Raw genomic sequence first — 55586 nt, forward strand, 5'->3', positions numbered from 1 at the left:
GTCGTCGCGTAGGTCGATGCCGAGGACGCGTGCTGTCGGCCGGAGACGGCGGTCGCACGACGCACGACCCGACATCGCCTTCGGCCGTCCGTCTCGGGACTGGTGTCATTCGATGTCACGGTCGGGGACGACGTGGATGGCCGCCTCTTCCGCCGAGGCTGCGCCGCCGTCGATGCCGACGTCCCGCGCCGTGTAGTCGTCGTCGAAACCCACGTCACCGTCCGTGTCCCAGTCGACCAGGCGGCCTGCGCCCTCGTCGCCGACCTGGTCGTCGAGGAGTTCCCCGTCGGTGTCGACGGCGTCACCCAGTCCGTCGCCCTCGTCCTGCGCGCTCAATTCCGGGACCTCGCGCCTCAGTCGGTGGGTCAAGTCCTCGTGGGAGGCCCCCTCCCTGGCGGTCAGCCCCCATTCGGACACGCCGAGCGGTCTCTCGGGAGGCGAGTACCCCTCGTCGAGGATGTCCTCGCCGAACTCGTCCTCGTCGTACTCCTCCTCGGGGCTCAACGGGTTGAAGTCTGCCGGATCACTCGACGCCGAAGCGTCATCTGCTGCCGTCATCAGGCTCTCCCAGGCTGTGTCGTCTTCTCCCGCGCCGTCCTGCCGCATCGGCCCGGGTCCCCTCATCCAAGCGGCACGTTGTGGACGCGGCATCTACGCGGCGTCGCCGAGCCGGCGCGGGTTCCTCGTACGGAGGGGGGTCGCCCGCGCGCGCCGGCCCCAGCTTCCCGGACGATGGAGGTGTGCCGGTCGATCGAGGTGCTGCCGGCCGATCCACGTGCTGCCGACCGCGGCCCACGCTTGTCCGGAGACCGATGGGACGCCGGCCCGGCGACTGTCAGCGTCCGCTGTGCTCCAGGGCCCGGACCTCGGGATGGCGCAGATCGAACGCGGGGGACTCCGAGCGAATCGCGGGCAGCGAAAGGAAGTTGTGCCGCGGGGGTGGGCAGGAGGTGGCCCATTCCAGCGAACGGCCGTATCCCCAGGGGTCGTCGTCCGCAACGCGCGGCGCGTAGTGCGCGGTCTTCCACACGTTGTAGAGGAACGGGAGCATGGAGGCGCCGAGCAGGAAGGACCCGATCGTCGAGACGGTGTTCAGGGCGGTGAACCCGTCGGCTGCCAGGTAGTCGGCGTAACGCCGCGGCATTCCCTCGGCGCCCAGCCAGTGCTGGACGAGGAACGTGCAGTGGAACCCGACGAAGAGGGTCCAGAAGTGGATCTTCCCGATTCGCTCGTCGAGCATCTTGCCCGTGAACTTGGGCCACCAGAAGTAGAAGCCCGCGAACATGGCGAACACGACGGTGCCGAAGACGGTGTAGTGGAAGTGCGCCACGACGAAGTACGAGTCGGAGACGTGGAAATCCAGGGGCGGGGAGGCCAGCAGAACGCCGGTCAGCCCTCCGAAGAGGAACGTGACGAGGAAGCCCAAGGCCCACAGCATGGGCGTCTCGAAGGACAGGGACCCCTTCCACATCGTTCCGATCCAATTGAAGAACTTCACCCCCGTGGGAACAGCGATCAGGAACGACATGAACGCGAAGAAGGGCAGCAGAACCCCGCCGGTCACGAACATGTGGTGAGCCCAGACGGTCACCGAGAGGCCGGCGATGGCGATCGTGGCCCCGACCAGACCCATGTAGCCGAAGACCGGCTTCCTGCTGAACACGGGCAGGATCTCGGTGACGATGCCGAAGAACGGCAGGGCGATGATGTACACCTCGGGGTGGCCGAAGAACCAGAACAGGTGCTGCCACAGCAGGGGCCCGCCGTTGGCCGCGTCGAAGACGTGGGCGCCGAACTTCCGGTCCGCCTCAAGGGCGAGGAGAGCTGCCGCCAGCGTCGGGAAGGCGATGAGGACCAGGACCGCGGTGAGCAGGACGTTCCACGTGAAGACCGGCATGCGGAACATGGTCATGCCGGGCGCGCGCATGCAGATGATGGTCGTGATGAAGTTGACCGAGCCGAGAATGGTCCCGAAGCCCGACAGAGCCAGGCCCATGACCCAGAGGTCGCCGCCCACGCCGGGCGAGTACAGGGCGCTCGAAAGGGGCGCGTATCCGGTCCAGCCCCAGTGAGCGGAGCCGTCCGGGGTCAGGAATCCCGACAGGACGATCAGGGAACCCAGAAGATAGAGCCAGTACGCGAACATGTTCAGCCGGGGAAAGGCCACGTCCGGGGCGCCGATCTGCAGCGGCATGATCCAGTTCGCGAAACCCGCGAACAGAGGGGTGGCGAAGACCAGGAGCATGATGGTGCCGTGCGCGGTGAAGGCCTGGTTGAACTGTTCGTTGGAGAGGAACTGCATGCCCGGGCGCGCGAGTTCGGCGCGCATCACGAGGGCGAAGGCGCCGCCGACGAGGAAGAACACGAACGAGGTCGTCAAGTAGAGGGTCCCGATCCTCTTGTGGTCCGTGGTGGTCAGCCACTCCACCACCGCCCTGCCCCCGCCTGCGCCCTGCCGCCGCTCCATGGCCGTGTCGGCCGCCTGTACTTTCGCCACCGTCGCCTCCGTGCGTCCGATCGAGGGGCCGCGGCCACGCGCCGCCGTGCCGCGAGCGCAAATCAAGCACCGCGGCATACATGTGCCGTCTACGGCAGGTGAAGGGGCGGGTCATGACGGCTCTCGGTGAGGCCGAAGGATGCGTCGCCGTACCTCGCTGTCCGCCTTGCGAAAAGGGGGTGGGCACCACCAGGAGCCGGCCGCCGCGCTCGGTGCAGTGCTGCGCACTCCGGCCGACGAACCCGAGGCGGCCCGCTATATGGTGGCCGCGTGCGGCTTTGTGCCGCTCGCCGTCCGCATCGCCGCCTGCCGCCTGCCGCCTGGCCCACCTGGCGCATCGCCACCTTGGCCGACAGGCTCGCCGACGACACCAACCGGCTCGCCGAGCACCAGGCGGGCGACCTGGCCATCACCCCGTCCTCGCGCGCCTGTCCATGCCGGCCTGGATGCCGAACAGGCGCGCGCCTACCGGCTGCTGAGCACGACCACCGACCCGCTCCTGTGCCTGCTCCAGGCGGCACGCCTGCTCAATCGCGACTCCACGCAGACAGAAACGCTGATCGAACACCGAGCGTCAGCGGTAGTACGCCTCCAGTTCGGCGATCGAGGTGAAGGTCTGGGTGCCGCCGCTGCCGCCGATGACACGGACGCCGTCACCGGTCGTGGTGTCGAAGTCGAAGACGTATGTCCTGTTCGTGCCGGCGGACGGGGAGGTGGGGTAGGACGGTGTCACGCGCTGGCCGGTGACATCGGTCCACACGCCGTCGCGGCGCACCTGGATCCTGGGGGCGCTGCTGAACCAGCCGCCGTCGCCGAACATCGTGGCGGTGGTGTAGGCCACCCGGTCGAGGCGGTAGGTGCGCGGCCAGGTGTAGCCCCACCAACTGGTGGGCTTGCGCTCGTCGTTCCAGTCGTCCTCGTTCTGGGCCGTGTTGCCGTCGTTGTAGATCGCGGTGCCGAAGTGCGTGGCGCGTTCGACCGGGACGGTGCCGGGTTCGCGGGCCAGGTTGCGGGCGGCGTCCGGCCCGTTGTCCGGGGTGGTGGGGGTCGACGGGGTGAGGGACATCCTGCGCAGCGAGAAGGTGTACGCCCAGAAGTCGCCGGCCGGGTAACCGCCGCCGCAGGGGCAGACGTTGGACTGGAGCCACATCGACCTGCCGTCCGCGCTGATGTACTTCGACGGGATGGTGGTGGCGTAGCCGCCGTGCTTGGTGTGCGTCCATGGGTAGCCGCCGAAGTCCTTCGGGGTGAAGTGCTTCCACGGGCCCCACGGGGTGGGCGCCTCGTAGAACTCGTAGGTGTACTCCGTCCAGGAGGTGTAGAGGTAGCGGTTCAGCGGCTTGTCGTAGACGACCCCGCCCTGGCTGATCACGCTCAGGTCCCGGACGCGCCCCGCGGTTCCCACGTTCTGGTAGATGCGGTGGTCGTCGTGGAGGACGGAGACCCGCCGGTCGATGTCCGGCGTCCACTGCGGGGTGCCCGCACTGTCACCGGCGTAGAACCGCCATGCGGACCGGTCCTGGACGGCGGTGGCGGGCACCCGGGCCAGATAGAGGTCGGCGGGGTCCGGGTCGGGGTCGAAGGTGTCGCGCCAGTTGTAGTCCAGGCCGTAGGCGTAGACGTAGCCGTCCGGGCTGTTCGCGTTGTCCTTGCCGTAGTCGAGGAACATGACCGTGGTGAAAGTCTGGTCGGAGAACATCGGTGCTGTCTTGTCTGACGTCCATGTCGCGCCCTTGTCGGTGGACTTGACGATCGTCGCGCTCGGCGCGTGGTCCAGGGTGCCCTGCTTGAGGTCCTGGACGGCCAGGTAGAGGTCGCCGTTGACGCAGACCATGCCGGTGGGCTTGCGGTAGTACTGGCCGGGATCGCCCCAGATCCGGCCGATCCGGTCGCCGGCCGCGCGCTGCGTGCCCGTCAGGTTGCCGGGCATGCCGCTGATCCGGGCCACGCCGATGTCGTTCCAGGTGCTGCCGTAGCCCACGCCGTCGCCGTAGGCGGCATACACGTTGTCGTCGTCGGACCAGCACGACGGCCACAGGTCGCCGTGCTCCTTGTTGTCACCGATCGCGGGGGCGCCGACGGTGGCGCCCGGATCGACGCTCACGGTGGAGAAGTAGGTGCTCTCGGGGGCGTTGGCGAGAGCGGTGGTGTCGGCTTGGACGGCGGGGGTGGTCAGCGTGCCTACGGCGGCCAGCGCGACCGCCAGGGTGATCAGGGCTCTGAGTCTGCGCACGGACATGCTCCTCGCGGGTCGGCTCGGGAACTTCGGGAACTGGGAACGCGCTTGGGGAGACGTGCTCGGGGGAACGTGCTCAGACGGCCAGGCCGTTGATCCGGTACTGCATGACCCAGTAGTTCTGGGCGTCGTACCACTGGCTCACGGTGATGTCGAAGTCGGCGAAGGTGGACCCGGGGACGATGAAGCCGCCGTACGGGCTGGCGACCGCGTTGCCCGACTCGTTGCCCGGAGTGGTCGGGACGATGATGGTCTGCTCCGGGGTGGTGAACAGGTTGCTCGTCGGGAGCGCGAAGATCTGGGCGCGCATCGACAGGGGTTCCATGTTCAGCCAGGTCAGTGCGTACTTGCCGCCCATCGCCCGGAAGCAGATCTCGCCCCAGCGGCGGCGGCCGGTGATGGTGGTGGGGTAGTTGCCCCAGGCCCAGGCGCCGTTGGCGTAGCCCCATGGCTGGTACGCCGCCGGGTTGCCGAGCTGGTCCTGGCGGACGCGGTGCAGCAGGAGGTCGGAGGCGACGTCCCGGTTGAACACCGTCGACAGGACGTAGCAGTAGCCGTCGTCCGCGACCGCGTACGTCTTCTGCTGGAACTGGCCGCCGTACTGGTCGCCGGGCCACTGGCACAGGTACTGCCAGGTCTGGCCGTTGTCCGTCGAGCGCCAGAAGTCGCTGTGATGGGTCTGGTAGAGCACGCCCCGCATGAGATGCATGTACATCGTGCCGCCGACGGTGAAGACGTCCGACGGGATGGCGGTGGTGTTGTTCTCATGGCTCTCCGGGACCAGGCCGACGGCATGCGCGCCGCCCACGCTGTCGTCGATGACCAAGTGGTCGACGTCGGGGTGGCGTGCGCGCAGGCCCACCGGGGCTCGCCAGTCCCGGTCGCCCACCCCGGCCCCGTCGAAGGTGTCGCCGCAGACGAACAGCATGGTGCCGTCGGGGCAGCGGGCGGGGATGCCGAGGTCGGTCCAGGGTGCGGCGAAGGCACCCGTCTCGGCCGGGCCGGTGAGATTGCGGATCTTGGTGCCGGTGATGGCGGCGGTGCTCGCCGCGGCCCGGCCGGCGGTGAACCCGGTCGCGGCCATACCGAGGCCCGCGCCGAGGCCCGCAGCGAGGACCGTGCGGCGGGCCGGGCCGAGGGGCGCGGCCGACCGGCCGGAGTCCGGGTGCGGCCCGGCCGAGTGTTGTGAACCTGTCATGCGAAGCTCCTCGGAGTCGTGGGGGTCCCTGGTTCGCTCGGTCAGTGGTTCACGTGCCCGGTGCCCGGTGTCCGTCCCGCGCGCGGGGCGTGGACCGGACACCGGGAGTTCTGCAGGCGGCGGGGGCGAACGGGTGCCCGCCCGCTCGTCCCGGCGCCATGGGCCGCTACGGCTGCAGCGCCAGGTCCCCGCACAGGTGCACCTCGACGCCCAGCTCGGCGAAGAACGCCGCCTTGGCGCGCAGTGCCTTGTCGGCGGTGGCCGCGTCAGGGGCGTATGCGACGTTGAGGTGGTTGGCGCGGTGGCGGGCCATGAACTGGTCGCGGGTGACGCCGTGCAGGACCGCGTGCATGATCGGCCACTGGTGGTTGGTGGCCTCCAGACGGCGCCACGTCTCCTCCTCCGGCAGCTCGACGGCGCTCGCGCGGCCGAGGTCGACGTGCAGCCGCCCGTCCATCAGGAACACCCGCGACCAGACGATCTCGCCGGGCTTGGAGACACCGCTGAGGGTGCCGCCGCCGAGCGGGAAGAACATCGGTGGCTGGCGCATGCTGTACGACTTGTCGTAGCCGCCGTTGTGGGAGGCGGGCACCGAGCCGGAGATCTCGAAGACCCACACGAACCGGCCGTCGTACTCCTCGCCCCAGCGGATGTCGTGCAACGTGGTCGCCGGGTCCAGACCCATCGCGGTCCAGAGGCGGTTGGTGACGAGGGAGTCGACGGCGACGCCCTCGTCCACCTCGTTGAAGTGCGGCAGGGGCGCGCCCGCGTAGAGCTCGCGGGAGCCGTCGCGGCTGAGCACCGGCGGGCGCTGGACGTTGTTGAGCAGACCCTCGGCGAGGTCGCTCGCCGGGACGGTGTCCTTCAGGCCCTGCTGGTACTGGATGCCGACCGCATCCAGCCCGAAGTCGTCGGCGATGCGCAGCGCGGCGATGTACATCTTGAACTGGCTGAGCAGTTGGGCGTCGGTGAGTTCGGTGGCCTCGTCGGTGCCGGTGTGGAAGGTCATGCCGGCGTCGTCGAGCCAGGCGCGGACCGCCCTCGCCTCCTCGTCGGAGACCTTCTTCATCTCGGCGACCAGCGCGCTCTGCGACAGGCGCTCCTTGTAGATGCCGAGCGGGTTGAGGAACTCGTCGTCGATGATGGCGTTGTACATGCCCATGCAGCCCTCGTCGAAGACGCCGATGATCGCCTTCTCCTCGCGCAGCTGGCGGGCCAGAGCCACACCGAGCTCGGTCTCGGCGTCCTCGGACAGGGGCGGCAGGGGCCGGACGTGGCCGGTGTCGTGGGTGAGGGTGCCTGTCTCCAGCCAGGTCCGCAGTCCCTCGCGCGCCCAGTCGTCGGTGAAGTCGGTGCTCCACAGGACGGAGTAGTCGCGGCCCGCCTTGGTGAGGGAGCCGGCGAGGTTCAGCAGGCCGACCAGGCCCGGGAACTCACCGCTCCAGTTGGCTACGACCAGGATCGGGCCCTCGTGGCTGCGCAGACCCGCCAGGACGTGGTGGCTGTACTGCCAGACCGCCTCGACGACGATCAGCGGGGCGTCCTTGGGCAGGGTCTTGAAGACCTCGATACCGGCGCACTGGCTGTCGATGAAACCGTGGCCCTTGACCTCGTCGACCGCGTGACCGCGGCGCACCTTCCAGCCCAGGTCGGTCACGGCCGCGGCGAGGTCGTTCTCCAGCTTCTCCTGGGTGGGCCAGCAGGTGACGTTGGCGGCCGGGCGCAGGTCGCCGCTGGCCACGGTGTAGACGGTGTGCGGCTCGGCGGCCGGCGGCTGGTGGAGCTGGGGCAGGGCGTACGTGGTCATACGGGTCTCCGTCGGGGGTTCGGGTGTGCGCGAAGGCACGCAGGCACGGCCGGCTATGCGTCCGCGCCGATCGTGAGCGCTTGTGCGGATGTGTCGCGCCCGTGACGTGCACGGGCGCGTGGGCGGTCTGTAGGGGCCGGGGTGGTCTGTGTGGGCCGGGGCTGCTGTCAGCGCTCCTGCAGCGCCGCCAGCGTGTGGACGGCGTCCGCGGTGTCCGGGTACAGCCGCCGGTAGAGGGCGTACAGCGCGTCGTAGCGCGCGGTGTTCTCGGCGCGTGGCGTCACCGTCTCGCGCACCGGGTTCCAGTCGTCGATACGGGCGTTGCCGACGAGCTGGGCGGCCAGCAGCGCCCCGCCGTAGCTCGCGCCGATCGTGACGGTGCGCAGTTCCTGCGGGCGGCCGGTGATGTCGGAGACGATCTGCGTCCACAGCGAGCCCTGGGTGCCGCCGCCGACGGCGACCACACGGCGGATGTCGCCGCCGGCCTCCTCGATGACCTCGATGTTGTGGCGCACACCGAACCCGGTGGCCTCCAGGGCCGCCCGGTACAGGTCACCGCGGGTATGGGACAGGGTCAGCCCGGCGATGACCCCGCGGGCCTGCGGGTCCATGACCGGGGTGCGCTCACCGGAGAAGTACGGCAGCATCAGCAGGCCGCCCGCGCCGGGGCCGGACTCGGTGGCGAGCCGGGTGAGTTCGGTGTGGTCGGTGCCGTCGAACAGGTCGCGGAGCCAGTTGGTGACGGCTCCGGAGGTGGCCATGCCGCCCGCCAGGTTGCGGGTGCCGGGCAGGGCGCCGACCGTGCCCCACAGGGACGGGCTGGTGAGCGGCTCGGGCACGGTGTGCACGAGGAACATGGTGGTGCCGTACATCAGCATCAGATCGCCGGTGTGCTGCGCACCCACGCTCAGTGCCTCCGCCCAGGCGTCGATGGTGCCGGTGGTGACGGGGATGCCGGCGGGCAGGCCGGTCTCCCGGGCGGCCTCGGCGGTGACGGTGCCGGCCGCCTCGCCGGACCAGGCCAGCGGCGGCAGCTCGATACCGGGAGCCACCTCGGCGGCCCAGGGGGCGAACCACTCGCAGGCGTGCGTGTCGTAGAGCGGGGTGCACTGACTGGCCGAGTGGTGGTCGAGGACGTAGGCGCTGGTCAGCTGCCGTACCAGCCAGGAGCTGGGCATGTAGAGGCGACGGGCTCGGGCGTACAGCTCCGGCTCCTCCTCGGCGACCCAGGCGATCTTCGGCCCGGCGGCCTGGGTGCTCAGCGCCGAGCCCGAGCGCCGGATGATCTCCCCGGCGCCGAGCCGCTCCTCGATCCGCTCGATCTGGCGGACCGAACGGGTGTCCACGCCGTACAGGATCGCGGGACGCAGCGGGGTGTCATGTTCGTCGGCCAGCAGCACGCACGGCCCCATACCGCTCACCCCGACAGCAACCACCGAGGCGTCACCAGGACCCGTCAGCTCGCGGGCGAGTTCGGTGAACTCGCGCCACCACACGGAGGCGTCCATCTCGAAGTGGCCGGGTCTCGGCCGTGCGGGTCTGTGCTCCCGTACGGCCGAGCGGATCAGGGCGCCGTCGAGGCCGACGAGGACGCCCTTGCTGCTCGACGTGCCGATGTCCACGCCGATGACTGCGTTGCGAGGCATGTCCAGGACCATTGCAGAAATCGATTTCAGGGTCAAGGGTCCGCACGGCAGGCGCGGTTTCTCCAGGTGAGAAGCTTGGATCTGGACCATGCCCGCGATCCGAAAGACCCGGGCGTCTCACCTCTTGACACCCCTGGGGACCCCCTCTACGTTTCGGTGAAATGGATTTCAGAGGTGTTCCACCGCGGTGTCGGTGCCGCCTCGCACCTTTCCGCGCCCCACGGTGCCCCAGCCGGCCCGCGGCGCGCGCCCCCGTACTCCACCATGAGGGCACAACACGATGACGACCTTTGGACTCGACGGCATCTCGCGCAGGACGCGTGCCGTGAGCCGTTCCATCAGCGCCGAGAACTTCACCGGGGCCAAGTCCGGCGGCGGCCGCGCCACAAAGGGCACCGGTGCGGTGGCGGCGAGCCGGCTGGGGCCGGGCTGGAAGATCTCCCCCAGCATCGACATCGCCGCCGGTGAGACGGCGGTGCTCGCGGACATCGAGGGCCCCGGCACCATCCGCCACCTGTGGTGCACCACCGACCCGCACACGGCGTGGCGCGGCACCCTGCTGCGGATGTACTGGGACGGCGAGGACGACCCGGCCGTCGAGGTGCCGCTGGGCGACTTCTTCTGCAACGGCTGGAACACCTTCAGCCAGGTCTCGTCCGTGCCGGTCGCGGCCAACCCCAACGGCGGCTTCAACGCCTACTGGCCGATGCCGTTCCGCCGCAAGGCGCGCATCACGCTGGAGAACCTGACCGCCGAGAAGGTCACGCTCTACTACCAGGTGGACTACGAGCTGGACGAGGTCGGCGACGACGCTTCCTACTTCCACGCCCAGTGGCGCCGCAGCCACCCGGTGCCGTTCGGCGAGGTGCACACCCTGCTCGACGGCGTCACCGGCGCCGGCTCCTACGTCGGCACCTATCTGGCCTGGGGCGTCAACAGCCCGGGCTGGTGGGGCGAGGGCGAGCTGAAGTTCTACCTCGACGGCGACGACGAGTTCCCGACGATCTGCGGCACCGGCACCGAGGACTACTTCGGCGGCGCCTGGAACTTCGACGTCCCCGGCCAGGGCTACACCGCCTACACCACCCCCTACCTGGGCCTGAACCAGATCCTGCGCCCGGACGGGCTGTACCGCAGCCAGCAGCGGTTCGGGATGTACCGCTGGCACGTCCTGGACCCGATCCGCTTCAGCGAGGACCTCCGCGTCACCGTGCAGAGCCTCGGCATCGGCCCCGGCCAGGGCAACGGCCTTCCGCACCGCTATCGCCACACCAGCGACGACATCGCCTCCACCTCGCTGTTCTACCTGGACGCCCCCTCCTGCGCGTCCCGTCCGGCCACGCCGGACCTGCTCACCCTCGAAGTCGACTGAGCCCCTCGTATCCCAGCCCCGTCCCACTCCGACAGGAGCGCACGCATGCTCCAGCACGGCAACGACGCCGAGCGCCCCGCCAGACCGACCGGCACCCCGGCCGGCATCCCCGGCACGCACGGCCACGGCCTCGGCTCCGGCACCTCACGCCGCCGCTTCCTGACCGCGACGGCGGGCGCCGGCGCGGCCCTGGCCTCCCCGGCCCTGCTCACCGGCTGCGGCACCGCCCAGGCGAAGGGGGGCAACCTCCAGTTCTGGAACTTCTACGGGCCGCAGCGCTCACCCGACCCGGCGATCAACGCGCAGTCCAAGTGGTTCACCGACATGGTCGCCAAGTGGAACGCCAGCCATAGGCAGCAGATCGACCTCGTCTACCTGCCGCAGCCCACCTACCTCAACGGCTTCAAGCTCCCCTCCGCGTTCGCCACGGGCGAGGGCCCGGACGTCTTCCTGCTCTCCCCCGGCGACTTCCTGCGCTACTACAACGGCGGGGTGCTGGCCGACCTCACTCCGTACATGGAGAAGGAGGCCGTCGACGACTTCGGCACCGCGCTCGACAGCCGCAAGGTCGACGGCAAGGTCTACGCCCTCCCCATGGAGGTCGAGCCGCTGGCGATGTTCTACGCCCAGGACGTCTGGGAGAAGGCCGGCCTGTCCGAGGCGGACATCCCCACCACCTGGGACCAGATGCTCGACATCGGTGACAAGCTGCGCACCAGAACCCGGGCCGGCCTCGTCTTCGAGACCAATCCGGGCTACTACCAGAACTTCACCTGGTACCCCTGGATGTGGCAGGGCGGCGGCGACGTCCTGGACCAGCAGGGCAACGTCGCCTTCGACTCCAAGGCCACCCGCCAGGCCCTGGCGTTCTGGCAGGACGCGGTGCGCCACGGCATCACCCCGCGCACACTGCCCGCCGCCGGCGACGTGATCAGCGGCTTCAAGGGCGGCAACGTCGCCCTGTGGCAGCAGGGCATCTGGAACGTCTCCAGCTTCAAGGCGTTCGCACCGAAGTACAAATACGGGGTCTTCAAGCTGCCGTTGCCCCCGGGCGGCAGATACGTCACCACGCTCGGCGGCTGGTCGTTCTGCGCCAACGCGCAGGGCCGCAACCCCGAGGCGGCGGCCGAGTTCTGCGTCTGGGCGCTGGGGTCCATGAAGGACGACTCCATCGACCGGATGGTCGACTGGTGCGTCGGCGCCAAGTCCGACGTGGCGCCGCGTGCCAGCGCCCTGGAGCGGGGAGCCGCCAAGGGCGGCTACGACTCCGCGATCATGAAGAAGTTCAAGGACGAGATCTTCCCGGGCGGCCGCGCCGAACCGCGCTATCCCCCGGTCGTCTACAAGGCGATCTCCGACGCCATCCAGGGCACCATGCTCGCGGGCCGCGGGGTGGCCGGCGAGGCGGAGCGAGCCGCCCGGTCCATCGCGGCCTACACCAAGAGCTACAAGGGGGCGAGCCTGATATGAGCAGCGTCGCCGCACAGGAGGGCCGGCGCACCTCGGTCGCCCCGGCCCAGGCACCCGTCTCGTCCGACCGGCGCAGGCTGAGCCGCAAGCACCGCGAATGGCTGGCCGCCGGCCTGTTCCTCGCCCCCGACGTGCTCGGGCTGCTCGTCTTCGTCGCCGTCCCGATGGTGCTCTCCATCGGCCTGAGCTTCTTCCAGGTCAGCGGCTTCGGCAGCTACGAGTGGATCGGGCTCGGCAACTACCGGCGGATGATGGACGACCCGCTGTTCTGGGACTCGATGAAGATCACCGGTGAGTACGTGGTGATCCTCGTCCCCGTCCTGTTCTGCGTGAGCCTCGGGCTCGGTCTGCTGGTCAAGCAGAAGCTGCCCGGCGTCGGGGTCTACCGCACCGCGCTCTTCCTGCCGTACGTCATCAGCCTCGTGGTGGTCGGCGTGCTGTGGAAGTTCCTGCTGGACGAGCAGACCGGCGTGGTCAACCGCGCCATGCGGGCGGCCGGCTTCGACGGCGAGTCCTGGCTCGGCAGCCCCTCCCTGGCTCTCGGCTGCGTCATCGCCGTCATGGTGTGGGTGATGATGGGCTACTACATGATCATCTTCCTGGCGGGGCTCCAGGAGATCCCGAAGGAGTTCTACGAGGCCGCCAAGCTCGACGGAGCGGGCCCGTGGACGACCTTCCGCACGATCACCTGGCCGCTGCTGCGCCCCACCAGCTTCTTCGTCCTGCTGATGTCGACGGTCGCCGCGATCACCGGCGGTCTCGACCTGATCTTCGTCCTGACCAACGGCGGCCCGGCCAACGGCACTTCACTGGCGATCTTCTACATCTACCAGCAGGCCTTCGGATTCGGTGAATACGGCTATGCCTCGGCGATGGGCTCGTTCCTGGTGCTGATCATGGTCGCCGTCTCCGCGGTGATCTTCAAGTTCACGAGAGGCGGGAGGTTCGACGATGGCGAGTGACGCCATGGCGGCCCAGGCCACCCCACCGGCCGGCCGGCGCCGGCCCACCTCGCGCACCGGACTCACGGCCCTGGCCGTCGTCCTGTCGCTGATCAGCGTCTTCCCGGTGCTGTGGATGGTCACGTCGTCCTTCAAGACGCGCGCCACCGTCACCGACGGGAACCTGATCCCCCGGGACTTCACGTTCGACAACTTCGTCTACGTCTTCACCGAGGTGCCGTTCGCGCGCTATCTGTGGAACAGCTTCTTCATCTCCGCGGTGATCACCGTGGCGGCGCTGTTCTTCCACTCGATGGCCGCCTACGCACTGGCCCGGCTGCGCTTCCCCGGCCGTGAAAAGCTCTTCGGCGCGATCTTCGCGACGCTGCTGGTCACCGCGCCGGTGGTGCTGATCCCGCTGTTCCTGGTGGCCCGCCAGCTGGGCCTGCTCGACAGCTACGCCGGCCTGATCATCCCGGCCATCTTCAACGCCTTCGGCATCTTCCTGCTGCGCCAGTTCTATCTGCAGCTGCCCAAGGAGCTGGAGGAGGCGGCGATCGTGGACGGCTGCGGCCACTGGCGGGTCTACTGGAACATCGTCCTGCCGATGTCCCGGCCCATCCTCTCGGCCCTGGCGATCTTCTTCTTCCTGGCCAACTGGAACGCCTTCGTCTGGCCGCTGGTCGCCACCAACGACCAGTCCCTGACGGTGGTCCAGCTCGGCATCGCCTCCTTCCAGACGCAGTACGGCTCCAACTGGAACTACATCCTGGCCGCGGCCACGGTGGCGGCGCTGCCCATGCTGGTGCTGTTCTTCGTCTTCCAGCGGCAGATCGTGGAGTCGATCAAGACGTCTGGTCTGAAGTAGCAGCACGGCAGACGGAACAAGGGGCGCCGCACCGGTCGAGTGACCGGTGCGGCGCCCCTTTCCTACGCCGTCCCTGTGCCGTGGTGCCTCGTCCGCCCGGTGCGTACGGCGTCCGTCCGTGCTCTTCGTCAGTCGGTGGCGACCGGCCCGGCGGTGCTCTCCCGGATCTGGAGCCTGGTGCGCAGCACCACGGTCTGCAGCGGTGCCGCACTGCCCTCCATGCGCTGCAGCAGCAGATCGGCGGCAGCACGCCCGAGCTCGTACGACGGCAGCTCCACCGCCGTCAGTGACGGCCGCACCAGCGACGCCCAGGGGACGTCGCCGAAGGAGAGCACTCCCACGCCGGGCGGAGTGCGGCCGACCTCGGCCAGGGCGTCGAGGGCGCCGATGGTCATGAGGTTGTTGGTAACGAACACCGCGTCGGGCGGCTCGGGCAGAGCCAGCATCTCGCGCATCGCCGCCCGGCCGCCCTCGACGCGGAAGTCGGCGTGCCGTACGTATGCATCGTCCGCCACGATCCCCTCGCTCCGGGCCGCGTGCAGCGCCGCCCGGTACCCCGCCAAGCGCTCCTCGGAGGTGGAGGCACCCTCGGGTCCGGTGATGCAGGCGATCCTGCGGTAGCCCGCCCGGAGCAGATGACGGGTGGCCACCTCGCCGCCGTGCTGGTCGTCGGCCCGGACCGCGTCCACCTCCGCCTCGTGCGGCCGCCGGTCCACGGCGACCACGGGCACGCCCCGGGCGATGAGCGGTCCCAGGTCCGTGTCGTCCTGGGAGGCCGCCGCCACGATCACACCCGCCATCTGCTCACCGAGCGCGACCTCCAAATAGCGCCGCTCCTTGTCGGTGTCCTCGTCGGAGTTGCACAGCACCACGGAGAGACTCGTGCGCTGCGCGGCGTCCTCGACGCCGCGGGCGAGCGAGGTGAAGAACGGGTTCTCGATGTCCGGGATGATCAGTGCGATCACACTGGAGCGCTGCTTGCGCAGGCTTCGCGCCAGTCGGTTGGGCGCGAAGCCGAGTTCCGCGGCGGCCTGTTGCACGGACTGGGCGCGTTCCGGTGTGACCCTGCCGCCATTGAACACACGCGACACGGTCGCCGGGGATACGCCGGCGGCTCGCGCCACGTCATGGATCGTGACCACCTGTGTCCGCATCCTTTCACCCGGTCCCGGCCCCACCCTATCAAGCTGGTGAAAAGGATTTCACCCCCATAGTGAGCGGGTCGGGCGGGGGCGGGCCGCGCCGCCGTCACAGGGAAGCTCACGGCAGACGGACTGCGACCAGAGGGTCCGCGGCGCGTATCCGAGCTCATCCGCGCTCTGCAACCTGACCACCGCCTGGCGGGGCTCCGATCCCGGCGATGAGTGCGTGCCGGTGCGGGGCATGGCGGGCATGGCCGGCTGTGACCGAGTCGCCGCGTGCAAAGGGCTCGGCACCACTACGTCTACGTCCTTCCCCCACCGCGGACGACGGGGTGAACCCCGCCGCTTCGGGAACCCGGGCCAGGAATGCGCACGCCCTACGCGAAGGGAGACCGGCACATGTCGAATCCGCAGCAGCCCGAACAGCGGCGCAGCGACAAGGGAGGCGCCACCCCGCAGGACAGCGGCGAGCTCAAGGCCCGCCAGCCGTCCGGCCGCGGCACGGGCGCCCGCCCGCACGGCCCGGACAAGGGCGACAAGGGCGGCGGCGAGGGCGGCGGAGTGCCTCCCGCCCAAAAGCCCGAACACCCCTGAACAACCGAACGCCGGCCCGCGTTACGGTGCACCGTCCGCGTCACCTGCGCTCACGAGCCCCGTGAAGGGGCCCTCGCCCTTGACCCGCTCCGGCGGCTCGAGCCCTCTCGTCGATAGCAGTCTGGCCGCGGATGTGATCACCGAGTACGGCTGCGGGTGGACGCAGGTGCCGGTTGGTGCATCGCACCCCCCGGACGTCCGCGTGCTGCCCGCCCACGACAACTACCTGGTCGACAACTAACCGGTCGGCCATCGCACCCGCCAGGTCGCTGTCGCCACCGCGCATCAGGCCCCCGTCCGGCGGGGGGGGCGGCAGCAGCCGCCCCGCCGTCGTCGCCGACGGGCTGGTCATCGCCACCTGGACCTGCGGCTCCGGCACCCGCTCCGTCCAGGTCGAGCTACAGGCCTCGCATCGTGCGCCAACGGCAATCACGTCACCACAGTTCATGAATCCACCCGGTCACCCTTGACCGGCAGTGCCGACGGCGCCCCCGACCGTGATCGAGGGCGGACGCCGAGCCGGGCGGTGCCCAGTTCGGCGAGCATCCGCGGCAGGGCCGCCGTCATGCGGGTGACGGGAACGTGCGCGGTCTTGAGGTGCTCACCCTGGGCGTGGCGCGTACACCTCTCCCTAGGCGGGGCAACACGTGGGTGATCTAAAGGTCACCGTGGTGAACAAGGGCGTCCCGGCCGCCGCGCCGCTTCCACGACCCGGCGGTTGCGGGTGACCAGATCGGCGGGCAGCACGTCGCTCGTCACGAGCAAGTCGCACTCGCGGTCGAGGTCCGCAGCCCCGTCCTCGATGCTCCGCCCAGCCTGGCCGCGCCGGGGTGGCAACGGCGCTTCGTGCAGCGTCCGGATGGTGGCACCCACCGCGGCCTACGCCGCCGGCGACGCGGTCGACGACTCGCCGAAAAGGCCCGGCGCCCGGCCAGGGACCGCGCCGAGCACGAGCACGGCGACTCGCGCCTCAGGACCTCCGGGGTCGCCACCGGCTCCAGAGTCATCGCCTCAACCTCTACGTCGACGCGTGGAGGCCGGCTCCGGTCCCGGCAGAAGGTGACCGGCACGGGACCGTCAGGAATCCGACAGCCTCACAGCCACACACTGTGAAATGGACACACTCTGCCCGCATCGGCTTCTTCATAGGCTGCCACGCAGGGCCGATCGCCACCTGTTCGCCCCCGAGCAGGTGGCGATCGGCCCTGCGAAGAAAGCGGACCACGCGGCACCCCTCATGGTGAGCCTGGCAGAGAGGTCACGCATGTGCGCGATGAATTCGCGCCCCCGCGTACACCCGCCCCCCGAGCAGCGACCACGCCGGTCAGCACGGCCCGCACAGCGCAGCCGCCGGGCGGGGCTCTGTGAAACCCGTGCCCGTCGGCCGCATGCAATGACTCCGCCGAGTCACGACAAGAACGAAGGACGATCTGTGAACGCAACTCCCACTCCCCGCGGCCATGCCGTCGTGATCGGCGCTTCTCTGGGCGGTCTGCTGGCTGCGCGGGCATTGAGCGAGAGCTTTGAACGGCTGACGCTGATCGAGCGGGACGAACTTCCCGCCGCGCCGGATCACCGGCGCGGTACGCCTCAGGACCATCACACCCACGGTCTGCTGGCCCGCGGCCGTCACGCTCTCGATCAGCTGTTTCCCGGCTTCACCGAGGAGTTGGTCGCGGCCTCGGCTCCGCTGGCCGATCTGCAGGCGGACATGCACTGGTACTTCGACGGACGGCCGCTGGCACCAACACGCTCTGGCCTTGTGGGGGTTGCGGCGAGCCGCCCCCTGATCGAGTACGTCGTGCGCTCCCGGGTCGCGGCCATCCCCGGCGTCACGTTCATCGACCGCTGCCCGGGGCTGGACCTGACGACCTCGCCGGACCGGAGCGCGGTCATGGGCGTGCGTCTGCTCGGTGGCGGGGAGGGCGCCGGGGAGAGGGTCATCGAAGCCGATCTGGTGATCGACGCCTCGGGACGCGGCTCCCACTCCCCTGTCCGGCTCGAGCAATGGGGATACGGGCGGCCGCGCGAGGACCGGGTCCACATCGGCTGCACCTACATGACGCAGATGTACCGGCGCGAACCCCACCACCTCGACGGCCGCATCGGCACGGTCTGCTCCTCCTATCCCGGTCAGCCCCGCGGGGGAATCATCCTCGCTCAGGAGCACGACCGTTTCATCGTCACCCTCGCCGGGGTTCTGGGCGAGGAGGCGCCGTCCGACCGCGCCGGGATGATCGCCTACGCCGAGACGTACGCCGCGCCCGAGTTCGCGGAGATCATCCGCACGGCCAAGCCCCTGGGTGAACCGGTGCAGATGCGCTATCCGGCCAGCGTCCGCAGGCGTTACGAGGACATGGCCGCCTTCCCCGAGGGCTTCCTCGTCGTCGCCGACGCATTGTGCAGCTTCAACCCCCTGTACGGGCAAGGCATCACGGTCGCCGCCCTGGAGGCCGTACTACTGACGGATCTACTCGCTGAAAGCCGCGACGATTTGTGGCGTCGCTTCTTCCGCGGCGCGGCCGAACTGGTGGACACCCCCTGGGCGCTCGTACTCGGAGGGGACCTGCGCCATCCTCAGGTTGAGGGCGCTCGAACCGCTCAGTCCCAGAACTTCGCCGAATACATGACGCGCTACTGGTCCGCGGCGCACCACGACGCCCTGCTCGGCACAGCGCTGCTGCGCGTGACCAATCTGCTGGACGAACCGGCCAGTCTCCTGGCACCCGATCTCGTCGACAGGGTAACGGCCAACTGCTGAGCACTGTTTCGGCGTGAGGTCGGGGGTGGGGACAGGCTGGACTGCAGGCCTGGTCGACTTGCACAGCCCGCCCCCGACCGCATTACCGGCGCGGCCGCCCTGTCCGACCGGCCGTCGTCCACCTCCTCACAGGAAGGTGCAGCCCTCGCCCCGGTACGTCGGCACGGACGCCGTCACCCGGTCGCCGTCCACGAGGTGGAGCGTGTCGAAACGTTCGCACAGTTCCCCCGCCTTGGCGTGCCGGAACCACACCTTGTCACCGATGGACAGGTCATCGGCGGGGGACCCGAGCAGCGGCGTCTGCACCTCGCCGGCACCCTCCTGAGCGTCGTAGCGCAAGCCCTCCGGCAGGTACGGCGCGGGAAGCCGGTCACGGCCGGCCGCGCCGGAGGCCGGATATCCGGCGCCAAGGACCGTGACCACACCGAGCCCCGGCCGACGCACCACCGGCTGGCTGAAAAGCGCCGCCGGACGGCCCCGGTAGGACGTGTAGTCGTCGAACAGGCGCGGCTGGTAGAGCCCGGAGCCCGCGGCGATCTCCGTCACCGCGTCCTCGGCGGCCGTGTGCTGCACACTGCCCGTACCGCCACCGTTGACGAACTCCAGGTCTGGAGCGACCGAACGGACCGCACTCACCGCGGCCGCGCGTCGCCTCGCCAGTTCCCTGCGGGCGACACTCTGCATGCCACGCACGGCGCGCGAGTGCAGCATCCGCCCCGCGACCGCGTCGCCGACGCCCGCGATGTGTGCTTCGTACGCCATGATGCCGACCAGTCGGAAGCCAGGTCGGCGCGTCACCGACCTGGCCACGTCGGCGAGGTGGTCCGGCTCGTGCAGCGGTGAGCGCAGGGCGCCGAAGCGCAGGCGGCCACCCAGGAGTCGCAGCGAGGTGTCGAGTTCGAGGCAGATCCTGATCTCCTCGGTGCCGCCGTCGCGTGCGGCGTCGATGAGGTCCAGGTGGGATAGATCGTCCACCATCACCGTGACCGCTGCGGCCAGTCCCGGGTCGGCGGCCAGTTCGGCGTAGCCGGCGCGGTCTGCCGAGGGGTAGGCCACCAGAACATCCTCGGCGCCCGCCCGCGCCAGCCACAGGGCCTCGGGGAGGGTGAAGGCCATGATGCCGGCGAAGCCCTCGCGCGCCAGCACCCGATCCAGCAGGGCCCGGCACCGTACCGACTTGCTGACCACGCGTATCGGTTTGCCGTTCGCCCGCCGGAGCAAATCCTCGGCGTTCGCGTCGAACGCCTCAAGGTCGACTATGGCCAACGGTGCGTCGAGATGTGCGGTGGCCCGGTCGTAGCGGACCCGGGCCGAGGTGTGGTCGGTGACCGGTCCCCCGGCGTCGGCTACTGCGGTGGTGCTGGGGTGCGAACGGTCCGTCGTGCTCAAGGTACGGCCTCTTTCGTGCTTGGTCTCTGCCCGGTGGCGACTTCGGGGTTTGACACCGTAGATGGCCGCGGCCAGCCATTTCATGGTGTGTAACGACAGGCGGCTCCACGGCTGTTGTGGGATGTGCACGGCCACCGGACGGTGCCATGTGCCTCCACCCCGTCGGCTGCACCCACGCTGGTTTGACGCCACCCCGTGAGCGATTTAGTCTTGCTTCGACATGTCAACTTAATAGTATGCGGTGGATGGAACGAGGTGTCTGCGGTGTCTGCAGCGAGCGTGTCGACTGAGGCCATGACAGGTGTACGCGCCTGCTCGCTGCCCGACAGCTGCGGAGTGCAGGAACCAGGGGCGGGCTGGGTCGACCAACTGGCCGACGTGATCACCAGGCGGATCACGGAGAAGGTGTTCCCGGCCAGGCGGGGCAGCGTTCCGTTCCACACGAGCCTGCGGCGTTTCGTGCGCACGAACGTGCTCTCCGTCGCCAACGCCCACGACGCCGTGTGCCCGCCCTGCGAAGAGCCGCAACGATCGGTCCATGAGTTCGGGGTGTGGGTCGCCGAGCAGGGTTTCCCGCTGACCGCCGTACAGAACGCGTACTGGACCGGCACACGCCAACTCATCGACGTCTGGGGCGAGATGGGCTGGCCGGGGCTCGCCCCCCTCCGGCACGTGGACGACGACCCCACGAACGTCCCCGGCCATGTCGTCTCCCAAGTCGCCGCCACAACCTTCGAGTTCGCCGAGCACGCCATGCGTGCGTCGGTCACCGCCTACCAGGAGGCCACCGCGAGTCTGCGGCTCGACGGCGCCCAGCGTCGCCGCGCCGTCGTCGACACGATCCTCGCCGCCGGCGGAAGCCGTCCGGACCCCGCGTGGGACACCGCACTCGGCTACCGGCTCGGCGGCAGCCATGTCGGCCTGCTCCTCGCAGCGGCAGACCGCCGCGAGGCCGACGCCGTCCTGAAGAACGTCCAGAGCCTCACCGGCGCCCGCGACCGGCTGCTGCTGCCACCCGACACCACCCAGTGGGTGGCCTGGCTGGGATATGGCAGGGCCATACCGGACACGATGTTCGACACACTGTGCCAGGCCCTGCGCGACTCGGGTCTGCACACGGCGGTGGGCCGGCCACGTCCCGGCGTCGGAGGCTTCCGTGCCACCCACCGCGAGGCCGTGCGTGCGGAAGGGGTGCGTGACAGGCTCGCCGCTCCGTCACCGTGCCTGTCCTTCCGGGACGTCTCGCTCGAGGACCTGCTCCTGCACGACCGCCCCTTGGCCACCACCTTCGTCAACGACGAACTGGGCGCGCTCGCGGACGGCGGACACCGGGCCGCACGGATGCGCGAAACACTGTCCGCCTGGCTGTCCAGCGGCACCCACACCGCGACCGCGGCCAGGCTGGGCATCCACGAGAACACGGTCCGCCTGCGGCTGAACGCGGTGGCCGACATCCTGGGCGCCGGCTACCTGGAGCGACGGGCGGAACTTCTCGTCGCCCTCCGGCTCTGCAACGCGCTGTCCGTGGCCCGGGCGTAGCGCCATGGTGCCGCGGCCCCGACATGTGAGCTGCACACCGTCGCTCACAGGGGCCTGACTGCGGCACGCCGCCGAGTACGGCGTGCCGCTTGCCGGATCCCGTCAACCTGCCTGAGCACGGTAGGGAAAGCCGAGACCGCTCACCCCGGTCACGCGTCGGACGTCGTCCTCATCAGGTGGGCAGCCCGTTCGGCGATGGCCAGGACGGTCGCGTTGGTCGGGGCGGACACCAGGGACGGCATGACCGAGGCGTCAGCGACCCGCAGGCCTGCCGTGGAGCGCACCCGCAGTTCGGGGTCGACCACCGCCAACTCGTCCGTGCCGATACGGCAGGTGCCCACGGGGTGGAAGTAAGTGCTCGCGGTGGAGCGCAGATAGGCACGGCAGGCTGCCTCGTCCCGGACGTCGGTTCCGGGAAAGAGTTCGGCCGTCGCCCGGGAGGCGAGTGGGTCGGTGCGGCCGAGTTCCCGGGCGAGCCGCAGCCCCGCGACGAGCCGGTCGAGGTCACGGTCGTCGGTGAGGTAGGCGGGGTCGAGCAGGGGCGCCGCGGTCGGGTCCCCGTTGTGCAGCCGGAGCGTGCCCCTGCTCGCCGGGTCCATGAGGGAGAAGAGGATGGAGAAGCCGCCGGGGTCCGCTCCCGTCCAGCGGGGGTGCAGCGCGGCCCCGACGAACAGGAGCAGCAGGTCGGGTGCCGCGTCCGCGGAACTGCGCGCGACGACCTGCGCCTCGGCCGAAGGCCCGGCCGCCTGTGGCGGTTCCGGTGAGCCGTACACCACGTAACTGGTCACGTGGTCCTGGAGGTTGGCGCCCACTCCGGGCAGATCGGCGGTGACAGCGAGGCCGACGCTCCGGAGGTGGTCCGCGGGGCCGATTCCGGAGAGCAGGAGGAGATGCGGCGACCCGATCGCGCCTGCCGCGAGGACGGTCTCACGCTCGGCGACCACGGTGCGCCTCTGGCCGGCGACGCTGTACTCCACGCCCCGGCAGCGGCCGTCGTCCACCAGCAGGCGGTGGGCGAAGGCACGGGTGAGCACGGTGAGGTTGGGCCGGTCCAGGACGGGCCGCAGGTAGGCGTCGGCCGCGCTCTGCCGTCGGCCCGCGACCACGTTCGTCTCCCGCCAGGACACGCCCTCGGCCTGCCGGCCGTTGCCGTCCTCCAGCGGCTTGTGCCCCGCTGCCACGGCGGCAGCGAACGCGGATGCCGCGAGCGGACCGGGTTCCGGCGTGTGCTCGATGCGCATGGGCCCGTCCGTGCCCCGCACCTGCGGGTCACGGCCCGGGGCGGTCTCGCTGCGCCGGAAGAACGGCAGGAGTTCCGCGTAGTTCCAGCCCGCGGCTCCCTGCGTCTCCCAGGCGTCGTAGCCGGCGGGATGCCCGCGGTGGTGCACCATGCCGTTGATGGCGCTCGACCCGCCGAGCACCTTGCCCCGCGGCCACGCGTGGACCGCGTTTCCGGTACCGGGCTGCGCGGTCGTGGAGTACGCCCAGTCCACCGAGGAACCCCACAGGCCGAAGGAGGCCAGCGGGTCGGGGGACGCCATCTCATCGGGTCCTTCGTCCGCGCCCGCTTCGAGAAGCGCCACGCGGACGTCCGGATCCTCGGAAAGCCTCGCGGCCAGCACGCAGCCGGCGGTACCGGCTCCGACGATGACGTAGTCATAGGTGGTGTGGCTCATATGGGTACTCCTGTCCTCCGACGCACGGGATGGAGCCGTACGCCTTCACCGCGGCGCAAATAGGCCGGCCGCGGCCCCGGACTCACCGTAGGCACGAGGGCCGTACCGTCCGATGTGCGGAGTTCACACAATCGCGGTCCGGGCGTGTGGAATTGCCACCCTGAGCAGGAAGCCCGCAGCGGCCTCGCACGACCTGTCCGCGGAGTTGTCCTCAGCGGAGCTCTGATGCACAGGAGGCGGCGCCCACCGTTGCAGGGACAGGTATGCGACCGCAGCACACCCGCCGCGTCAGTCCGTGCGCCGCTGGTTCAGATGGTCCAGGGCCCACAGAGCCCAGTCGCGCATCGCCTGGTACTGGCGCAGGCCGTACTCGGCTGCCAACTGTCCGAGTACGTCACGGCCCTCCGGCGGCTCCTCCGCCCGGTGAGCACGGTGGGCACTGAGTTGGGTCACCCCCTGCTCGGCGTGCTCGATGACACCGCGCAGCGCGGCAGCCGCCTCCTCCGGCTCCAGAGCCTCCAACAAGAACATGCGCAGCACCTGCTCATTGCGCACCACCCCTTGCCCCCAGGGCTCCAGCAGCCACTTGCGCAGCTCCTCACGGCCCTGGGACGTCACCGAGTAAGTCCGTCGCCTGCGTGGCCCTTCCTCGGTGACCTCCACGAGGCCGCGCTCCGCCATGCGGACGAGCTCCGGGTACACGCTCGTATGCCCGGCCTGCCAGGCGTACCGCCCGAGGTCCTGCTCGAACTCCTTCGTGAGGTCGTATCCGCTGGCGGGCTCCACGGCCAGCAGCCCCAGCAGGGCATGCGTCAGTGACATGTAAAGAGACTACATGTCGCATACGACACCTAGATGTGATGCAGGTGACCCGCAGGTCGTGGGAACGGCCGCCCTTGCTTGCCCAGGCCACACCGGCCTGTGGTCTCAGCCGGATCGTCGCACCGCAGCGCCTTCACCGCCCCGTCCGACGGTTCGGATCGCCGCCCGCGAGCAATAGCTCCGGTTTGACATGTCGAAGTCGACACATGCAGAGTCGGGTCCGCGCGACGTGCATCGTCACCCGGCCGTGAGCAGGCCGGGACCGAAGACAGCAACAGAACGAGGAGCCCTGACAGTGAGACCTATGCCCGGGATCGACGTCGAGCGTGTACGGGCGTTCGCCGACGCCGTCTTCGCCATCGCCATCACGTTCCTGGCCCTGGACGTGCGCATCCCCGAGGACCTGCCTGCTTCAGAACTCGGCCACGGTCTCAAGGAAGCAGTCCCCACCGTCGCCGGATACCTGCTCAGCTTCCTCGTCGTCGGGATGCTGTGGGTGTCCCATCACCGCCTGTTCCATACGGCGAAAGTGCTGGACGGCCCGCTGCTCTACCTCGATCTGGCACTGATGGCCGTGGTCGCCGTCCTGCCGTTCCCGACGAAGATCATCACCACGTACCAGAGCAACGCGCTCGCGATCTCTCTGTACGCCGGCACGATCACCCTGGCAGCGCTGCTGCTCACGGCGATGACGCTCTGGATCCGCTCACACCCGGCCATGTGCAACCCCGAGGCGCCCCGCTCCCTCAGCACCCAGTCACTGCACTACGGCGTGGGCACGGCGATCGTCTTCGCGACCTCGATACCGGTGGCCGCCATCTCGCCGGACGCCGCGGAGTACTGGTGGGTGGCGCTGGCCGTCCCCTTCCGGATCTTTATGGCGTGGCGTCGCTCCAGGGCGACCAGGCAGACGGAGTTGACGCCGGCCACCATGTCCTGACCTTCCGCAGCCTCCGACAGGACGGCCGCACCCGACTTCTGGATGGCTTCATGACCGAGCAGTCCTCCGCCGCACCGCGCCTTGGTGAGTTCCTGCGGGCCAGGCGCACCGCCGCCGATCCGGCTCGATGGGGTTTCGAGTCCGACCGGCACAGACGGGTACCGGGTCTGCGCCGGGAGGAACTGGCGCAGTTGTCGCAGGTGAGCGTCGCGTCCATTGCGCGTATCGAGCAGGGGCGCACCCATCGCGCGTCCAAGGACGTACTGACGGCACTGGCCGACGCCCTGGAGTTGTCCGGAGAAGAACGCGCATACCTGTTCGTCGCCGCCGGTCGCTCCACCGACGACGACGGGCGCCGATCCCCCGGTACACCGCACGACGACGCTGTTCCCGTCGCCCTCGCACAACTGGTGCACGATCTCACTGACGTACCCGCCCTCGTCCTCAACCGGCGCTTGGACATACTCCTGTGGAGCCGTGCCGCTGCCGCGTTGTTCGTGGACTTCGGCCTGCTCACGCGCCTGGACCGCAACCTGGTCCGGCTCGCCTTCTGCCACGAGCGCTACCGTGCGCTCTTCGGCCACCAGTGGGAGTCGATGGCACGGAACGTCGTGGCAGCGCTCCGCAGTCAAGCAGACCGGTGTCCCGATGACACCGCACTGCAGGCCCTCGTCGGTGAACTGGTCATCCACGACTCCCTTTTCGCAGCCTGGTGGGGAGCCACGACGCACCCGGTGTCGAAGCCGCCCCGGCTGACATGTCATCACCCCACCGCAGGCGAAATCACCCTGGAGATCCACGTGTTGAGGTCGGAGGGACACCAGCGCGCCGACCTGACCCTGGTGACATGCGCACCACGGCCCAACTCCCCTTCCCAGCAAGCCCTGCGGCTGCTCCTTGAAGGGATCGGCGATGTGGACCGGGCCGTTGCGGGGTGAGCACCACACAGTTCGCCACGAAGGATCATTCCCGTTGCCGAAGCCGCAGGGGGACACCGACCGGGTCACCGATCCCCGACGTTCATGCAGGGCCTTCCGCTGGGCGCCTCGGGCACCTTCCTCTGGTACCGGGACATCGCCCGCATCCTGCGCGACCAGCTCCCCGACGAAGCCGGCGACAGCAGCAAGGCCCGCACGCTCGGCCGGCGCCCGCAGGGCCGCGACGAGTGTCGCTCATGCGGCCGGTCGAGGCTGCGCGACCATGACCAGATCTGCGGGCTGAACGGTAGTCCAGGGGACTTCGCGAACGCGCGATCCGGGCTGGTGAGTGAGCTTCCAGCGGCGGGCTATGCAGACGATGGAGACCGTGAGTTCGGCCAGGGCGTAGGTGTCACCGACGCATTTGTGCTTGCCGACACCGAAGGGCAGGGTCGTTCCACAGCAGTTGGCGCGTTCAACCCACGCGGCCCGGCTTTTATGCCCGGCGGTTCAGGAACGGCAGGGGCTGTTCCCGAAGGTCGGGCCGAGGCCCAGCAGCCGAGGGTCAACTCCCTCACACCGATACCCGCTTGTTGCCGTATGGCACGAGGTGACGAGGCATCACCTGGTCCAGCCAGTCGTAGACCCGTGTGAAGGCCAGCCTTTGGGCGCCGGACTGGCAGTGGGCCTCACCGCCCTCGTCCTCGCTGAACGCCATGAACGTCTTTTCGCAGGTGAGGTGGTTGTACAGCTTCTCCGGCCGGCCTTTGAAGAAGACTGCTTCCCGCCCAGGCCATTCACTGCCGTCAGGCGTGGCCGTCGCGGCCTGACAGACGTGTCAGACGCTGCCCAGGCGGCCTCCGCGCGTGGGTCGTACGAAGACCCAGCGGTACGCGGCACTCAAGACGCATGCCTGGAACAGGGCGCCCACGATGATCCCTGTCCAGAACAGTTCGCCGGGAAGCGCGACGAACAGCAAAGAGGTCGGCGCGGTGACCATGAAGAGCCACACTCCCGCGAAGCTTGCCTCCGTGCGCACGATGAACGTGTCCACCCCGACCCAGATGCCCACGGCTGTCACCAGAGCCAGGTAGGCCAGGGCGACTGGGTGCAGCAGATGCTGACGGAGGGCCCGGGAGAGGGAACGAGAGGAGGAAGACATGATGCAACTCCGTTGCCTATGAGGGGCGCTGACTTCTTGAGCATCAGCATGTCTTCGCCCGGTGACCCGCGCTTGAGTACCGGTACTCAGGTCCACCTCCGCGATCGGACCTGACTGCAACGCGCGTCGTAGCCGAGGTGGCGGGACAGGGCATCGGCCAACCACGCCACGGGATTTCTCGCCTGAATCGACGTACCGTTGCCCCTCATCAACAGCTCCAAGACCCAAAGCATTTCAGCCGCGGGGGACTCCTATGAGGCGTCGTCCGGAGGCGAGGACATGGCCCGCGCATTGGGAAGCAGGGCGGACATCTTCCTGTACGTCGCCCCGGTCGCTCTGATCGCCTTCCTGGTCACGCTGTTCATCAAGGAGGTTCCACTGCGCGCATCCAACGGCCTCAGCCAGACCGCGAAGGCGGAACGTACGCCGTAGGAACATCAGATAGAACGTTCAGTCTTGACACGGTGCATCGGGATCGGGAAGTTGATCAAGGCAGAACGTTCGTTCCACCCAAGGGTGCGGACCCAAGCCAACTGCCCACGCTGCGCTGGAAATTCAAGAAAGTGACCATGCCACCACCCACCCCCACACAGATCGCCCGCCTCACCGAATCCCTGCAAAGGAACGTCCGGACCGGAGAGGTGACCACCGCCGGGCCCGGCTACGACGCCGGCCGACGCATTTGGAACGGTGCCGTTTCTTCCCGGCCGGGTGTCATCGTCCGGTGCGCCGACCCGGCCGAGGTCCGGGCCGCCGTCATCGCCGCGCAGGAGAACGGTGTTCCTCTGACGGTGCGCGGCGGCGGGCACGACTGGGCCGGGAGGTCCCTGAGCGATGGTGGCCTGACCATCGACCTGTCCGGCTTGCGCTCGGTGACGGTCGACGCCGAGGCTCAGGTCGCCCAGGTGTCGGGGGGTGCCACGGCTGCCGATGTCGCCGCCGCCGCTCACCGCTTCGGTCTGACCGCCGCAACAGGCTCTGCCGGGGCGGTGGGCATGGCGGGCCTGACACTCGGCGGCGGCTACGGATTCCTCATGGGCCGCTTCGGACTCGCCCTGGACAATCTGCTGTCCGCGGACGTGGTGCCGGCCGACGGCTCGATCGTCACGGCCGACTCCGATCGGGAACCGGACCTGTTCTGGGCCCTGCGCGGCGGTGGCGGCAATTTCGGTGCCGTCACCTCGATGCGGGTACGCCTGCATCGTGTGCCCACGCTTCTGTCCGGCATGATCCTGTTTCCGTGGACGCAGCTCGCGACCGTACTGGCCGGGCTTTCGGACGTCCTGGCCGAGAACATGGACGAGTTGACCGTGCAGTCGGGTGTCCTGCCCGGCCCCGACGGAAAGCCCGCGTTCTTCCTTTCGCCGACCTGGAGCGGTGATGACGCCTCGGCCGGGGAACACGCGTTGGCACGGCTCGGCTCTCTCGGAACGCCCCTCGTGTCTCACGTCTCCGCCACCACCGCGCCCGAGATGCTGGCGGGCATCGACGCGCAGTTCCCCTTCGGACGGCACGTCGAGATCCGCCAGCGGTCGGTACCGTCTCTCACCCCGGACGTGCGCGAGGCGCTGGACTTGGCCGGGTCCACACTGACGTCGTCCTACTCCGCCGTATCCGTGCACAGCCTGCACGGCGCCGCGACGCGCGTGCCCCTGGAGGACACGGCATTCGGCATCCGCACCCCGCATCTCATGATCGAGGTCATCGCCCAGTGGGAGCCCGCCGACAGCCGTGCGGCGGAACACCGCGCCTGGGCCGACAAGGTGAACGGCGCCTTCGAGGCGGACGCACTGCCGGGCGGGTACCCCAACCTGCTCGGGCCCGATGAGGCGGCGCAGATAGCCCACGCCTACGGCCCGAACACCGCGAGGCTGCTCGCACTGAAGCAGCGCTTCGATCCACAGCACGTCTTCCGCGCCATCCCGCTGCCGGATCCGGCGTAGAGCTCACCCGACCCACGCCCCATTCACCATCCCCAACCATCAAGGACGAGACAGACCAGTGAATCTGCGAAACCGGACGACTCAGTACGCGGCGACCATCGGACTGCTGGTGGCCACCACAGGGCTGGCCGCTCCTCAGGCCGTAGCGGTGACTACCGGCGTGAGCACCAAACCCGCAAGCAGCGCAGCGGTCAAGCCACTGGGCAAGCTCGGACCTCTGACGGGACTGATCATCGAGCGCCTTCTGGTGAGCGACGATGTCGCGGCGTCCAAGTTCGGCACGGACTCACCCATTGAGGACCCCCTGCGTGAGGCCCAGGTGCTGGAGCAGGTCCGCCGGCAGGCTGGGGCGGCCGGCGTGGACGCGGAGGCGGCGGTGGCGATCTTCCGCGACCAGATCACCGCGAGCAAGCAGGTGCAGCGCGGTCTGTTCGACCGCTGGACCGCTCATCCCGACGAGGCTCCCACGACGCGTCCCGACCTCGGTCAGATCCGGACCCGGCTCGATCAGCTGACCACGGACCTGCTCGTGGAGCTCAAGAACACCGAGCCCCTGCGCGGCAAGCCGATCGGCTGCTCGGTGCAGCTGACCCTGGCAGAAGTGACGGGAGCGGCAGTGGAACGCCTGGACACGCTCCACCGCCAGGCGCTCAGGACGGCGACGGACTCGGTGTGCGGCGCGAACGAGCTTGCCGCAGACGGGAGTTGAGCATTCGACCGTCGCCTCGGTGGACCAGGGCGAGGACCTAAAGCGGCCGGGGCCGGCGAACGTTTCGTTCGCCGGCCCCGGCCGATTGGCGTGGTGCCGATCTCCCTGTGGAAGGAGGCGGTCAGGACTGCGCTGCGGACGCGGCGTTGTCGGTGAGTTCCGGAATGGTGCGAGCCTTCAGGATGCCTTCGACGCCGTTGAGGAAGGTCTCGGAGATCAGCTTCGGGTCGAAGAGGCAGCCGGCCGCCATGGCGCCGTCGCGGAGCATGATGAAGTGCCGCCCGGCGGCCTCCGCCACTGTCTCGGTGGTCTGGGCCAGCAGGCCCGTGACCGTGTCGAGGAACCACTGCCGGTGGGCCAGGACGGCCTGGTGGATCGGGTGGGCGGGATCCGAGTACTCGGCCGCCGCATTGAGGAAGGCGCAGCCGCGGAACCCGGTGGAGCGGATGCCGTCTGTGATCGACCTGGCCACTGCACGGACCTGATCGTCCGCGGACGGGCTGCTGGCCTGGGCGGCGGCGACCTGCCCCCGGATGGCCTGGTCGGCCTGCGCGAGGTAGGCGAGCACCAGGTCTTCCTTGCTGGCGAAGTGCCGGTACAGCGTGGCCCGGGTCACCTGTGCCTCGGCGACGATGCGGTCGATGCCGACGGAATGGATCCCCTCGGCGTAGAAGATCCGCGTTGCCGTGTTGAGCAGCCGCGTCCGCGCCTCGGAAACGGTGCCGCCTTCAGTACTCCGACTCATGCTCTCCACGTTACCAAACGATAGAACGGTCAGTCTTGACATAGGGCGCGAGGGCCCTCTTGAATGGAGGTAGACCGAACGTTCTACTTCTCACACGCTTGGTGTGCCATGTCCTTCCCTCGATACGTCGTCTTCCCGAGCCTGGCCCTGGCCACCGTCGCCGGCCTGGCGAGCGCGCTCCCTTCTGTCGCTTCCGAGTTGTTTCCCGCGCCGGCTGACACCCGGCACAGAGATACCCCGGCCGTGCTGCTGGTGCAGGTGACCCGCGCCACCGCCTTGCACCCGATCCACGAGGCCGGGCACCGGCCGGAAAGCCGGCCGGAGCAGGACGCGATCAGCCGTACGACATCTACATGATCAACCTGAAGGGCCGGCCCACAGGCCACCCCGTTCGCCGTACCACCCGGCGGCGTCCCGGCATGTTCGCCCTCGTGGGACACCTCCTGGCTCGCCTCGGGAGTGTGCGCCGCCCGGGCGATTCGTGATCACGGGCCACGATGATCGAAGGCGATCAGCGGGTCCCCGGTGAGCGGGTGGCCGACCACTGCGGCCCGTACGCCGAAGACCTCGGCCATCAACTCGGGCGTGAGGACCTCGCGTGGCGGACCGGAAGCGACGACGGTCCCGGCGTGCAGGACGTGCAGCCGGTCGCACACGGACGCGGCGGCGTTCAGATCGTGCAGCGATACGAGGGTCGTCCGGCGCTGCGTGCGCAGCAACGCCAGCAGTTCAATCTGATGCCGGATGTCGAGGTGATTGGTGGGCTCGTCCAGCACCAGGACATCGGGCTGCTGCGTGAACGCCCGTGCCAGCAGAGCCCGTTGGCGCTCGCCACCGGACAGTGCCGTGAAGCGGCGCCCGGCGTAGCCGTCCATGCCGACGTCGCGGAGGGCGCGGGCGACGATGTCCCGGTCGGTGGCGTCCTCGCCGGCAAAGCCCCGTTTGTAGGGCGTACGGCCCATGGCGACGACCTCGCGCACGGTCAATTCGAAGTCGCTGTCCCGCTCCTGCGGGAGCGCTGCGATGTGCCGGGCCGACTGTCTCGCGGGCATCGTCCGGATGTCGGTCCCGTCCAGCAACACGCGCCCGGCCACCGGCCTCAAGTGCCTGTAGACGGTGCGCAGGAGTGTGGACTTGCCGCTGCCGTTCGGGCCGACCAGCCCCGTGATCTCCCCCGCGGCCGCTATCAGATGGGCACCGGCGACGACCGTGCGGCCCGCGTAGGCGACGTGCAGGTCGTCGATGTCGATCTTCAACTGCCGCTCCCCAAACGTCTGTCCAGCAGATACAGCAGTGTCGGAGCCCCGATGAGCGAGGTGACCACACTGATCGGCAGTTCCTGTGTGTCCATGGCCGTACGGCAGACGATGTCGACCACCACCAGGAGCAGGGCGCCGAAGAGTGCGGAGATGGGCAGCAACCGGCGGTGATCGCCACCGAGCACCAGGCGGCACACGTGCGGCACCATCAACGCGACGAAGGCGATCGCCCCGGAGACGGCGACCAGGACGCCGGTGAGCACGCTGGTCACCGTGAACAGTTCGCGTCGCAGCCGCGTCACGTCGATGCCGACACCGGCCGCCGTCTCGTCGCCCATCAGGAGGGCGTTCAGACCGCGGGCGCGGACCTGCAGCCACAGCCCGGTGGCCACGACGGTGACCGCGGGCACCGCGAGCAGGTCCCAGTTGGCCCCGCCGAGGCTGCCCATCAGCCAGAACAGGACGCTCTGGGTCTGCTGCTCGTCCCCGGCCTGCAGCACCAGATAGCTGGTGAACCCGGACAGGAACTGCCCGATGGCCACTCCCGCCAGTACGAGTCGCAGCGGCGCGAAGCCTCCACCACGCCGGGCAACCGCCCACACCAGGGCGAACGTTGCCAATGCGCCGACGAACGCGGCACCGGACAGGCCGAGCCCCAGCGCGCCTCCCGCACCGAGGCCGAGCACGATCGCCGCGACCGCTCCGAGCGAGGCGCCACTGGAGACGCCCAGCAAGTAGGGATCGGCCAGCGGATTGCGGACCAGCGCCTGCACCGCCGTACCGACGAGTCCGAGTCCGGCGCCGACGAGCGCGGCCAACACGGCGCGAGGGGCACGCAGTTGCCACACGATGAGGTCGTCCGTGCCTGGGCGCACCGGCTCGCCGGACAGCCGTCGCCACACCACGCTCCACACCTCGCCGGGTGAGATGCTCGTCGAGCCCCAGGCCACTGCCGCCGTCAGCGCGGCCACCAGGGCCACGCCGAGCACGATCGCAGTCGGGCCGGCCGGCAAGGTACCGCGGGGCCGGGCCGCGACGTCCGCACGTTTCATCGTGCTGTCGGCCACCGTCATCGGATCTTGTCCGGGTAGAGGGTCCTGGCGATGGTCTCGACCGTCTCGGCGTTCTCGACGCCCGCGATGGTGGTCCGCTCGGAACCGATGCGCAGGAAATGACCTTCCTTGACGGCTTTCAGGCCCTTGGTGGCCGCGTTCGACCGCAGCCACTCCTCCGCCGCGGTGAACGCCCTGTCGGTCGCCGCCCGGCTGCCCTTGTTGCGGACCCCGAGCTGGATCCAGTCCGGGTTTCGGGAGATCACGTCCTCCCAGCCGACCCGCTGGGTGGTGCCGTCGCAGTCGAAGATGTTGCGCGCGCCCGCCAAGGTGATCACGGCGTTGGCGACCTGGCGGTTGCAGATGGCGACCGGCTGCTGTGTGCCGGCGTCGTAATCGAAGAAGAAGTACGTCGGGCGCGCGCTCCGTGCTGTGCCGTCGAGCGCCTTGCGCACGGAGGCCACCTTCTTCTTCATGCCCGCGACAAGTTCCTTGGCCTTCGCGCGCGTCCCGGTGACCGCGCCCAGGGAGATGATGTCGTCCTCGACCGCGGACAGGTCGGTGACCGCGCCCTTGCCGGTTGCGGCGCAGGCGGTGGACTTGAGGTAGATGTGCTTGATCCCGGCGGCTTCGTACTCCTCCGCGCTGGGGGCCTCCCCCGCGCCGCTCATATTCATCGCGCCGAAGGTGTCGAGGTAGAGGTCGGCGCCGGAGCCGAGCAGTTTTTCCTTCGGGACCGCTCCCCTGCTGAGCACGCGCACCTTCTGGGCCTCGGCGTCGAGGCCGCCCGGCATGGTGCCCTTGCCGGGCGGAAAACCTGTGCCTATGACGCGGTCACCGACGCCGAGGCGCAGGAGGAGCTCCAGGCCGGCGGCATTACTGGTGACGATCTTCCGTGGAGGGCCGTCGAACCTCGTCCTGGCATCCGTGCAATCCGTGACGGACACGGGGTAGGAGCCGGAGGCCGCCTTGCCCGCACTCGTCTCCGCCGTCTCCCGGTGCGCACTGCCGCAGCCTGCCGTCAGCAGACCGCTCACCACTATGACCACAGCTGCGCCCCGCACTCGAGCATGCAAGGGATGTCTCCTGATCTACTCAGTACATGGGTGAACCTCCGTCACCTGGTCCAGTAGTCGGGGCCGATCCCCGCTCAGTTCCCGCGAGCCCGCGGTTTGTGCTCGGCTCAGGAACTCCGTGGCCGCCGGCGACGACTTCTGAAGCGCGGGTGCACGACGCCCAGTTCAGCAGTTCCGTACGCACCGACGAGCGACCCGGAGACACACCGTTGCAGCACGAAGAGAATCCCGAGCGGAGGGCAGCCGCGGCAGCGGCGCCCCGCCCGTCCACGGCACCGCACACCCCGGCAGCTGCCGTCCCCCGACGAACGGGGCCGCTACGTGTACACATCGTGATGTTCGACGGCGTCGAGGAGCTGGACTGCATCGCGCCGTACGAAGTCCTCTCAGCGGCCGGCAGGCACAGTACGCAAGGCGCCGACATCCGGTACGTCACCACGGGAGAGCTCGGGCCGGTCCGTTGTGGGCACGGCACGGAGATACAGGTGCGGCATCGCTGGGCTCCGCAGGAGGCGGATCTGATCGTGGTGCCCGGCGGCGGCTACGCACGCCGTGACGCCCCCGGCGTCTGGGCCGAGGTCCGCAGTGGCATCCTCCCCCGTGCCCTCGCCGCCGCGCCCCGCAGCGGGCTGACGATCAGTGGGGTGTGCACGGGGACCATGCTTCTGTCCGCGGCCGGCCTGACCAAGGGCCGCCCGTGCACCACGCACCACAGGGCCAAGGCGCATCTCGAGGAACAGGGCGGCGACGTCAAGAACGCACGCGTGGTCGACGACGGGGATCTCGTCACCGCCGGGGGCATCACCTCAGGCCTGGAGCTGGGCCTGTGGCTGGCCGGGCGGGAATTCGGTCCGGACGTCGTGACGCGGGTGGAGGCGATCATGGAGTACGAGGCGCGCGGAACCGTCTGGCGGACCGCAACGCCCGCGGTCGCGCAGGCGGCTCCACCGCGCTGATCACGCGACCGGGTCGAGGAACCGGGCTCGCCCGCACGGTGTCGCACAGTCCGACTGGATGCGTGTTGTCTGAAAACATGCGCCAGGACATGGGCAGTTGAGGAGCACCGTGCGGGAGCGTGATCCCAAGCACCCCACGTCACCGGCCTACGACTGGCCTCATTTGGGTCATTGTCCAGTCAAGTCCCCTATTACGCAGGCGGGTTCCACCGATCATTTTCCGACTAAGCCAACTCGTTGGGGGGATCGGATCGTTGGTGTACCCCGGCACTCGAAAGGGTGGCTAGCATGAGCGCGATGCGTGATCCGGAAGCGGGCCGTCCCTGAACGGCCGCAGTCCGGAACGCAGAAAATGTCCATTCGCCTACCTGCTTCATGCTCATTCAGACCAAGGGACCGCGCAATGCCAAAGCCTGCTCGCCCCCGCCAGCGTCGACGCGGGAAAGGGGCGGGCTCCTCGTCGGCTGTGTTCCCGGTGATCCTGCTCCTCGCGACCGCGGGTGCCGTCACGGCGGCCGTACTCGCTCCGGACGAAGCCCGCGACTGGGTCCTGGGCGCGGTGATCACCGCCTGGGGCTGTGTCGCCGTCGTCGTCGCCACCGCCTCGTATCTCCTGCGGCGTGCCCGCCGCCAGGCGGCTGCCCGGGACAGCGAGCTCGGGGCGGCCAAGGACAACTGGAAACTGCAGGGGGCCGAGGTGGCCCGGCTCGTCAGTGTGAGCCTGCCGGGTGTCGCCCGGGAGGTGAAGAGCGGTGCCGGCGCCGATGCGGCTCTCGCCCGTGTCGTCGAGCCCTCCGATCCGCAACTGCGTCAGGCGCTGCACATATTCGCCGGGGAGCTTTCCGAGGCGGTTCGGCGGGCCGGCGCGGCCGAGACCGAGCTGCAGCAGATGCGCGATGAACTTGCGCGGGGGAAGACCGAACTCCAGCGCCTGACCGACGAGACGCTGCCTGCCGCGGTGGCCCTGCTACGGGACGGCAGTTCCGCCAACACCGTTCTCACCAAGTTCGATTGGCCGCAGAATCCCTCCCTGCACCGGGCTGCCGATTCGTTCATCCGCGAACTCGCCTACAGTGAACGGCGGTCCGCCGCCGCCCAGGCCGCCTCCGCCAAGGCCCTGAGCCGGGTTCAGGCCAAGACGGTCTCCATGCTGGCCGACCTGCGTGCCATGCAGGACCGGCACGGTGAGGAAGTCCTCGGCGACCTGCTGCGACTGGATCACAGCACGTCCCAGCTCGGGCTGATGACCGACCGGCTGGCCCTGCTGATGGGCGGCCGCTCCAGCCGTGTCTGGAACAAGCCGATCGTCATGGAAAGCATCCTGCGCGGGTCCGTCGGCCGTATCGCCGCCTACCGCCGGGTGCGTCTGCACTCGTCCAGCAAGACGGCCATCGCGGGTTTCGCCGCCGAGGGCGTGATGCATCTGCTCGCCGAACTCATGGACAACGCTGCCAACTTCTCGCCGCCCATCGACGAGGTCCACGTCTACGTGGAGGAGCGCAGCGCCGGTCTGGTCATCACCATCGAGGACAGCGGCCTGAAGATGTCCGACGCCGCCATGCGCCGGGCACAGGAGGCCGTCTCCGGCCAAGTCACCGACCTGGCCTCGCTGCAGGGCACCCGGCTCGGCCTGGCGGTGGTGGGACGACTCGCCGACAAGTACGGCATCAGCGTCAACTACCGGCCCTCCTCGCGTGGCGGCACCGGCGTCGTCGTCCTCCTGCCGCCCCAGCTCGTGGCCCAGCAGCGCGAGCCCGTCGTCGAGCTGCCCCGCCCCGCGCGCGACGTCCCGGAGACCCCGGCATCCGTCGAAGAGGCCGAGCCGGCCCGGCCCGCGCCCGCCCCACCGATCGCCTCCGACCCTGTGAAGGCGGCCCCCAGCGCCGACGTTCCCCGCAGCCGGGACGCGGCCACCGAGAACGGACTGCCCGTCCGTGCCCCCGGCCGCACCATGGCCGCCGCCGAGCAGGCACGGCGCAAGCCCGCGCCCGCGAAGCCTTCGGCAGAGCAGCTCGAAGAGCGGCAGGCTCGCGACGTCGGAAGCCAGTTCGGCGCCTTCCACCGCGCCCGGCGCGCTCGCGACCCGCTCGGCGAATCCGCCGACTCTCCCGAGGACGGACACCAGACCACAGCCGACTAGGTTTCCCTCCCCGCACAGTTCGGCCCGCGCGTCTCACAGGCAGGGTCCATCACCACCCCCTCTCACTTGATCATCGCTCGACAGATTGGAGGAACGGGCCGGGTGACCACCGACCGGTCACGACCCGTCACGCACCATGGAGACCACTGACAACAGCCTCACTTGGCTCCTGACGAGCCTGGTGGAGCGCACCCCGGGCACGCGCCACGCGCTCGTCCTGTCGCGGGACGGCCTCAAGCTCTGCTGGACGGAGCACATGACCCTCGACCAGGCCGACCAGTTGGCGGCCATCTGCTCCGGCATCCAGGCCCTCGCCCAGGGCGCCTCCGTGGAATTCGGAGACGGATCGGGCGGCGTGCGGCACTCCATGACCGAGTTCCACGGGGGCCTGCTGTTCGTCGTGGAGGCCGGCGAAGGAGCACACCTCGCGGTCGTCGCGCAGGACAACGCCGACCCCGGGGTCATCGGCCACCAGATGACCGAACTCGTCGAGCAGATCGGCGACCACCTACGGGCCGAACCGCGCACGCCCGCCGACCGGGGTGCCTCCGCGTGATGCGCAAACCCGTGGACGTCGGCGATCCCGACCGGCTGTACATGGTCACGGGCGGGCGCAGCACAGCCGACGACTCGTTCGACCTGGTGACGCTGATCGTCAGCGAGAACGAGCCCAGTGCCGGCATGCAGTCGGAGCACGTCAGAATCCTCGAGCTGTGCCGACACCCCACGGCGCTGGTGGAGATCTCCGCCGAGCTGAAGCTGCCCGTCACCGTCACGCGGATCCTCGTCGGCGACCTTCATGACATGGGCAAGGTCAGCGCCCGCCACCCCCGCGCGGCCGAATCCGTCGCGTCCCTTCCCGAAACCGCCTTGCTCCAGGAGGTCCTTGATGGGCTCCGCAACCTCTGAGCCGCCCTCCCAGCGCACGCCGCTGACCGACACCGCCGAAACCGGTCTGAAGATCGTCGTCGTGGGCGGCTTCGGGGTCGGCAAAACCACGCTGGTCCGCGCGGTCAGCGAGATCCGGCCGCTCAACACCGAAGAGGTGATGACTCAGGCAGGGCAGGGCGTCGACGAGACCGTCGGCGTGGAGCGCAAGACCACCACGACGGTCGCGTTCGACTTCGGTCGCATCAGTCTCAACCACCGCATGGTGCTGTACCTGTTCGGTGCCCCGGGCCAGGAGCGCTTCTGGTTCCTGTGGGACCGCCTGTTCTCCGGAACGCTGGGCGCGGTCGTCCTCGTCGACACGCGCCGTATGGAGGACTCCTGGTACGCGATAGACAGGCTGGAACACCACAAGACCCCGTTCGTGGTGGCCGTCAACCGCTTCGACGACGACACCAACCGCTTCTCCCTCGAAGAGATCCGCAAAGCCCTTGCCCTGGGGGAACACGTGCCGATGATCGACTGTGACGCCCGGCTCAGGTCCTCGGGCAAGGAGGTCCTCATCACCCTCGTGGATCACCTCTACTCAATGGCACTGTCCCAGGAGAGCACACCGTGAGCGACCCCGCCGGCTCCCCGTCCACGCCCACTCCCCCACCCGGCTGCCCCGCGCATCAATCGGCGGTGCAACTGGCAGGCCTGGAGTACCAGCAGACTCCCTCGCAGTTGTACCGCACCATGCGCCGTGAGCACGGAGCGGTCGCGCCCGTGCTGCTCGACAACGACATCCCCGCCTGGCTCGTCCTCGGCTATCCCGAGGTCAGCTATGTGACCAGCCACGACGAACTGTTCGCGCGGGACTCGCGGCGTTGGAACCAGTGGGATCACATCCCGCCGGACTGGCCGTTGCTGCCGTACGTCGGCTACCAGCCCTCCGTGCTGTTCACCGAGGGCACCGAGCACCAGCGCCGGGCCGGTGTGATCACCAAGGCGCTCGAGGGCGTGGACCAGTTCGAGCTGGCCCGCGAGTGCGAACTGATCGCGAGCCAGCTGATCTCCTCGTTCTCCGGCAGCGGTCAGGCCGAACTCATGAGCCTGTACGCGCACGCCCTGCCGGCCCGGGCCGTGCTGTGGATGTGCGGCATGCCGCAGGACGGCACGGACACCGAGAGCCTGGTCGACGACCTGCGGATCTCCCTGGACGCAGGGGAAGGTGACGACCCGGTCGCCGCGTACATGCGCGTCGGCGAGCGGATCGCGCAACTCGTCAAGGAGAAGCGGGAGCGCCCCGGACCGGATGTCACTTCCCGGATGGTGCAGCACCCGGCCGGGCTCAGCGACGAGGAGATCGTGCAGGACCTGATCTCGGTCATCGCCGCGGCGCAGCAGCCGACCGCCAACTGGATCTGCAACACCCTGCGACTGCTGCTGACCGACGAACGCTTCGCCCTCGATGTCTCCGGCGGCAGGGTCAGCGTGGGCGACGCGCTCAATGAAGTGCTGTGGCTCGACACTCCCACGCAGAACTTCATCGGCCGGTGGGCCGTGCGCGACACCCAGCTCGGCGGGCGCCTCATCCGGGAGGGAGACTGCCTCGTCCTCGGACTCGCGGCGGCCAACACCGACCCTCAGATCTGGCCGGAATCGCACGTGGGTGCCGAGAACTCGGCGCACCTGTCCTTCAGCAACGGCGAACACCGCTGCCCCTATCCCGCACCGCTGCTGGCGGACGTGATGGCTCGTACGGCCGTGGAGACGCTCCTCGAACGCCTCCCCGACCTCGTGCTGGCCGTCGAGCCGGAGGAACTCACCTGGCGTCCCTCGATCTGGATGCGCGGCCTGACCTCCCTGCCCGTGCAGTTCACCCCGTCCATGCACTGACGTCCTCCCCGGCCCATGGGGCCGGGGAGTTCTGCCTGCTCCCGCGCAGGCCGTGTGGGTCAGCTCAGACGGTGCTCGGGGTGAAACGCACCGGCAGCGACTGCGGGCCGCGAGTGAACACGCCCTGCTCGACCGGGTCGAAGCCGTCGGCGAGACGAAGGTCGGGCATGGCGTCCAGCAGTTGGTTCACGCCGGTCTCGACCTCCGCCTTGGCCAGCAGCGCACCGACGCAGAAGTGGCGGCCCAGTGCGAAGGCCAGATGGTCGGCGGCGGCCGAGAACGCCGAGGTCGTGGTGAGGTCCTGGCGGAAGATGTCGAACCGGTCGGGGTCGCGGTAGCGCTCCTCGTCGCGGTTGGCCGCGCCGATGAGGCACGTCACTGTCGCTCCGGCCGGGATGGTGCCGCCGGAGACCTGTACGTCGGTGGCCGCCTGACGCATGATCATGTGGACGGGCGGGGTGTACCTCAGGGTCTCGGCGAACGCGGCGGGGATCAGGCTGCGGTCCTCGCGCACCGCCGCCAACTGCTCGGGGTGCATGAGCAGGTTGGCCAGGATGCTGGCAATCGCCTTGTCGGTGGTCTCGCCGCCGGCCGCGAGGAGCAGGCTGCAGAATGCCTTGATGTCCTCGTCGCTCATCCGGACGCCGTCGACCTCGGCGGCGCAGAGCGTGGACAGCAGGTCGTCCCCGAGGTGGTCGCGGCGCTCGCGGATGATCGGGATCATGTACTCGGCGAACTCCACCCGCGTGCGCTCGCCCGCCGCGGTCACCTCCGGGTCCGCGGAGAGGTTGCCGAGGAAGGCGATGACCGCGGTGTACCAGCCGTGGAAGCGGGCGTGGTCGGCCTTGTCCAGGCCCAGCATGTCGGCGATGACATTGACCGGGAGCCGGGTCGCGTAGTCGTGGACGATGTCGGCGGAGCCGGTGTGCCGGAAGGCGTCGATCAGTTCGCGCGAGTTGCGCTCGATGACCGGCAGGAACTTCTCCTGCAGCTCACTGCCCCGGAACGCGGGGGCGACCAGCGCCCGGCGCACCGCGTGTTCCCGACCGCTGAGCTGCAGGATCGTCTTGCCGTGGACGGGCTCGAGCTGCCAGTTGTAGTTGTCGGTCGTGAACTCGGCCTTCTTGTCCTTGAAGACGCGCTCGACGTCCTCATAACGGGAGATGATGTAGCTCTGGGTCGCCTCGTGCCAGATCAGGGGCTCTTTCTCTCTCATCGCCGCGTAGGCGGGGTAGGGGTCAGTGGCGAATTCGGGCGAAAGGATGTCAGTAACCTGCGGGGCAGCGGACACGGGACTCCTCGAAGTAGATGCCGACGCTCAGACACCACATTAATGATCTTCCGATGGCTTAAACACGGCCATTCCTGGCCGAAGTTCAGAGTGCAGGCAACGGTGCTCCGTGCAGCCGGCTCGGGCCTCGTGTCTCGTCGGCCACCACGACATCTGTCGACCGAGTGCCCTCGGCCGTACGACAGCTGACGCTCGCCCGCCGTTCCCCGTGGTCCTGGCATTCGGCCGAGACCCGCCTTTCGGCTCTGGGAGATCCATGAATCAGGAGCACACGACGACACTGCCCGGCTTCCCGGCCGAGTACGCCCGAGCGCTGGTGTGGGAGCAGCACTGCTGCCTTCCGCTCGACCCGGACACCCGCGTCGACGCGTTGTGGCGCTACGCCGAAGCGGGCGCCTCCTTCGTATCGGTGAACGTGGGCTACGCGCCCCACGACGTGGCCGACACGATCAAGGTACTGTCCGCGTTCCGCCGTCACGTGCTCACGAACCCTGACCGCTACGTGATGGCCGACTCGGCCGACGACGTTCGCCGCGCCAAGGCCACCGGGCGTCTCGCGATCGCGTTCGATCTTGAGGACACGCGCCCGCTGGGCGGGCGCATCGACACCGTGCAGACCTACTACGACCTCGGTGTCCGGACCATGCTGCTCACGTACAACCAGCGCAACGCCGCTGGTTCGGGATGCCACGACGACTCAGCCGAAAAGGGCGGCCGGCCAAGTCCTTCTTGGCCGACCGCCGGTGTCGCTCACAGTGACGGACATGACCGCCGACTGGACCCACTCCTGTCAATCAATCCTGACCACGTACTTTCCCCGCACCCCGCCCGCCTCCAGTGCACGGTGTGCCGCCGCTGTCTCCTCCAGCGGGAAGATCCTGTCCACCGCCGGCCGCAGCTTTCCCTCCGTCACCTGGCGGGCAAGGTCGTCAAATTGGGCACGCCCGGGGTTGCCGCTGAAGAAGCGCACCCGACCCCGTCCGTGAACCGAGCTGGCCGCGATGTAGCCCAGCGAGGCGACGGGCCGCTTCATGTCGACGGCGACGGCAACCATGCGTCCGCCGGGTTTCAACATCCGCCGTACGGTGGGCAGATCGCTGCCCGCTGCGTCGAGGACCACGTCGAACAGCCCCAATTCCGCGGGCTGCACGGTCCGGTGGTCGATGGTGTGCTGTGCTCCGAGTGCACGGACGAAATCGAGGTTGGCGGCGCGGGCCATGGCGGTGACCTCGGCACCGTACGCCTGCCCGAGCTGGACGGCGGCATTGCCGACGCCACCCGCCGCGCCCCGTACGAGCAGCCGTTCGCCGGGGCGCAGGGCGGCCTTGTCGCGCAGGGCCGTGACGGCCGTGGTGGCCACCACCGGAAGCGCGACGGCCTCCACGATGTCCAGCCCGTCCGGGACACGGCCGAACTGCCCGGGCCGTACCGCCACGTACTCGGCGGCGCTGCCCGAAGTGGAGCGGCCCAGGAAGCCCCACACCTGTTCGCCGACCGCGACACCGGTCACGCCGGTGCCGAGGGCTGCGACCTCACCGGTGAAGTCCAGTCCCACGCGCTGCGGGAACTTGCGGCCGGTGACGAGCCGGAACCCACCGGAACGGACCGTCGTGTCGCTGCCGTTGACACTGAACGCACGCACGCGCACGAGGACTTCGCCGGGCCCCGGTTCGGGACGCGGCACCCGTCCCACATACAGGACGTCCGGCCCGCCGTAGCGGTCGAACAGTACGGCCTTCATCGTGCGGTCGCTCATCGTTGCGTTCTCACCTTCGTCACCAGTGGCTGCGGAGATCGTTCGCCCAGCGTAGGCTGGTAAACGGACGATGCCGTCCACTTAGGCGGAGGTGAGAAGAAGCGGTGCCGGAATCCTCTCGGATCGCGAAGCAGGACCATCTGCGGGCCGACGCCCGGCGCAATCTGCAGCGCATCCTCTCGGCAGCCCGCGCGGTCTTCGCGGAGCACGGCATCGACGCGCCCATGGCGACCGTGGCGCGACGTGCGGGGGTCGGTGTGGCCACGCTGTACCGGCGCTTCCCGACGCGGGACGACCTCGTACGGGCCGCGTTCGCGCACCAGATGGACACGTGCGCCCAAACCCTCACCGAGGCGCTGGCCGACCCCGATCCGTGGCAGGGCTTCCAGCGGCTGGTCGAGACGGTCTGCGAAGTGCAGCGGGAGGAACGGGGCTTCCCAGCCGCGTTCCTCGCGGCCTTCCCGGACAGCACGCAGGCACACGCGGACGTGCGCGAGCGGATCGAGCGGGAGCTGGTGACCCTGATCCGCAGGGCTCAGGCGGCTGGCACACTGCGAGCCGACTTCCACCCGTCGGACCTTGCCGTGGGCCTGTTGGCTCACTGCAGTCTGGTCACCGCACTGCCGGGTGACAGCGCGGCGTCCCGGCGCCTGGTGGCGTACTTGCTCCAGTCGTTTCGCGCGGATGCGGCCCACGAGCCACTGCCCACGCCGAGCACGCTGTCACTGCGCGACCTCCCGCTGGCGGCCGGCGACACCCGGGGGCATCGACCCTCCGGGTCCTGACACGGAGCAGCGGAGACGTCCCCAGGTCAGCAGCCCTGGCAACTCTCCGCCCGTCATTCTCGGTCACTGCACCGGTGGTTCGCCCCTCCCGCCGTGGAGGAACATCGCACCACGGCGGGAGCCGACTCGTCGCAACGGCCTTCGGAATGCTTACGGCTTGGAGCCGTTCATGATGTTGGCGATCGGTCCGATCAGGAACCACTTGCCGTCGACGCCCTGGCCCTTGATCTGGTTGGGAGCGGTGTCGCCCTTGTAGTAGTAGAGCGGGTGCCCACCGTAGGTGACCTGCTTCGTGCCGTCCGTGCGCGTGATGGTGCCGACGTTGCTCGGCACGGTGTACTTGCCGGTCACGGTCACAGGCTTGGTCGTCGTGAGCGGAGGCCACTCCTTGGCGCACGCGTCGTAGCAGTTGGACGCCGTCTTCTTGTCCTTGGTGTTCAGGTACAGCGTGCGTCCGGCCGGGTCGGTGAGCCAGATGCCCGCGCTGCCCTTCGCGGTCTTCAGGACGAGCTTCGACCCCGAGTCGGCCGAGTCCGGCGCCGCCGAGGCCGTCTTCGAGTCGGACCCGGCCGAAGTCGTCGCCGCGGAGGACTTCTTCGCATCGGAGGACGAGGAGTCGTCGGAGCTGCTGCACGCCGCCGCGAACGTCGCCAAGGCGGCGAGGGAGAGGCTGAGGCCGATCGTCCGCAGTGAAGTCTTGTGAAGCATGATCACCCTTATATGTAGCGTTCGATACACATGGAACATAATGCGCCTCTGGGTCAGAGTCAAGACCGAACATTCTGTCTCGCTAGCCCATGGGCGTCTGCGGGCCCGAAGGGCCCCGGTCAGGAAACCTTGACGGTGATGCTGTGGTGACCCGTGGCGCCGTTCGGCACCACGCCCTGGACGGCCGACGTCTGCACCGCGCCCGTCCCGTCGGTCGCGCGCACCTTGACCTTGTGCGAGCCCTTGGGCGCGTTCGCCCACTCGTACGACCACTGCCGCCAGGTGTCCGGCGTGTCCGACGCCGCCAGCTTCGCCTCCCGCCAGGGCCCGTTGTCGATCTGCACCTCCACGGCGGCGACGCCGCGGTGGGTGGCCCAGGCCGTACCGGCGAGCACCACGGTCCCTGCCGGAACCGTCGCCCCGCTCTTCGGTACGTCGATGCGGGACGCGGTCTTGACCGGAGCCTCCGGCGAATAGCCACGCGGCGTCCAGTACGCGTCGGACTTGGCGAACGTGGTGATGTCCAGGTCGGTCACCCACTTCGTCGCCGAGACGTATCCATACAGACCAGGAATCAGCATCCGGCACGGGAAGCCGTGCTTGACCGGCAGCGCCTCACCGTTCATCGCGACCGCCAGCATCGCCTGCCTGCCGTCGAGCACCGCTTCGACCGGCGACCCGATCGTCAGCCCGTCGACCGACTTGGAGAGGATCATGTCCGCCCCGCGCTGGACGCCGGCGCGGCGCAGCAGCGGCGCCAACGGCGTGCCGAGCCAGCGCGCGTTGCCGACGTACGGTCCGCCCACCTCGTTCGACACACAGGTCAGGGTCAGATCGTGTTCCTCGAACCTGTAGGAGAGCAGCTCGTCGAAGGTGATCTCGAACGGGCGGTCCACCATGCCGTGAATCTTCAACTTCCAGTCCCGCGGGTCCACATGAGGGAGCGCGAGCGCCGTGTCGACACGGTAGAACTCAGAGGTCGGGGTGAAGAACGGTCCGAGCCCGGGCACCTTCGGGTGGACCGAGGCGGGCGGCTTCGGCAGCACCTTCGCGGGCTTCGGCAGCACCACCTTCGCACGCGCGTCGGCGACGTTGTAGCGCTTCTTGATCCACGCGTTGCCGCCGTATCCGACCGCCAGCGCGCCCACGGCCGTGCCCAGCGTGCCGACGACGAATCGGCGCCTCTCGGTCTGCTTGGCGGCAGAGTCCGATTCCTTCAGCGACATGACCGTCAGCCACCACAGGGCCGCCGCCGCGACAAGTCCGGCGAGCAGCGAGGGAAGCAGCCAACTCGTCTCCGCGACCGGTCGCGTGACCGCGACGGTCGCACCGACGACGCCGAATACCGCGGTCAGAATGCCGGCAAGGATCAGCCGTGTGCGGGCCAGGACACCGTCGATGGCCGCCAGCAACGCCAGCGTCGTGTAGACGCCGATGAGCAGCACGGTCTTGTCATTGCTGCCGAAGTTGCGAATCGCGAACTGCTCGAGCCATGTGGGCGTGATGCTGATCGCCCAGTTCCCGGCCGCTGTCACGGGCGCGGACGCTTCTCCCGTGACCACCGCGACCAGTTCACCGACCGCGAGCCCCGCGCCACCGGCCACCAGGCCGATGAGCGCCCCGCGGGCGATCCCTCCGAGGCGGGATGCCCCGCGTGTCCTGGGCGAGATGGACACTACGCCCTGCTGTGCCTCCTCTTCCTCCGGATCCGGCGCGGGACTGTCTGCCGCCCCGCCCTCCGCACCGCCGGTTTGCTGCTCGGTCATGTGTTCTCCGTCAAGGTAGTGACACGGCACGGGAGGACCCGGCCGGTTGATGTGAGGTCGGCGACGACGTACGAAGACGTGGTCATCTCAGGCCGCCTGACTGAGGCGGCCCAGGCGCAGCGCCGAGACGAGCAAGGAGACCCCTCCGAGAACGGCGTAGCCGCCGACATGGGTCAGCCTCGGACCCGAGGCGGACGCCCTCACCATGAACTGCGCCCCGACCAGCACGGACATGCCACCGCTGAGCATCATCGGCCACTGGCCGGCGAATGCGAACCGTACGAGATGCGGCCGGCGCGGAGTTGGCGCCAGTCCGTCGGCGACCGCGGCTGGGTCAGCGGCGGGCGAGTCGAGGGTGGTCACGATGATCCCTTTGCGCGATGGCGACGAGAGAGGGGCGACTCGTCAGGTGATGCCACGGTCGGCTTCGTCCGCGCGCGGGCACGTTCGGAGGGACCGTGGACTTCCGGTTAGACTGAACGTTCTATCTCTACCTAGCATCACGGTTCTCTCCACACCTGTCAAGAAAGAACGTTCTCTCCTAATCCCGTAGGATCGCGCCGATCCCCCACCGCGTCCTCAGGACGTGCCGGTGTCCGCGGCGCGCGCGGGCGGACGACGCAGCAGCGCTCCCGCCTTCTCTTCGAGCAGAGCGACGGCCAGGAGTTCACCATCCACCGCGCCGTAGCGCTCAAGTGCCGCTTGGTGAATGCCTCGGACGGTGTCCGCGAGGGCGTGCGGAGTACCGACGTCTGCGGCCAGCGTCGTGACGGCGGTCAGCTGATCCAGGATCCGGTCGAGGCCGTAGCTGGCGAGGTAGTCGCCGTCCAGCAGGGACGGCAGGTCGTTCTGGATGAACGAGGAAGACGCGGGGCCCGCCGCCAGGGTTTCGGCGAGTACACCGAGGTCGATGCCGACGCGTTGGCCCAGCAGGAGAGCTTCCGCGGTTGCAGTGGCCTGGTTGAACCACAGGAGGTTGACCAGGAGCTTGGCGGTGTAGCCGGCTCCGTGGCCGCCGATGTGCGTGATGCGGTCGGAGAGGAGGGACAAGAGAGGGCGCCGGTGCGCGAGGAGGTCGGCGTCACCGCCTACGAAGAGCCGCAGCCGTGCTGCCGCGGCATCTGCGGGCGAGCCTCCCATGGGCGCCTCCAACACGCCCCTGCCCAGCGCGATCGCCCTCTCTCGGCAAGGGGCCGCGGCCGTCGCCGTGTTGCTCGTCATGTCGATCCACGTGGCACCGTCGGCCAGTACTTCAAGGACGCCGTCATCGATCACGGTGGACACCTCGGCGGGGCCGGGAAGTACCGTGGCTAGCGAATCTCTTCGCGCCTGTAAAGACAGAACGTTCTGCCGCCAAGGACCCCTGCGCGATCGTTCGGCCTACCGCAGGCTCAGCGCTGCGGCCTCGTGGCGGCGCGGACGAGGTCGGCCAGCACCTGGCGGCGGTCGCCGGGCGGGTCCCCCGCAGCGTCGCCCAACATGAGCGCGACCATCGAGGGGACGGCCAGCCACCATGCCGCCAGCGCGCGAGCGGCGTACAGCAGGTAGCCGGGGGTGACATCTTCGTGCTGCGTCCCGGCGACCTGGGCCTGGGCGGTCTGCCGTTCGAGTCGTACGAGGTGGAACTGCCGGAGGGCAGCCTCCTCGCGCTCTACACCGACGGTCTGATCGAGTCCCGGCAGCAGGACGTGGGCAGCGGCCTCGAACGGCTGTTGGGCGAGTTGTCAGGCGCGCAGGCCTCGCCGGACGCCCTGTGCGACGAGGCCGTCGCCACCCTGTTGCCGTGCCGGGAACCCGCGCACAGGTCGTCCGTCAACTGAGCGACTGGGGCTGCGAATCGGCCGGATTCGTCACCGAGCTAGTGGTCAGCGAGCTGATCACGAACGCCATCCTGTACGGCAGCACTCCGATCCAGCTACGGCTCGCGGACGGCAAGGTCATCTGGTGTGAGCAGGCGCTTCCTGCCGATATGTGAGCGCTGGGAAAACCTTGACCGGAATCTGGTCAACTTCCCACCCCGTCCGTAGAGTGAACGCTACATACAGGGCCGACCTGGGTAGCAGGCGTATGCCCTCCTGCACGTTCAACCGCAGCTCAAAGGCCCTTTTTGAAGAAGGCCTTTCCTGACGTCGCAGCGAAGCGAGGTACTCCATGAGCGTTCTCGAGCAGGTCAAAAAAGCGCCAATGAGCAGGGTGCAGATCCGGACAGTCGTGTTGTGTCTGACGATGAACCTGCTGGACGGGTTCGACCTCCTGGCGACCTCGTTCGTCGGACCGGCGATCGGTAAGGAATGGGGCCTGTCCTCGTCGAAGGTGGGCCTTCTGCTCAGCAGCGGGCTGGCGGGAATGGCGTTCGGGGCGCTCTGCGTCGCCCCGCTCGCCGATCGCATCGGGCGCCGCCGCTTGACCCTCGCGAGCCTGGTGATGGCCTCGCTGGGCATGCTGGGGGCATCCGCCTCGCAGAACTTCGACCAGCTGCTCATCTGCCGGGTGCTGACCGGCACGGCAGTGGGGATCATGGCCGCCTGTCTGCCCGTACTCGCCTCCGAGTCCGCGAATCACAGGCGCAGAGGACTGGTCGTCGCTCTGATCACGACCGGCTACGGTCTCGGCTCGGTGGCGGCCGGACTCTTGGCCTACTTCCTGGTCCCACCGTTCGGCTGGAGACCCGTGTTCCTCGTCGGAGGCATCGCCACCGCACTGCTCTTCACGATCGGCCTGCGCCTCCTGCCCGAGTCCATGGATTACCTCATCGCGAGCCGGCCCCGCGACGCTCTGGCCAAGCTCAACCGGATGCTCGTCGCCATGGGGCACTCCCGGGTCGACGCACTGCCCCAGAAGGCCGTGACCCCCAACGTCGCGGTCAAGTCGTTGTTCTACGGCCGCAATGCTCTGCGGACGGTCCTGGTCTGGCTTGCCCTCACCGCCGCGATGACAGCGTTCTACTTCGCGAGTTCATGGACACCCGCCCTGCTGCTCAAGGCCGGTCTCTCCGCTGAGCAGGGCATCTTCGGCGGCGTGCTCTTCGGCCTGGGCGGTGTCTCGGGCGCCGTGGCGCTGGCGCTGCTGATCTCTCGTTTCGAGACCCGCCGGCTGACTGCCGCCTACTTCGGCGTCGCGGCACTCGCGCTCATTCTCTTCTCGACGACGCTCGGGACCCTGGCCGGCGCACTGGTCGTCGCCGCATTCGTCGGGTTCTTCCTCAACGGCTCGGTGTCGGGGCTCAACGTCATCATCCCGGGCATGTACCCGGCCGAATCCCGCACCACCGCACTCGGCATGGCCGTTGCCGTGAGCCGACTCGGCGCCGTGCTCGCCCCGACGCTCGCAGGCCACCTGCTGGACGCCGGGTGGGCCCCGGAGTCGATGTTCCGTTTCTTCGCGATACCCGCCCTGGTCGGCGCCGCAGCCACTGCTTTCCTCATCGTGGGAGAGCGGGTCCGCACCACGGCGGAAGCCCCGGTGAGCGTGACGGCGTGACGGCGTGACGGCGTGACGGCGTGACGGCGTGATCCTGCGCGAGGCTGTGGCTTCATGCGGACGTCACGCCGTTGCGCAGTGCCCGGGACAGGCCGAGTGCTGCCGTCCGTACAGCCGGTGCGAGGTGGGCCGGCCGGAACTGCTGCTGGCGAACCGCGACGGAGAGGGCCGCGACGACCGTGGCCCCGGCGAACACGGGCGCGGCGATGCAGCTCACGCCGACGGCCGCCTCCTGTTCCTCGTAGGCCAGACCGGACACCTGGACCTGCTCCAGCGCGGTGCGCAGGGCCACGGGATCGGTGATCGAGTACGGGGTGAGCCGCGGCAACTCCCGTGTGTCGAGGTCGCAGGTCTCCTCCTTGCAGAAGGCGAGGAGGGCCTTGCCGATCGCGGTGCAGCTCAGTGGCAGTCTCCCGCCGATGCGCGACGGGAGCGCCAGTGAGTCATGGCCGTGAATGCGTTCGACGTAGACGACGTCGAAGCCGTCCCGCACGCCGAAGTGCACGGTCTGGCGCGTGCTCTCGTAGAGGTCCTGGAGGAAGGGGAGCGCGGTCTCACGCAGGTCCAGTCGCCGGGAGACCAGGGAACCCAGTTCGAACAGGTGGTTGCCGAGCCGGTAGTGCTCCCCGGCGTGTTCCAGGAAACCGAGCCGAACGAGATTCCCGGCGAGCCGGAACGCCGTGGTCTTGGACAGTCCGGTGCGCGCCACCAGTTCCGAGAGGCGGAGCTCTCCTCCCGACGGGTGGTAGGCGTCCAGGATCAAGGCCGCCTTGTCGAGCATATTGCCCGTCGTGCTGTTCCGTGACATGGAACGAACTTTGGCACATGAAGAACAGGGCCTCTATATCTGAGGAGCCCTTCCAACCTTGCTCGCGGAGGTCCCCGTATGTCTCGTCCCACCCCTCCTGTCTCCGAATCCCCCACCGCCGTTCAGGAGGTCGCGGACCTGCTGGCGGACGCTGCCGCGAGCGGGAAGTCGTGTCCCCCGATCAGGAGCCTGGTCTCCGCGGGGGACATCAGCACCGCTTACGCCGTCCAGCGGCTGAACAACGAGCGGCGGATCGCCGAGGGACACCGTCTCGTCGGACGCAAGATCGGTCTCACCTCGGAGGCCGTACAGCGTCAACTCGGCGTCGATCAGCCCGACTTCGGCGCGCTGCTGTCCGACATGGTGCTCCCCCAGGACGGCCGGGTTCCCTTCGGCCGGCTGCTGCAGCCCAAGGTGGAGGCGGAGGTCGCCCTCGTCCTCAACGCCGATCTCCCGGACGCCGACTGCACGGTCGACGACGTGATCGCCGCCACCGAGTACGCGCTGCCCGCCCTGGAGATCGTGGACAGCCGCATCGCCGACTGGGACATCACCTTCGTCGACACGGTCGCGGACAACGCCTCCTCCGGCCTCTACGTACTCGGAGACCAGCGCGTAAGCCTCGACGAGGTGGATCTGGCCGCCGTCTCCATGAGCTTGTCGAAGAACGGCGACGTGGCCTCCGAGGGCACCGGCGCCGCCTGCCTCGGCAGTCCGCTGAACGCAGCGCTCTGGCTGGCGCGCACGCTGGCCGAACTGGGTGATCCGCTGAGGGCCGGGGACGTCGTCCTGACGGGTGCACTCGGGCCCATGGTCGCAGCCGCGCCGGGTGATGTGTTCGCCGCCTCGATCTCTCGACTGGGAGATGTGTCCGTCCGGTTCGCCCCCGAACCCGCCGGCGAAGGTGGAAGCAATGAGTGACCGCGCCAAGGTAGCCGTCATCGGGTCGGGCAACATCGGCACCGACCTCATGATCAAGATCCTGCGGCTGTCGGAGCGTCTGGAGATGGCGGCGATGGTCGGCATCGACCCGGACTCGGACGGCCTGGCCCGTGCCGGGCGGCTGAAGGTCGCCACGACGCACGAGGGCATCGACGGACTCGTCAAGATGGACGAGTTCGCCGGCGTGGACTTCGTCTTCGACGCGACGTCCGCCGGAGCCCACCGGCATCACGACGAGGTCCTGCGCGAGCTGGGCCGGACGGTGATCGACCTGACGCCCGCGGCGGTCGGTCCGTACGTGGTGCCGCCGGTGAACCTCGACGAGCACCTCGCAGCACAGAACGTCAACATGGTCACCTGCGGAGGCCAGGCGACCATCCCGGTCGTCGCCGCGGTGGGTGCCGTCACACCCGTGCACTACGGCGAGATCATCGCCTCGATCTCGTCCCGTTCGGCCGGCCCCGGCACCCGGGCCAACATCGACGAGTTCACCGAGACCACGTCCTCCGCCATCGAGAAGGTCGGCGGAGCGGCGCGGGGCAAGGCGATCATCGTCCTGAACCCGGCCGAACCGCCTCTGATCATGCGCGACACCGTGCACTGCCTGGTCTCGGACGCAGACACGGAGGCGATCACCGAGTCGGTGGAGGCCATGGTCGGCCGTGTCCAGGCCTACGTACCCGGCTACCGGCTCAAGCAGAAGGTTCAGTTCGAATCGGTCACCGGCGACGACCCCCTGCGCTCCCTGCTGCCGGCGAACGTGACGGGCGACCCGACCAAGGTGTCCGTGTTCCTGGAGGTGGAGGGAGCGGCGCACTACCTGCCCTCCTACGCCGGAAACCTCGACATCATGACGTCCGCCGCGCTGCGCACAGCCGAACGCATCGCCGAGCACCGCACCGAAGGGCACACCCGATGACCGGTCTGTATGTGCAGGACGTGACCCTGCGGGACGGCATGCACGCCATCCGCCACCGCTACACCGTGACCCAGGCCCGGGCCATCGCCGGCGCCCTGGACGCCGCCGGTGTCGCCGCCATCGAGATCGCCCACGGCGACGGGCTGTCCGGCTCCTCCATCAACTACGGCGTAGGTGCGCACACCGACTGGGAGTGGATAGAGGCGGTCGCCGACGTCACCGAGCGAGCGGTCCCGACGACGCTGCTGCTGCCCGGCATCGGCACGCTGCATGATCTGCGCCAGGCCCATGCCCTGGGCATCCGGTCCGTGCGTGTCGCCACGCACTGCACCGAGGCGGACATCTCCGCCCAGCACATCAGCGCCGCCCGGGAACTGGGCATGGACGTGGCGGGCTTCCTCATGATGTCCCACATGGCCGAGCCCGCCGAACTCGCCCGCCAGGCCAAGCTGATGGAGTCCTACGGCGCCCAGTGCGTCTACGTCACCGACTCCGGCGGACGGCTGACCATGGACGGCGTGCGGGAGCGCTTCGAGGCCTACCGCGACGTCCTCGACCCCTCCACGGAGATGGGCATCCACGCCCACCACAACCTCGCCCTGGGGGTCGCCAACACGGTCGTCGCCGTCGAGAACGGTGTCGTCCGAGTCGACGCCTCCCTCGCGGGTCAGGGCGCGGGGGCGGGCAACTGTCCGCTGGAGGCCTTCATCGCGGTCGCCGACCTCATGGGCTGGGAGCACGGCTGTGACCTCTTCCCGCTGATGGACGCGGCCGATGACCTGGTCAGGCCGTTGCAGGACCGGGAAGTCCGCGTGGATCGCGAGACCCTCAGCCTCGGATACGCCGGCGTGTACTCCAGTTTCCTGCGGCACGCGGAGGCAGCCGCGGCACGCTTCGGCCTCGACACCCGGAGCATCCTCGTGGAGGTCGGGCGGCGTGGCATGGTCGGCGGCCAGGAAGACATGATCACCGACGTCGCCCTGGACCTCGCCGCCGCGGCCCGTGCCTGAACAACCAGGGAGGCCTGCCGCGTAGGAGGCTACGCGGCTCCTCCAAAAGTGCCGCGCACAGTACTCGGGCCCCGATGCTCCCGTGGGGGGAGGCATCCGGGCCCGAACGACTGCGCCCGTCCGCATCGCAGGCTTCGACCCTCGCAACTCCTCAAGGCCCAGCCGGAGGAGTCCGTCCACGCGCGGCGTAGAGGGACGGCACTCGACTGCGAAACCGCATGTCACTTCCTGGCCCCCATGCCCTCGCAGGAGCCGTTGTCGCTCCCAGGAGGAGAAAAGCACCGGTGGTGATGACGGTGCGGTACAAGATGCGGAGTCTCATGACTCGTCGAACGTTCTACGTCTCGCGGATGTGTGGATCCGTGCTTTCCCGCACCACCAGTTCGTACCCCGCAGTGAGCCGCGTGTACGGAGCCTCCGCCTCGTGGGTGATCCTGTCGAGGACGGCGCCGACCGCCAACTCGGCGATCTCCCGTCTGTCCGGCGAGACCGTGGTCAGTGACGGCACGCTGTAACGGCTTTCCTGGATGTCGTCGAATCCGACGATCGCCAGATCGCCTGGCACCCGCAGCCGGTGTTCGTACGCGGCACGCATCGCGCCGGAGGCGAGCAGATCGCTGAAGCAGAAGACCGCGTCGGGCGGTTCCTCCAGTGCCAGAAGTGCCCGCATGGCGGCGGCGCCGTCGGCCCGGGTGAACTTGTGGGTCTCCGGGACGAGTCGGGGGTCGTGCGGCACGCCTGCGGCATGCAGTGCGGTGAGGTAGCCATGCATGCGCTGCACGGTGGTCGCGTGGGCCCGGTCCGGCGGCTGGCCGATGACACCGATGCGCCGCCGCCCGATCCGCAGCAGATGCTCAGTCGCCTCCCGCGCGGCAGCGGAGTTGTCGATCAGTACGTGGTCCGCGGGAATCTTGTAGGACTGCTCGCCCAGGAGTACGAGGGGAACTCGGCGCCCGCGGTTGGCGAGCACCGTCTCGTCGAGGCGCAGCGGGCTGAGGAGCACGCCGTCGATGAGGGGGTCGCTGAGCCCGCAGGCGATGCGCAGTTCCTCCTCCGGGTCGCCGCCGGTGTCCTCGATGAGTACGGTGCAACCGCGTTTCTTGGCCGCCGCGATGACTTCCGCGGCGAGCTCCGCGAAGTACGGCGCGACCAGTTCGGGAACCGCCAGCGCGATAATGCCGCTGCGACCGGTGCGCAGATGACGCGCCGAGGCGTTGGGCTGATAGCCGAGTTCAGCTACGGCGCGCAGGACCCGCTGCCGGGTCTGCTCCGCGACACGGGCCTCGCCCCGGACGACGTTCGAGACGGTCTTGATCGACACGCCGGCGCGCTCGGCCACGTCTTTGAGACGAGCGCCTGCCATGGCCTCCGCCCCTCCCCCAGGTCGTGCGTCCACTTCCGCGTAGGCCGTCTCCGCACGGTGGTTCGGCCTGGTAGCCAGGGTAGGGCACATTCCAACGTTGCAACACTGCCCGTCCCGCACAGGCGACATGACCTGAACGTGGCCGCACAGGGTTCAACAGGCAGTTGGTTCTCAGGTGTTGACGCCACATTTTCGCGGCGATACAACGTTGTAACCGCCTCCGCACGGCACCATCGGCGCCCGACCCGGCCACGTATTACAACGTCGTACCCCCCACTTCCTGACACGGAGGGCGTCGCGTCCCCGCGAGGCCGCACGGGCGCAACGTCCCCTCCCCGCCGCCTCATGGGACGGCCCGCTCCGAGCGAACAGATCGAACCCTGCACCCGACGGGAGTTTCCGATGCCGGCAAGACCCCCCACATTCCTACGCCCGCTGCGTCTGGCGGGACTCTTCTCCGCTGTGGTCGCGCTGCTGGCGGCCTTCATCACCGTGCAGACCGGGTCGGCCGGCGCCGCCACCGGCAACGTGCTGCGCGACGACACCGGCCTCTATCCGCGGGCCATCCGGCTCGCCCACAACGGCAGCGCCAACGGCCGCATCCTGTCCTCCGTCGTCACCTTCTCCGGGAACAACGGACTCGGGGCCATCTACGAGAGCACCGACTCCGGCGCTTCCTTCCATCAGGTCGGCACGGTCGGCGATCCGGAGGCGGCGAACGGACAGGGGCTCTGCTGCTCCACCCTCTTCGAACTTCCCCAGCAGGTCGGCAGCCTTCCCGCGGGCACGCTGCTCTGGGCTGCCTCGGTCGGTCAGGACGAAGCCGACCGGCGCATGGCGCTGCGTGTCTTCAAGAGCAACGACGTGGGGCGTACGTGGAGTTATCTCTCCACCATCGCCACCGCGGGCAGCACCGGCGGACTGTGGGAACCCGAGTTCTCCGTCGACTCCTCCGGTCATCTCGTCGCGCACTACTCGGACGAGACCGACCCCGCCCACAGCCAGAAGCTGATGGCCGCGCGCACCTCGAACGGCCAGACCTGGACCGGACACCACGCCACCGTCATCAGCTCGCTCGCCACCGACCGCCCCGGCATGGCGGTCGTCCGCAAGCTCGGCAACGGCACCTACT

At 69.1% G+C, this 55586-nt stretch carries 52 protein-coding genes and 2 pseudogenes (1 of these 54 running past the window's edge); 28 read left to right on the top strand and 26 right to left on the bottom strand.

Annotated elements, in window-relative coordinates; all coding sequences use genetic code 11:
* Positions 1-105: 105 nt before the first annotated feature.
* The 6 genes from MQN93_RS30435 to MQN93_RS30460 all read right to left on the bottom strand — a co-directional run bounded on the left by MQN93_RS30435 (position 106) and on the right by MQN93_RS30460 (position 9384).
* The gene (locus MQN93_RS30435; RefSeq protein WP_242712069.1) at positions 106-558 is read right to left on the bottom strand and encodes a DUF5709 domain-containing protein; all 453 of its coding nucleotides are present in this window, start codon (positions 556-558) and stop codon (positions 106-108) included.
* Between the two features lie 277 nt (positions 559-835).
* Complete coding sequence (gene ctaD, locus MQN93_RS30440) at positions 836-2467, bottom strand: aa3-type cytochrome oxidase subunit I (RefSeq protein WP_051183586.1); 1632 nt, start codon at positions 2465-2467, stop codon at positions 836-838.
* 604 nt (positions 2468-3071) lie between these two features.
* Positions 3072-4736: a glycoside hydrolase family 183 protein gene (locus tag MQN93_RS30445; RefSeq protein WP_372504486.1), complete on the bottom strand. Its 1665-nt coding sequence runs from the start codon at positions 4734-4736 to the stop codon at positions 3072-3074.
* Between the two features lie 73 nt (positions 4737-4809).
* The gene (locus MQN93_RS30450) at positions 4810-5931 is read right to left on the bottom strand and encodes a DUF4185 domain-containing protein (RefSeq protein WP_372504487.1); all 1122 of its coding nucleotides are present in this window, start codon (positions 5929-5931) and stop codon (positions 4810-4812) included.
* Between the two features lie 166 nt (positions 5932-6097).
* Positions 6098-7738, bottom strand: a complete 1641-nt coding sequence (locus MQN93_RS30455; protein ID WP_242712071.1) for a fucose isomerase — start codon at positions 7736-7738, stop codon at positions 6098-6100.
* 167 nt (positions 7739-7905) lie between these two features.
* Positions 7906-9384: an FGGY-family carbohydrate kinase gene (locus tag MQN93_RS30460; protein ID WP_242712072.1), complete on the bottom strand. Its 1479-nt coding sequence runs from the start codon at positions 9382-9384 to the stop codon at positions 7906-7908.
* Positions 9385-9664: 280 nt separating this feature from the next.
* Between MQN93_RS30460 and MQN93_RS30465 the strand changes: the two genes are divergently transcribed.
* Genes MQN93_RS30465 through MQN93_RS30480 form a run of 4 tightly spaced genes read left to right on the top strand, consistent with a single transcriptional unit; the run spans position 9665 to position 14035 of the window.
* Entirely contained in the window at positions 9665-10756 is a 1092-nt protein-coding gene (locus MQN93_RS30465; RefSeq protein WP_242712073.1) for a glycoside hydrolase family 172 protein, read from the top strand.
* A 45-nt stretch (positions 10757-10801) separates the two neighbouring features.
* Positions 10802-12226 (top strand): ABC transporter substrate-binding protein, encoded by a 1425-nt coding sequence (locus tag MQN93_RS30470; protein ID WP_242712074.1) that lies wholly within the window; start codon positions 10802-10804, stop codon positions 12224-12226.
* Complete coding sequence (locus MQN93_RS30475) at positions 12223-13188, top strand: carbohydrate ABC transporter permease (RefSeq protein ID WP_242712075.1); 966 nt, start codon at positions 12223-12225, stop codon at positions 13186-13188. Before MQN93_RS30470 ends, MQN93_RS30475 begins: the two co-directional genes overlap by 4 nt.
* Complete coding sequence (locus MQN93_RS30480; RefSeq protein ID WP_242712076.1) at positions 13178-14035, top strand: carbohydrate ABC transporter permease; 858 nt, start codon at positions 13178-13180, stop codon at positions 14033-14035. The genes MQN93_RS30475 and MQN93_RS30480 overlap by 11 nt, the downstream gene beginning before the upstream one ends.
* 128 nt (positions 14036-14163) lie before the next feature.
* Here MQN93_RS30480 and MQN93_RS30485 read toward each other — a convergent pair whose 3' ends face one another.
* Complete coding sequence (locus MQN93_RS30485) at positions 14164-15159, bottom strand: LacI family DNA-binding transcriptional regulator (protein WP_242712077.1); 996 nt, start codon at positions 15157-15159, stop codon at positions 14164-14166.
* Between the two features lie 417 nt (positions 15160-15576).
* Here MQN93_RS30485 and MQN93_RS30490 point away from each other — a divergent pair, with 417 nt between their 5' ends.
* The gene (locus MQN93_RS30490; protein WP_242712078.1) at positions 15577-15771 is read left to right on the top strand and encodes a hypothetical protein; all 195 of its coding nucleotides are present in this window, start codon (positions 15577-15579) and stop codon (positions 15769-15771) included.
* A gap of 444 nt (positions 15772-16215) precedes the next feature.
* Here MQN93_RS30490 and MQN93_RS44015 read toward each other — a convergent pair whose 3' ends face one another.
* Together MQN93_RS44015 and MQN93_RS30495 are read right to left on the bottom strand one after the other, a co-directional pair.
* Positions 16216-16338, bottom strand: coding sequence for a hypothetical protein (locus MQN93_RS44015; RefSeq protein ID WP_278191359.1), 123 nt, complete (start codon positions 16336-16338; stop codon positions 16216-16218).
* Between the two features lie 111 nt (positions 16339-16449).
* A pseudogene (locus MQN93_RS30495) lies at positions 16450-16802 on the bottom strand (aminoglycoside phosphotransferase family protein); the annotation flags it as partial.
* A gap of 401 nt (positions 16803-17203) precedes the next feature.
* On the opposite strand from MQN93_RS30495, the gene MQN93_RS30500 reads away from it, so the two are divergent.
* Complete coding sequence (locus MQN93_RS30500) at positions 17204-18532, top strand: FAD-dependent oxidoreductase (protein WP_242712079.1); 1329 nt, start codon at positions 17204-17206, stop codon at positions 18530-18532.
* 126 nt (positions 18533-18658) lie between these two features.
* On the opposite strand, the gene MQN93_RS30505 is transcribed toward MQN93_RS30500, so the two are convergent.
* Positions 18659-20005, bottom strand: coding sequence for an amino acid deaminase/aldolase (locus MQN93_RS30505; RefSeq protein ID WP_242712080.1), 1347 nt, complete (start codon positions 20003-20005; stop codon positions 18659-18661).
* Positions 20006-20215: 210 nt separating this feature from the next.
* Between MQN93_RS30505 and MQN93_RS30510 the strand changes: the two genes are divergently transcribed.
* Positions 20216-21460, top strand: a complete 1245-nt coding sequence (locus tag MQN93_RS30510) for a PucR family transcriptional regulator (RefSeq protein WP_242712081.1) — start codon at positions 20216-20218, stop codon at positions 21458-21460.
* A gap of 149 nt (positions 21461-21609) precedes the next feature.
* Here the strand turns inward: MQN93_RS30510 and MQN93_RS30515 are convergent, their stop codons facing one another.
* A complete protein-coding gene (locus tag MQN93_RS30515; protein ID WP_242712082.1) occupies positions 21610-23136 on the bottom strand; it encodes a GMC family oxidoreductase in 1527 nt (508 codons plus the stop codon).
* A 288-nt stretch (positions 23137-23424) separates the two neighbouring features.
* Positions 23425-23958 (bottom strand): PadR family transcriptional regulator, encoded by a 534-nt coding sequence (locus MQN93_RS30520; RefSeq protein ID WP_242712083.1) that lies wholly within the window; start codon positions 23956-23958, stop codon positions 23425-23427.
* A 304-nt stretch (positions 23959-24262) separates the two neighbouring features.
* Between MQN93_RS30520 and MQN93_RS30525 the strand changes: the two genes are divergently transcribed.
* The gene (locus MQN93_RS30525) at positions 24263-24898 is read left to right on the top strand and encodes a TMEM175 family protein (RefSeq protein ID WP_242712084.1); all 636 of its coding nucleotides are present in this window, start codon (positions 24263-24265) and stop codon (positions 24896-24898) included.
* A 50-nt stretch (positions 24899-24948) separates the two neighbouring features.
* The gene (locus MQN93_RS30530; protein WP_242712085.1) at positions 24949-25836 is read left to right on the top strand and encodes a helix-turn-helix transcriptional regulator; all 888 of its coding nucleotides are present in this window, start codon (positions 24949-24951) and stop codon (positions 25834-25836) included.
* Positions 25837-26070: 234 nt separating this feature from the next.
* Here the strand turns inward: MQN93_RS30530 and MQN93_RS44425 are convergent, their stop codons facing one another.
* On the bottom strand, positions 26071-26265 hold the full coding sequence (locus MQN93_RS44425) for a cytochrome P450 (protein ID WP_372504498.1): 195 nt from the start codon (positions 26263-26265) through the stop codon (positions 26071-26073).
* Positions 26266-26653: 388 nt separating this feature from the next.
* The gene (locus tag MQN93_RS30535) at positions 26654-26977 is read right to left on the bottom strand and encodes an SCO4225 family membrane protein (protein ID WP_242712086.1); all 324 of its coding nucleotides are present in this window, start codon (positions 26975-26977) and stop codon (positions 26654-26656) included.
* Between the two features lie 279 nt (positions 26978-27256).
* On the opposite strand from MQN93_RS30535, the gene MQN93_RS30540 reads away from it, so the two are divergent.
* From MQN93_RS30540 to MQN93_RS30550, 3 genes are all read left to right on the top strand, one after another.
* Positions 27257-27409, top strand: coding sequence for a hypothetical protein (locus MQN93_RS30540; RefSeq protein WP_016432652.1), 153 nt, complete (start codon positions 27257-27259; stop codon positions 27407-27409).
* Between the two features lie 137 nt (positions 27410-27546).
* Positions 27547-28920 (top strand): FAD-binding oxidoreductase, encoded by a 1374-nt coding sequence (locus tag MQN93_RS30545; RefSeq protein WP_242712087.1) that lies wholly within the window; start codon positions 27547-27549, stop codon positions 28918-28920.
* Between the two features lie 58 nt (positions 28921-28978).
* The gene (locus MQN93_RS30550) at positions 28979-29629 is read left to right on the top strand and encodes a chorismate mutase (protein WP_242712088.1); all 651 of its coding nucleotides are present in this window, start codon (positions 28979-28981) and stop codon (positions 29627-29629) included.
* Positions 29630-29750: 121 nt separating this feature from the next.
* On the opposite strand, the gene MQN93_RS30555 is transcribed toward MQN93_RS30550, so the two are convergent.
* On the bottom strand, positions 29751-30374 hold the full coding sequence (locus MQN93_RS30555; protein WP_242712089.1) for a TetR/AcrR family transcriptional regulator: 624 nt from the start codon (positions 30372-30374) through the stop codon (positions 29751-29753).
* A gap of 108 nt (positions 30375-30482) precedes the next feature.
* On the opposite strand from MQN93_RS30555, the gene MQN93_RS30560 reads away from it, so the two are divergent.
* Positions 30483-30731 carry a hypothetical protein gene (locus tag MQN93_RS30560; RefSeq protein WP_016432656.1) on the top strand — a complete coding sequence of 83 codons (249 nt, stop codon included), beginning with the start codon at positions 30483-30485 and terminating at the stop codon, positions 30729-30731.
* Between the two features lie 128 nt (positions 30732-30859).
* Here MQN93_RS30560 and MQN93_RS30565 read toward each other — a convergent pair whose 3' ends face one another.
* Genes MQN93_RS30565 through MQN93_RS30575 form a run of 3 tightly spaced genes read right to left on the bottom strand, consistent with a single transcriptional unit; the run spans position 30860 to position 33749 of the window.
* The gene (locus MQN93_RS30565; RefSeq protein ID WP_242712090.1) at positions 30860-31630 is read right to left on the bottom strand and encodes an ABC transporter ATP-binding protein; all 771 of its coding nucleotides are present in this window, start codon (positions 31628-31630) and stop codon (positions 30860-30862) included.
* Positions 31627-32685: a FecCD family ABC transporter permease gene (locus MQN93_RS30570; protein ID WP_242712091.1), complete on the bottom strand. Its 1059-nt coding sequence runs from the start codon at positions 32683-32685 to the stop codon at positions 31627-31629. Before MQN93_RS30570 ends, MQN93_RS30565 begins: the two co-directional genes overlap by 4 nt.
* A gap of 17 nt (positions 32686-32702) precedes the next feature.
* Positions 32703-33749, bottom strand: a complete 1047-nt coding sequence (locus MQN93_RS30575; RefSeq protein WP_372504490.1) for an ABC transporter substrate-binding protein — start codon at positions 33747-33749, stop codon at positions 32703-32705.
* Between the two features lie 221 nt (positions 33750-33970).
* Here MQN93_RS30575 and MQN93_RS30580 point away from each other — a divergent pair, with 221 nt between their 5' ends.
* From MQN93_RS30580 to MQN93_RS30605, 6 genes are all read left to right on the top strand, one after another.
* A complete protein-coding gene (locus MQN93_RS30580; RefSeq protein WP_242712092.1) occupies positions 33971-34717 on the top strand; it encodes a DJ-1/PfpI family protein in 747 nt (248 codons plus the stop codon).
* Positions 34718-35120: 403 nt separating this feature from the next.
* A complete protein-coding gene (locus tag MQN93_RS30585) occupies positions 35121-36857 on the top strand; it encodes a sensor histidine kinase (RefSeq protein ID WP_242712093.1) in 1737 nt (578 codons plus the stop codon).
* Between the two features lie 136 nt (positions 36858-36993).
* Positions 36994-37413: a roadblock/LC7 domain-containing protein gene (locus tag MQN93_RS30590; protein WP_016432662.1), complete on the top strand. Its 420-nt coding sequence runs from the start codon at positions 36994-36996 to the stop codon at positions 37411-37413.
* Positions 37410-37766: a DUF742 domain-containing protein gene (locus tag MQN93_RS30595; protein WP_037781211.1), complete on the top strand. Its 357-nt coding sequence runs from the start codon at positions 37410-37412 to the stop codon at positions 37764-37766. The genes MQN93_RS30590 and MQN93_RS30595 overlap by 4 nt, the downstream gene beginning before the upstream one ends.
* The gene (locus tag MQN93_RS30600; RefSeq protein ID WP_242712094.1) at positions 37747-38364 is read left to right on the top strand and encodes a GTP-binding protein; all 618 of its coding nucleotides are present in this window, start codon (positions 37747-37749) and stop codon (positions 38362-38364) included. Before MQN93_RS30595 ends, MQN93_RS30600 begins: the two co-directional genes overlap by 20 nt.
* Positions 38361-39626, top strand: a complete 1266-nt coding sequence (locus tag MQN93_RS30605) for a cytochrome P450 (RefSeq protein WP_016432665.1) — start codon at positions 38361-38363, stop codon at positions 39624-39626. The genes MQN93_RS30600 and MQN93_RS30605 overlap by 4 nt, the downstream gene beginning before the upstream one ends.
* A 64-nt stretch (positions 39627-39690) precedes the next feature.
* Here the strand turns inward: MQN93_RS30605 and MQN93_RS30610 are convergent, their stop codons facing one another.
* Positions 39691-40917, bottom strand: a complete 1227-nt coding sequence (locus MQN93_RS30610) for a cytochrome P450 (protein WP_242712095.1) — start codon at positions 40915-40917, stop codon at positions 39691-39693.
* Between the two features lie 256 nt (positions 40918-41173).
* Here MQN93_RS30610 and MQN93_RS30615 point away from each other — a divergent pair.
* A pseudogene (locus MQN93_RS30615) lies at positions 41174-41557 on the top strand (membrane dipeptidase); the annotation flags it as partial.
* 150 nt (positions 41558-41707) lie between these two features.
* Here the strand turns inward: MQN93_RS30615 and MQN93_RS30620 are convergent.
* Positions 41708-42673, bottom strand: coding sequence for an NAD(P)-dependent alcohol dehydrogenase (locus MQN93_RS30620; RefSeq protein WP_242712096.1), 966 nt, complete (start codon positions 42671-42673; stop codon positions 41708-41710).
* 104 nt (positions 42674-42777) lie between these two features.
* Between MQN93_RS30620 and MQN93_RS30625 the strand changes: the two genes are divergently transcribed.
* Positions 42778-43458, top strand: a complete 681-nt coding sequence (locus MQN93_RS30625; protein WP_242712097.1) for a TetR/AcrR family transcriptional regulator — start codon at positions 42778-42780, stop codon at positions 43456-43458.
* 150 nt (positions 43459-43608) lie between these two features.
* Here the strand turns inward: MQN93_RS30625 and MQN93_RS30630 are convergent, their stop codons facing one another.
* The 4 genes from MQN93_RS30630 to MQN93_RS30645 all read right to left on the bottom strand — a co-directional run bounded on the left by MQN93_RS30630 (position 43609) and on the right by MQN93_RS30645 (position 47273).
* On the bottom strand, positions 43609-44166 hold the full coding sequence (locus tag MQN93_RS30630; protein ID WP_242712098.1) for a COG4315 family predicted lipoprotein: 558 nt from the start codon (positions 44164-44166) through the stop codon (positions 43609-43611).
* Positions 44167-44285: 119 nt separating this feature from the next.
* Positions 44286-45932, bottom strand: coding sequence for a molybdopterin-dependent oxidoreductase (locus tag MQN93_RS30635; RefSeq protein ID WP_242712099.1), 1647 nt, complete (start codon positions 45930-45932; stop codon positions 44286-44288).
* Positions 45933-46019: 87 nt separating this feature from the next.
* Positions 46020-46295, bottom strand: a complete 276-nt coding sequence (locus MQN93_RS30640; protein WP_242712100.1) for a hypothetical protein — start codon at positions 46293-46295, stop codon at positions 46020-46022.
* A gap of 216 nt (positions 46296-46511) precedes the next feature.
* Complete coding sequence (locus tag MQN93_RS30645) at positions 46512-47273, bottom strand: NAD(P)-dependent oxidoreductase (RefSeq protein ID WP_278191373.1); 762 nt, start codon at positions 47271-47273, stop codon at positions 46512-46514.
* Between the two features lie 224 nt (positions 47274-47497).
* On the opposite strand from MQN93_RS30645, the gene MQN93_RS30650 reads away from it, so the two are divergent.
* From MQN93_RS30650 to MQN93_RS30655, 3 genes are all read left to right on the top strand, one after another.
* Complete coding sequence (locus tag MQN93_RS30650) at positions 47498-47752, top strand: SpoIIE family protein phosphatase (RefSeq protein ID WP_308404442.1); 255 nt, start codon at positions 47498-47500, stop codon at positions 47750-47752.
* Positions 47716-47907: a hypothetical protein gene (locus MQN93_RS44270; protein WP_308404443.1), complete on the top strand. Its 192-nt coding sequence runs from the start codon at positions 47716-47718 to the stop codon at positions 47905-47907. Before MQN93_RS30650 ends, MQN93_RS44270 begins: the two co-directional genes overlap by 37 nt.
* A 251-nt stretch (positions 47908-48158) precedes the next feature.
* Positions 48159-49412: an MFS transporter gene (locus MQN93_RS30655; RefSeq protein ID WP_242712102.1), complete on the top strand. Its 1254-nt coding sequence runs from the start codon at positions 48159-48161 to the stop codon at positions 49410-49412.
* 52 nt (positions 49413-49464) lie between these two features.
* Here MQN93_RS30655 and MQN93_RS30660 read toward each other — a convergent pair whose 3' ends face one another.
* Positions 49465-50193 carry an IclR family transcriptional regulator gene (locus MQN93_RS30660; protein ID WP_242712266.1) on the bottom strand — a complete coding sequence of 243 codons (729 nt, stop codon included), beginning with the start codon at positions 50191-50193 and terminating at the stop codon, positions 49465-49467.
* Positions 50194-50298: 105 nt separating this feature from the next.
* Between MQN93_RS30660 and mhpD the strand changes: the two genes are divergently transcribed.
* The 3 genes from mhpD to dmpG are packed head-to-tail and all read left to right on the top strand — an operon-like array spanning position 50299 to position 53091.
* A complete protein-coding gene (mhpD, locus tag MQN93_RS30665; protein WP_242712103.1) occupies positions 50299-51141 on the top strand; it encodes a 2-keto-4-pentenoate hydratase in 843 nt (280 codons plus the stop codon).
* A complete protein-coding gene (locus MQN93_RS30670) occupies positions 51134-52081 on the top strand; it encodes an acetaldehyde dehydrogenase (acetylating) (RefSeq protein ID WP_242712104.1) in 948 nt (315 codons plus the stop codon). Before mhpD ends, MQN93_RS30670 begins: the two co-directional genes overlap by 8 nt.
* Entirely contained in the window at positions 52078-53091 is a 1014-nt protein-coding gene (gene dmpG, locus MQN93_RS30675; RefSeq protein ID WP_242712105.1) for a 4-hydroxy-2-oxovalerate aldolase, read from the top strand. Before MQN93_RS30670 ends, dmpG begins: the two co-directional genes overlap by 4 nt.
* 337 nt (positions 53092-53428) lie before the next feature.
* On the opposite strand, the gene MQN93_RS30680 is transcribed toward dmpG, so the two are convergent.
* Positions 53429-54454, bottom strand: a complete 1026-nt coding sequence (locus MQN93_RS30680) for a LacI family DNA-binding transcriptional regulator (protein ID WP_242712106.1) — start codon at positions 54452-54454, stop codon at positions 53429-53431.
* A gap of 402 nt (positions 54455-54856) precedes the next feature.
* Between MQN93_RS30680 and MQN93_RS30685 the strand changes: the two genes are divergently transcribed.
* Positions 54857-55586, top strand: the 5' portion of a protein-coding gene (locus tag MQN93_RS30685; RefSeq protein ID WP_242712107.1) for an exo-alpha-sialidase. Its footprint extends 467 nt past the window's final position; 730 of the gene's 1197 nt are visible here — the first part of the coding sequence; it begins with the start codon at positions 54857-54859; the stop codon falls past the right edge of the window.

Source organism: Streptomyces spinosisporus (assembly GCF_022698145.1).
Lineage (GTDB): Bacteria > Actinomycetota > Actinomycetes > Streptomycetales > Streptomycetaceae > Streptomyces > Streptomyces spinosisporus.

What these genes read in the sequence shown, in the direction of transcription:
- MQN93_RS30520 (WP_242712083.1), bottom strand. Translation starts at nt 23,958, where the DNA reads ATGTCACTGACGCATGCCCTGCTGGGGCTGCTGGCCGTGGAGCCCGCC.
- MQN93_RS30680 (WP_242712106.1), bottom strand. Translation starts at nt 54,454, where the DNA reads ATGGCAGGCGCTCGTCTCAAAGACGTGGCCGAGCGCGCCGGCGTGTCG.
- MQN93_RS30560 (WP_016432656.1), top strand. Translation starts at nt 30,483, where the DNA reads ATGTCCTTCCCTCGATACGTCGTCTTCCCGAGCCTGGCCCTGGCCACC.
- MQN93_RS30660 (WP_242712266.1), bottom strand. Translation starts at nt 50,193, where the DNA reads ATGCTCGACAAGGCGGCCTTGATCCTGGACGCCTACCACCCGTCGGGA.
- MQN93_RS30600 (WP_242712094.1), top strand. Translation starts at nt 37,747, where the DNA reads ATGGGCTCCGCAACCTCTGAGCCGCCCTCCCAGCGCACGCCGCTGACC.
- MQN93_RS30535 (WP_242712086.1), bottom strand. Translation starts at nt 26,977, where the DNA reads ATGTCTTCCTCCTCTCGTTCCCTCTCCCGGGCCCTCCGTCAGCATCTG.
- MQN93_RS30525 (WP_242712084.1), top strand. Translation starts at nt 24,263, where the DNA reads ATGCCCGGGATCGACGTCGAGCGTGTACGGGCGTTCGCCGACGCCGTC.
- MQN93_RS30655 (WP_242712102.1), top strand. Translation starts at nt 48,159, where the DNA reads ATGAACCTGCTGGACGGGTTCGACCTCCTGGCGACCTCGTTCGTCGGA.
- MQN93_RS30630 (WP_242712098.1), bottom strand. Translation starts at nt 44,166, where the DNA reads ATGCTTCACAAGACTTCACTGCGGACGATCGGCCTCAGCCTCTCCCTC.
- MQN93_RS30505 (WP_242712080.1), bottom strand. Translation starts at nt 20,005, where the DNA reads ATGAAATGGCTGGCCGCGGCCATCTACGGTGTCAAACCCCGAAGTCGC.
- MQN93_RS30510 (WP_242712081.1), top strand. Translation starts at nt 20,216, where the DNA reads ATGACAGGTGTACGCGCCTGCTCGCTGCCCGACAGCTGCGGAGTGCAG.
- MQN93_RS30465 (WP_242712073.1), top strand. Translation starts at nt 9,665, where the DNA reads ATGACGACCTTTGGACTCGACGGCATCTCGCGCAGGACGCGTGCCGTG.
- MQN93_RS30540 (WP_016432652.1), top strand. Translation starts at nt 27,257, where the DNA reads ATGGCCCGCGCATTGGGAAGCAGGGCGGACATCTTCCTGTACGTCGCC.
- MQN93_RS30530 (WP_242712085.1), top strand. Translation starts at nt 24,949, where the DNA reads ATGACCGAGCAGTCCTCCGCCGCACCGCGCCTTGGTGAGTTCCTGCGG.
- MQN93_RS30515 (WP_242712082.1), bottom strand. Translation starts at nt 23,136, where the DNA reads ATGAGCCACACCACCTATGACTACGTCATCGTCGGAGCCGGTACCGCC.
- ctaD (WP_051183586.1), bottom strand. Translation starts at nt 2,467, where the DNA reads ATGGAGCGGCGGCAGGGCGCAGGCGGGGGCAGGGCGGTGGTGGAGTGG.
- MQN93_RS30455 (WP_242712071.1), bottom strand. Translation starts at nt 7,738, where the DNA reads ATGACCACGTACGCCCTGCCCCAGCTCCACCAGCCGCCGGCCGCCGAG.
- MQN93_RS30460 (WP_242712072.1), bottom strand. Translation starts at nt 9,384, where the DNA reads ATGCCTCGCAACGCAGTCATCGGCGTGGACATCGGCACGTCGAGCAGC.
- MQN93_RS30590 (WP_016432662.1), top strand. Translation starts at nt 36,994, where the DNA reads ATGGAGACCACTGACAACAGCCTCACTTGGCTCCTGACGAGCCTGGTG.
- MQN93_RS30490 (WP_242712078.1), top strand. Translation starts at nt 15,577, where the DNA reads ATGTCGAATCCGCAGCAGCCCGAACAGCGGCGCAGCGACAAGGGAGGC.
- MQN93_RS30570 (WP_242712091.1), bottom strand. Translation starts at nt 32,685, where the DNA reads ATGAAACGTGCGGACGTCGCGGCCCGGCCCCGCGGTACCTTGCCGGCC.
- MQN93_RS44015 (WP_278191359.1), bottom strand. Translation starts at nt 16,338, where the DNA reads ATGACGGCGGCCCTGCCGCGGATGCTCGCCGAACTGGGCACCGCCCGG.
- MQN93_RS30620 (WP_242712096.1), bottom strand. Translation starts at nt 42,673, where the DNA reads ATGAGCGACCGCACGATGAAGGCCGTACTGTTCGACCGCTACGGCGGG.
- mhpD (WP_242712103.1), top strand. Translation starts at nt 50,299, where the DNA reads ATGTCTCGTCCCACCCCTCCTGTCTCCGAATCCCCCACCGCCGTTCAG.
- MQN93_RS30450 (WP_372504487.1), bottom strand. Translation starts at nt 5,931, where the DNA reads ATGACAGGTTCACAACACTCGGCCGGGCCGCACCCGGACTCCGGCCGG.
- MQN93_RS30635 (WP_242712099.1), bottom strand. Translation starts at nt 45,932, where the DNA reads ATGACCGAGCAGCAAACCGGCGGTGCGGAGGGCGGGGCGGCAGACAGT.
- MQN93_RS30480 (WP_242712076.1), top strand. Translation starts at nt 13,178, where the DNA reads ATGGCGAGTGACGCCATGGCGGCCCAGGCCACCCCACCGGCCGGCCGG.
- MQN93_RS30475 (WP_242712075.1), top strand. Translation starts at nt 12,223, where the DNA reads ATGAGCAGCGTCGCCGCACAGGAGGGCCGGCGCACCTCGGTCGCCCCG.
- MQN93_RS30470 (WP_242712074.1), top strand. Translation starts at nt 10,802, where the DNA reads ATGCTCCAGCACGGCAACGACGCCGAGCGCCCCGCCAGACCGACCGGC.
- dmpG (WP_242712105.1), top strand. Translation starts at nt 52,078, where the DNA reads ATGACCGGTCTGTATGTGCAGGACGTGACCCTGCGGGACGGCATGCAC.
- MQN93_RS30445 (WP_372504486.1), bottom strand. Translation starts at nt 4,736, where the DNA reads ATGTCCGTGCGCAGACTCAGAGCCCTGATCACCCTGGCGGTCGCGCTG.
- MQN93_RS30670 (WP_242712104.1), top strand. Translation starts at nt 51,134, where the DNA reads ATGAGTGACCGCGCCAAGGTAGCCGTCATCGGGTCGGGCAACATCGGC.
- MQN93_RS30545 (WP_242712087.1), top strand. Translation starts at nt 27,547, where the DNA reads ATGCCACCACCCACCCCCACACAGATCGCCCGCCTCACCGAATCCCTG.
- MQN93_RS30585 (WP_242712093.1), top strand. Translation starts at nt 35,121, where the DNA reads ATGCCAAAGCCTGCTCGCCCCCGCCAGCGTCGACGCGGGAAAGGGGCG.
- MQN93_RS30435 (WP_242712069.1), bottom strand. Translation starts at nt 558, where the DNA reads ATGACGGCAGCAGATGACGCTTCGGCGTCGAGTGATCCGGCAGACTTC.
- MQN93_RS30555 (WP_242712089.1), bottom strand. Translation starts at nt 30,374, where the DNA reads ATGAGTCGGAGTACTGAAGGCGGCACCGTTTCCGAGGCGCGGACGCGG.